A 54,104-nucleotide genomic window follows, 5' to 3' on the forward strand; every position below is an offset into this window, starting at 1 on the left:
TAAAACACTCAAAAAATGAGTTTAGCTTAGCTAAGAATCACATAAATGCAATTGTGAACTTTTGGGGTTATGCTAAACATAGCTTAGCTAAATTTAAAGGAATCAAAAAAGAAAATTTTATGCTTCATTTAAAGGAAACTGAATTTAGATATAATGCTAAAATACAACAACAAGATTTGTATAAAATTTTACTCAAAATGATAAGAGAAAATCCGCTTAAGTTAAATTGAGCCTTTATTATTTCAAATTTAAAGCAAAAAGGCTTAAAGCTCATTTAAAATTAAGCCCCTTCTCATAATCCTTTCTTAGCCTTTTTAACTCAAAAAAGAACTTAATTAAATCCCCCCTATGCCAATTCTTAAAGGCTTTGATTAGCCCCTCGCCAAGTTTATAAGGCATACTTTCTTTTTCCTTACAAGCTGCATAATCATCATAATCTTTTAGCAAAGGTAGTCTAAGATAGGGCTTTTTTAAGCACTCTTTTTTATAAAGCCTTTGTTCTAGCCTGTGTCTTAAAAAGATAAGGCTTAAAGAAAGGGGGCAAGTTAAGATACCAAGTCTTGTTTTTGCCGCTCTTATCATAGCAAGGCCAAGCTTATAAGCAAGATGAAAGCGAAATCTTTGCACCACATAGGTAGTTTTAGCCACAAAGCCTCCTGTATAAGCACTGCCTCCAAATGAAAGCCATTTTTTATAGCACTCATTCCACTGAGGAAAGAGGGTATTTGCAAGCTTATTATTCCAAAAGCGGTTATTTCTTCCATAGGCGTGAATGATGGAAGCTGATCTATTTTGTCTATAAAAAAGCTCGCCTGCATATTTACTTCTTTTTAAAATTTTAACCCTAAGTTTTTGGCTGTATATGAGCAAAGAAAGGGCTATTTGATCGTTTATGAAATTATACTTAGCCGAGCTTTCATAAATAAATTCATAACAAGCCTTTGGATCTTTAATCAAGCTTGAAAAGCAAACAATACCGCTTCTAAAAGCTTTTTCAGTAGCAAATTCACAGCTTAAATGAGGACATAAAAAGCTCAACGAACTCTTGCCCCTATCCACGCAAAGATCAAACTCATAAGTAAAAAGCTCCTTAATACTCTTTAAAAGCAAAATATCAAAATCAAGATAGAGGATTTTTTCACACTCATCAAGCAAATTTAGCCCCTCAAACAAAGCATAGCTCATATGTGTGTAGCGATTTAAAAAAGAAAGATTTTGAAAAAAAAGCTCATCTTTTGATTTCACAAAAACACTAAGCTTATTTAAAAAATCTTCTTGGGTAAAGCTTATGAATTTTATCTCAGTTGCTATCTTTTTCATAGCCTTTTTATCATCATCATCAAAGCCCTCATTAACTATATAAAACACATCCACAAAGCCACCCATCTTGTCTATGATATTTACAAGTTGGCTACCTATGGCAAAGGCACTGTCCTTTGTAGCGGCAAGCAAAATGCCTCTTTTATACCTTTTCATCATTTTTCCAAAAGTTTTTAAGCATTATAATGCTTTTTTGTGAATTTTTTAGCCTTGAAAAGAGGTGGTGTTACGACTAAGATAAATTTTTTCATAATTTAAGCTTGACAATAAAACTAACCCCCCTAGCAAAAGCTAAATTTTACTTGGCATTTTGTGCCAAATTTAATCTTAAATTTAGTTAAATTCAAAAGCCTTAATGGATGAAAAAAAAGCATACTTTAAGAAGTGAATTCTTAAAATAAATGATAAGCCCTTATTTAAAAAAGCTTTTAAAAAATTCAAAGAATTTAAAATGCTTGAATTTTAAGCTTGAAAATAATTTAAGGCTCTTTTTTAAAAAAGCATTGATCTTAGACAAAATACCATATTTGTCATTATAAGCCTATGCTAAGAATTTACGAAATTATGGAGAAATACCTTAAATTTAGGACTTCTTCGCCCACAAACTCACACATCAATGCTTTTTTGAAAAATAGCCTAATTTAATAAAAGCTCTTCTTTATAAACCTAGCCTTCAAAAGACCTTTAATAAACTGTTACTTGAATTTAAGCTAAAAATGTGAAATATTTTTTAAAAAAGTGTTGATTTAACAAGTGCGGTGGCTTTAATTAGAGATTTTACACAAGAAAATATATTGCTAGTTTAAATAAAATGCAAAAATTCAAGCTCTTAAAAGCATTAAAAACTCCTAGCTTTTCACTTAAAATTCATACCAAGTGATTTGTGATATAAGAACCCTACTCTACCTTGCATCTTGCGTAGTGTTAAATTTGCAATTTCAAAACATTTTATCCAACTACCATCTTATAAAAAAATTTAAGGCTTAATATACTTGGCTCAATTAAACTTAATAGGATTTTCTCTTATCGACTTTAATAAATTCTGATGAGAATTTTATCCTAACTTTTTAGTGTTATATCTAAATTCTATTTCTTTTAAATGAAACACAAAATTTTCTTTTGAAGCCTTAAATTTGGCTAAACGAAACTTCGCAAACTTCTACTACGCAGTTAAGAGCCTAGAGTTGTAAAAAATAACTTTCATCAACTTAAATCTCAACGCTTATTTTAGAAAGCCTCTCGCATTCTTTGGCTATCAAAATGCGAATTTCACGCAAAATTGCATTCACACAAGCACGAGTTATTTTACAAATTTCAGCGATTTTTCACCTCTAAATCAAAGCTTCTTGCAAAGCTACAAACCTCAAGGAGAAGCAAAAAAATACTTCGTAATTTCTTAAATTTCTTTTGAGACAATTGAGTAATATATCATATACTTATTTTATTTTGTTCTTTATGCTTTAAAATGATCTTGTATAAAATTAAAGCATCTTGAGCCAAATTCAATTTCTCTAAGAAACTTTATTTTTTGAAAAAAGCTAGACTTTGAGATACTTTGTTGCACTTAGCATAACAAAAAATACCTCACTTAGTGCAACAGAAATTTCAAGGATTTTGTGAATTTTATCCTATCATTTTAAGCCTTGTTACAATAAGAGAATAAAAAGCTTTTTTGTCATACTAGCAAGGCTTAATGTGAACATTAATGTGAAAAAGGATTGTAAGGCTTACATCTATAAAGACAAAGAACAATACTTTTTTAAAAAGAGCTTAATCCTACAAAAACTCATTCAAGCTCTTAATGAGCCTTTCTTGCATCTCATCAATGTGTTCTTGCCTTATGATAAGAGGGGGCAAGAAACGAAGCTCATTTTCCCCACAACTAAGTAGCAAAAGCCCTCTTTTTTGAGCCTCCTTTATCACCTCAGCTACCTTGACACTCTTATGAAATCTTAGCCCTTGCATAAGGCCCAAGCCACTTCGTTTTTTGATGAATTTAAACTCTTTTTTTATGCTATTTAAGGCTTTTTCAAGGGTAGGGGTTAAATTTGTTACATTTTGCAAGATATTTTGCTTTTCGTAAATCTCAAACACCGCATTTATAGCCGCACAAGCAAAAGGATTTCCCCCATAGGTGCTGCCGTGATCTCCTAAATCAAGAGATTTGCTAGCCACCCTTTCACTCACAGCAAAAGCCCCCACGCTCGCCCCGCAGCCCAAAGCCTTTGCGCTTAGCACAATGTCGGGCAAAACCCCAAAATGCTCATAGGCAAAAAATTTCCCACTTCGCCCCATACCGCATTGAATTTCATCAGCCACAAGCAAAATATCTCTTTCATCACAAAGCCTACGCAAACTCGTATAAAACTTATGAGTAGCAGGGCTTATACCCCCCTCCCCTTGCACCGTTTCAACAAAAATAGCACAAGTTTTATCCCTCACAAGCTTTTGAACGCTTTTAAAATCATTGAATTTAGCATACTGCACCCCACAAATTAAAGGCTTAAAGGGCTTTTGATACTTCGCATTTGATGTTAAACTTAAAGCACCAAGGCTTCGTCCGTGAAAGGAATTTTTCATAGCGATAAAATGCGCTCCCTTAATGCCCTTGTTAAAGGCATATTTTCTAGCTACCTTCATAGCACCCTCGCAAGCCTCTGTGCCCGAATTTGTGAAAAAAACGCGGCTAAGCCCACAAGCCTTGGCTAAATTTGCCGAAGCCTTTGCGATTTGCTCGTTGTAAAAAAGATTACTTGTATGAATGATTTTATCAATTTGAGTTTTTAAAGCGGCGTTATAATCAGCATTTGCATAGCCCAAAGCACAAACCCCTATCCCACTTGCAAAGTCAAGGTATTTTTTACCTTGCACATCAAATAAATATACCCCCTCTCCCCTTTCAAGCGTTATGTCAAATTTCTTGTAGGTTTGCACTAGGTGGCTTTGGTCTTTAAAATCCATTTTATCCTCTAAATTTCATTTTCTTGCAAGGCAAGGGCTTGATAGTGAGCAATTAGTGGCTCAATTAACTCGTCAAAGCCCCCATTTTCCATTATTGTGTCAAGTCGGTAAAGGGTTAAATTGATGCGGTGTTCGCTTATGCGGTTTTGTGGAAAATTATAGGTGCGAATTCGCTCGCTTCTATCTCCGCTTCCAACTTGGCTTTTACGGCTTGCACTTTGCTTTGCCTCAATTTCTTTTTGTTTAAGCTCGTAAAGACGGGCTTTTAGCACCTTCATCGCAGCTTCTTTGTTCTTGTGCTGGGACTTGCCGTCTTGATTTACTACTATTATGCCCGTTGGCTTATGCACTATGCGAACGGCTGAATCAGTGGTATTTACGCTTTGTCCTCCGTGTCCGCTAGCCCTCATCACCTGTATGTCTAAGTCGTTTTCATTTAGCTCAATCTCCACATCATCAAGCTCTGGCATTATGGCAACTGTAATGGCTGAGGTATGCACCCGCCCTTGGCTCTCCGTAGCTGGCACCCTTTGCACCCTGTGTGTGCCTCCCTCAAATTTAAGCCTAGAGTAAGCGCCTTCGCCCTTTACAAGCAAGATAATTTCCTTAAAGCCCCCAGCACTGCCCTCGCTTGAGCTAACAAATTCAAGCTTGTAGCCCCTATTTTCAGCATATCTTGCATAGGCTTTTACCAAATCCCCCACAAACAAAGCCGCCTCATCCCCGCCTGTGCCTGCACGAATTTCTAAAAAGACATTTCTTTCATCGTTTGCATCCTTTGGCAAAAGCAAAATTTTTAGCTCGTTTTCAAGCTGAATTTGAGCGTTTTCAAGGGCTTTTAACTCCTCTTTGGCAAGCTCGCCAAGCTCGACATCAAAGAGCAAGGCTTTGTTCTCATCTATGCTTTGTAGGGTTTTTAGATAGTCTTTTGCCTTTGAAACTATGTTTTCAAGGGACTTTTGCTCTTTGGAAAGTGCTGTCATTTTGTCTATATCGGCTATGACAGCCTTGTCGCTTAAAAGCGTGCCTAGCTCCTCGTAACGCTCTAAAAAGGCTTTGAGCTTGTCTTTAAGCATTAAGCGATTTTATTTACCAAAAGAGCAAGCCTAGACACCCTACGAGCAGCGGTTTGCTTCTTTAAAAAGCCCCTACTTACCATAGCGTGTATGCTTTTGTTTGCTAGCTTTAAGGCATCATCTGCCTTTGTTTTGTCCTTATTTTCCGCAGCTTCACGCACAGCCTTTGTGATGTTTTTAAGCCTTGTGCGGTAAAAGCGGTTTCGCTCTGTCTTTTTAACCGTCTGTCTTGCCCTTTTTTCGGCACTCTTGTGATTTGCCATCTTTGTCCTTTCGTGTTGAGTTTGGCTTAAATTCAAGCTTTCATTAAGATTAAGCCTTGAATTTTAAATCAAAACGCATATTATAGCAAAGATTTTTTAAAGTTTTGTTAAGTTTTTGAATTTTTTTGAAAATTTGTTTAACTTTTTTTGCTAGAATGCCCTTTTTTAAAATTTTACAAGGAAAAATGATGAAAGAAATCAAACAAACCGCCCACATAAACGGGGGGGGGGGGGGGCGACACCTAAGCCTCATAGCCTTATGAAAAAGCTGAAAAAATCCTACTACAAGGCTTTTTTCACACTGATTAAGGCTTACAAGAGGTATTATTTTGGTGCTTGGCTTTTTAAAATCCCCTTTTATAAGCTCACTTCAAATGCTATTAAACTACAAAAATGGCAAGAAAAACGCAAGCAAAGGCGTGAATTTTTGCAAGAGTCTTTGAAAAAATTCAAAGACTCAAAAGTGCTTTGCAAAGAATTTGACAAACAAAGAGAGCTTTGGCTGAATTCAAAGGAATTTAAAGAAAAATACCTTGATACAAAGCACCCTTATTCGCCACCACTAAACTCTGACACGCTAAACGACAAAAACTCGCCTTTAAATTATAGTAATATCTCTGCTGAAATGGCGTGGGAGTTGAATTTGCCTTTGCCACCAAATTATAAATTTATTCATATTCCACATTTTGGCGCTGCATATGGTGCTATGCAGGTATTTTATAAACATTGTGGAGTTATAGTTCATAGGCGTTGGGAGCAAAGTGATGCTAAAAATTCTTATATCCAACTTTTTAATAGCCTTAAAAATGCAAATAAAAATTTATGCAATATGATTTATTTAGATGGCTTTAACTTAACTGTGCCAAACAATGCTAAATTTTACTCGCTTATAGATGCCACTGTGCCTGTGGTGTCGGTTCTTAGAGATCCTATATCAAGGTTTAAGCCCCTTGTAAATCACCTTCGTGGTGGTTCTATTAGACATTTTAATCTCACTTTTGATTATGAAAATGTATTGAGGGTTTATTATTATCAAAAAGGCAATCTTAGAGAAAGCTCACCCATAGTTGAAAATTTAGAAACAAGTGATTGCGGTTGGCACTCAGGCATACTCTTTTCTCTATCATCTCGCATAAAGGCTTTGAAAAATCACAGCGAGTTGCTTTTCTTAGATATGCAAGAAATTATGCCAGCAAAAGCCTTTGAAACTATGACAAAGCTAGCCTTAAAACTTGGCTTTACTCCACCAAAGACACAAGATAGGGCTAAATTTGAGGGCAAGATAAATGGGGGTGATTATTTGGGTATGCAAAAATTACTTTTTTTGCATAGCGATGACATAGACAAATGCTTTGAGCTAGGCGATAGTAGGCAAGATGAGGCTTCGCTTAAAAAGGCAGATAGCATAAAGGCTTGGCTTGGAAATTTACAAAACGCACCAATGGGCTGGATAAATGCTAATGAAATCTTTTTTGATGAGGATGTGGGGTTAAAAGATTTTGGTGTGTATTTTGCAAATAAAGATGAAATAACAAGGCTTAAAGATAATTCAAGGCTTTATTTAACGAGTAAAAAATATCTAAAAGGCTATGTGAAGGCACTTAAAGAAGCCATTGTCAAAGAAAATGCCAAAAGAATTGATGAAAAAGAAATTTTAAACTATCTTGCAAAACATAAGGAAACAAGGGCTTTTTACAAAAAAAATTTGGATTTTGAACTTGTGGATATAAAAGCAAAACGCCCCGATATAGTCGCTTCGTGGCATTACTACAATGAATTTGAAAAAATGTGCCAAGGACTTGACAAGGACTAAAATGCAAAAAGATTTAAATTCAAGCTTTAAATTTTAAAAGCTAACATTATAGCAAAGAAAATTAAAGTTTTGTTTGCTTTTTGCTTAAAAGCTAAAACTTCCTTGAATTCAAGGCCTTGTTTGCAAAGCATTTTTTTAAATATTTTAAAATAAAAACTTTGTATCAAATTTTAAGCTCTTTTTCAAAAAAATGTTGATTTTTAGAAAAACACCATTCGTCATTCTGATCGTAGCAAAATGAGGAAGAATCTACGAATTTTAGGGCAAAATGCTTTGAGTTGACAGCTTCTTCGCCTGCTGTCGCAGACTCAAAATGGCAAATTAATGTTTTTTTAAAAAAGAGCCAAATTTTATTTGCAAACTGTTTTTTTTTTTTTTAATATGCTACTTAAAAGCTTTATAAAGGATAAATGATGAAACAAGGAAATTTTACAGACCTAGCAAGGCACTATCACAACCGCCCAGCTTATAGCACCTTGCTTTTAGAGAAATTGCTTCTTTGCATAAATGATGGCAAAAAGCCACTTAACAAGCTAGATATAGCAGAGGTTGGTGCTGGCACGGGTAAGCTTACAGCTATTTTGGCGAGGGATTTTGGGCTGAAAATCACAGCCGTTGAGCCAAATGACGCTATGCGTGAAGAAGGCATTAAGGCAACACAAGGACTTGACATAAAATGGCTTAAAGGTAGTGGGGAGCAGACGAATTTGCAAAGCAATTCAGCTGATTGGCTCATTATGGCTTCTAGCTTTCATTGGACTGATCCCACAAAGTCCTTGCCTGAATTTGCAAGGGTTTTAAGGGGAGGAAATTCGCAAAATACATCTACCCACCCCCACACCCCCTCCGCACAGCAGGGGGCTTTAATTGACAAGCCACGCAACGAGAGAGAGAGAGAGAGAGAGAGACGGCTTCGCCAAAACTTGCTTCAAATTCACAAAAGCTTTCTCAAAGCCACGAGAAAAGCTCGCAAAACTCATATCTTACAATCATCTACAACCCACGAGATATAAAACAAGGCTCGGTGTTTTATGAGATTGAAGAAGAGATTAAGGGTATTGTTCCAGAGCTTAATCGAGTAAGTTCAGGCACACAAAATGTGAAAAAATGGGATGAGGTGCTAGTATCAACAGGGCATTTCACAAACTGCGTTTTTATGGAGTGTGCTTATAGCGAGATATGGAGCAAAGAAAGATATATGGGAGCTTGGCACTCTGTAAATGATATACAAGCACAAGCAGGACAAAAAAGATGGGAAGCGATTTTAGCGATGATAGAGGCAAAAATCGCCCCCTTTAAAGAGCTAGAAATTCCTTATAAGATCCGCTCTTGGACGGTTAGAAAAATTTAACTTATAAGGCTTTGCTCTTCTTGCTTGAGGCTTTCAGGTAAAGGGAGCAAAGATGAAAAAATTAGTCGAGGGAAAGTGGGATTATAGCAAGCACGCTAAATTTTATGAGTTTCGCCCAAACTATACCCCACAAAGCATTGATATGCTTGTGGAGTTGGTTGGTGGCTTTGGTTGCAAGGGCGGCAATTTAAGCGAGAATTCAAAGAATTCAAGCAAAGCCTTGAAAGTCGCTGACATAGGTGCTGGCACAGGAAATCTCACCATAATGTTAATTGAAAGGGGATTAGAGGTGGTAGCTGTCGAGCCAAATGACGCTATGAGAGAAATAGGCATAGAACGCACAAAGGGACAAGCTGTCAAATGGGTGCGTGCCACAGGGCTTGAAAACGGCTTAGAAAGTGGGGACTTTGACTGGGTGGCATTTGGTTCTAGCTTTAATGTGATGGATAGAAGCAAGGCACTTAAAGAATCACATAGACTTTTAAAAAAGGGCGGATACTTTTCTTGTATGTGGAATCATAGGGATTTAAATGATCCCTTGCAAGAAGAGGTTGAAGCCTTGGTAAAAGAATGCGTGCCAAACTACGAACGAGGGGCTAGAAGGGAAGATCAAAGACCCGTCATAGAAGCACACAAAGAGCTTTTTGATGAAATAGTGTATTTAGAACACGATTTTTACTTCAAACAAAGCCTTGAAAATTATCTTTTGGCGTGGCAAAGTGTTAAAAATCCTTTTTGGGATCTAGACACAGATGAGGGAAAAGCCTTGTTTGAGCGCATTTGCGAGAAAATTCGTGCTAAACTTCCAAATGAGTTTAGCATAAAATACACCTCCAGATCTTGGAGTGCGAAAAGGGTGTGAAATCGTTGTTGTATTGAGCGTAGCGACTAGGTGGGTTGCTATGCGGTAGTAAAAGCAAAAAGATCTCGAGCTTCTTTGCCTTGCTTTGGCAAGGCTTAGAATGACGAGAGCAAAAAAAGGATAAAACGCAAAAGCTTACAATGTTAGAAAAAAAATTCAAGCTTTCAAAGGGCTATATCAAAAACAAATTTGCAAGTATTTAATAAATGCTTATATGAATTTAAAACCAAGGCTTGAATTTAAAAGGCTTTTAAAAAATTCAAGCTTTCAAAGGCTTGAATTTAAAAGGAGTAATGATGAAACAAAGGCTTAGTTTTCAAAGCAAGGGGCGAAATTTACTAGCCTTGCAAGGTGCTTTAAAAAATGGAGAGATTTTGCCCCTGCTTATCTTAAACAAGCAAGATTTGCGTAATTTAAATTCACAAAAACGATCAATTATTTATAATAAAATCCAAGCCTTAAATTCACAAAAAATCATCATTCGCTCCTCATCCTTAAACGAGGATAGCACCACTCAGTCAAACGCAGGTGCCTTTTTAAGCCTTGCAAATATAAATGTAGATGATGAAGAGGCTCTTTTTGATGCCTTGCAAAGAGTGGCAAATTCTATGCCAAATGAAGAAGACGAGCTTTTAATTCAGCCCTTTTTGCAAGACATCACTATGTGTGGGGTGGCTTTTAGCGTGGATAAGGATAATTTTGCTCCCTATTTTTGCGTACAGTTTGATGAAAGCGGAAGTAGTTCTAGTATAACAGATGGAAGCAGTAAAAACAGCAAGCATTTTTTTGCTTACAGAGATGATTTAAAGATAAATGATGAGAAAATGTCTCGCTTGATAGGGCTTATAAAGGAGCTTGAAGGGCTTTATGACTGTGAGTTTTTAGATGTGGAGTTTGCTTTTGTGGCAGATTTATCTTGTGGCGAAGTTCGTGGGAGTGCTTCGCCAAGCTTCGTCAATGAAGCTCTTAGTTCTATTTCCTCGCTTGACTCGCACAACCCACGAACTTCATCCACAATCTTAAAATCTGCAAGATCAACTTCTAAAAATTCAAGCCTTATTTGCAAGGATAAAAATGCACCACCTAACAAGGCAAAAAATAATAAAAATTCACAAAACACAGCCCAGGAAAAACTCTATCTACTTCAAGTTCGCCCCCTTGTGATGAAGGGCAAGGAAGATCTTTTCAAGGCACTTCCCAAAGAAGCCTTAGGCAGACTTTACAGAAGGCTTGAAAACCTCAAAGAAAGGCGTCCAAATATACTTGGAGATAGCTTTATCTTTGGAGTTATGCCTGATTGGAATCCAGCTGAAATGATAGGACTTCGTCCAAACCGTTTGGCTTTAAGCCTTTACAAAGCCATAATCACTGATAATATCTGGGCTTATCAAAGGGATAATTACGGCTACAAGGATTTAAGAAGTCATCCTTTAATGCACTCTTTTTTGGGTATGCCTTATATTGATGTACGCCTTAGCTTTAACTCCTTTATCCCAAAGGATCTAAATGAAAAAATAGCCTCAAAACTTGTGAATTTTTATCTAAGAAGTCTTAAACAAAAGCCTCATTTGCACGATAAAATAGAGTTTTTCATAGTGTATTCTTGCTATGATTTTAATAGCCCTACAAAGCTTAAAAAGCTCTTAAACCACGGCTTTAATGAAAATGAGCTTAAAAGGCTTGAATTTGCTTTATTAAATCTTACAAATAAGATAATAAATCCTGAAAATTCACTCTTTCGCAAAGATATTTTAAAGGCTAAAAAACTAGAATCTGTCTTTTTGCAGATTAAACACTCAAACTACTCTTTAATAGATAAAATTTATTGGCTCATTGAAGCTTGCAAAAGACACGGCACCTTGCCCTTTGCAGGCGTAGCAAGGGCTGGCTTTATAGCTATGCAAATGCTAAACTCCCTTGTAGAAATAGGCTTTTTAAGCAAGGAAAAAAAGCAAGATTTCCTAAACTCCCTAGCCACAGTTAGCAAAAAACTATCCTTGAAAAGTGCAAATTTAAATGAAAAAAACAAGGCTGAATTTTTAGCTGAATTTGGACATCTTAGGGCTGGTTCATATAATATCTTAAGCCCTAGATACGATCAGGCCTTTGATAAGTATTTTAGCCTAACGCACAATTCACAAATGCCTAAAATTCACCCCTTTGCTCTAAGCAAAAAAGAAGAAAAAGGCTTGAATTTATTATTAGCTGAGCACGGCTTAAAGATAGAAGCAAGGGCTCTTTTTGCCTTCTTTAAGGATGCCATTGAGGGTAGAGAAAGCGTGAAGTTTGAATTCACCAAGCTTTTAAGCTATGCTATCGAGTTAATTGCTGAATTTGGTGAGCATTATGGCATAAAAAAAGAGGATCTAGCTCACTTAGACATAGAAAATATCTTTACTCTTTACTCCTCACTTTACTCAAAAAGCCCAAAAGAAAGGCTGCTTGATGAGATAAAAAGACACAAAGAGGAGTATAAACTAAGCCTTGCCTTAAAGCTTCCACCCTTGCTTTATGAGCAAGATCAGGTGTATAGCTTTTTTACGCATTTAATCACTCCAAATTTTATCACCCAAAAAACAGTTACAGCCTCTGTTGGCCTTGAAAATGAGCAAGATTTAAGGGATAAGATAGTGCTTATTAGAGCAGCTGATCCTGGGTATGATTATTTATTTTCTAAAAACATAGCAGGGCTTATTACTTGCTATGGAGGGGCAAATTCACATATGGCTATTCGTGCAAGTGAGCTAAACTTGCCATCCGTCATAGGCGTGGGCGAGGAAAAATTCAGCGAGCTTTTAAACACAAAAAAAGTAAGAATTGAATGTGCAAGCGAGCAAATAATATGTTTATAGGCATAACTCAAAGGCTTGCAAGACAAGAAAGCTATAAGGAGCTTCGTGAAATTTTAGCTGTGGAATGGGGAGAGCTTTTTGAGCGTGAATTTAAGGGCTTTTTGCCCTTGCCGCTTTGTTTTGGCGTGAATTTTTTGCAATATAAAAACGTTTTAAGTGGGGTGATTTTAAGCGGGGGAAATGATTTATCACTTTTTAATGAAAATGAAGAAAATTTAAGGCGAGATGAGTATGAATTTGAGATTTTAAGGCAGTGCGTTGAGACGAGAATGCCTGTTTTTGGGGTGTGCCGAGGGGCGCAAATGATTTCACATTTTTTTGGAAGTAAAATTCAAGGCTGTGAAAATCACATAGGAAAACACCTAGTGCGTGATTTAAAAGGGTTTGAATTTGAAGTAAATTCTTTTCATAATTACGCTATCACTGAGCTTGGAGCAAATTTAAAGCCTTTAAATTTTGCAAGTGATGAAAGCATAGAAGCTTTCAAACACGAGAGTTTGCCTATTTTTGCTGTAATGTGGCACATTGAAAGAAAGGATGGCTTGAATGATACAGCGATTTTAGATGAATTTAAAAATGCGATTTTGGAATATAAGACTTAAAAAAATACAAACATTTTGATATACAAAAGTTAGAAATTCTAAATTTAATCAATAAAAGTGAAATTTAAAGAAGGAAAAAAATGAAAGCCTTAATTTTAGCGGCTGGCTTTGGCTCTCGCTTGATGCCCTTGACAGAAAATATGCCAAAGACTATGGTTGAGTATAAGAACAAAAGGCTCATTGAATACGAACTTGATGCCTTAATGGGTGCTGGTTTAAAGATAGATGAAATCTCTGTTGTGGGGGGATATAAGTTTGAAATTTTACAAGAGTTTTTAAGCAAAAATTATCAGCTAAAAAACTTTTTTGTAAATGAAAATTATGCAAGCACAAATATGCTCCACTCGCTTTTTTGTGCAAAAGAGCTTTTAAACGAGTGTATTTTAAACAAGCAAGATTTGCTTGTATCTTATGCTGATATAGTGTATTTTGCCCCTTGCATTGAGGCTTTAATGAGAACAAAGGGCGAGCTTTTAATCTGTGTGAATTTAAAATGGCAAGAGCTTTGGCAAAGGCGTTTTAAGGACATTTTAAGCGATGCAGAAAGTTTAAAAATGAAAGAAATAAATGGGGAAAGTTTTATCACAGAACTTGGCAAAAAGCCAAAGAATTTAAGCCAAATAGAGGGTCAATATATGGGGCTTTTTAAGTTTTCACACAGCTTTTTGCCAAGGGTGCTTGAATTTTACGAAGCCCTTGATAAAAACGCACTCTTTGATGGACAAAATTACAATAATATCTATATGACAAGCTTTTTACAAGGGCTAATCGATAAATATCACAACGCAAAAGCCGTGAAAATCAATGGAGGATGGCACGAGGTGGATTTTAAGAGAGATTTAAAGCTTGATTTAAATTTTTAACTCTTATGATCTTGCTTTTGACATATCTTTTTAACACTCATACTTTAATAAGATCTTTTAAATTCAAGCCAAATTTTCATTATAAAAATTCACAGTTTAGCCTTGCTTTTAAATTTAATTCTTTTTTGCAAGTGAGATCTTTGTTGCGATCTTCTTTTGATATTTTTAAAAATAAACATATTATTTGTTTATAAGGATCTTTGAGGCTAAATTTAAAGCATTTATTAAGCTTTTTCCTTGATGTAAAGGCGGTAAAGCTACAAAACTTAATCAAAGCAACTCTTCTAAGTGCCATAAAAGTAGAAACTTAATTTTACAAAAATGTGAAAAAATCTCTAAAATGCAAGATTAAATTAAAATTTATAAAAATTATTTTTTACAACGCTAGATTTATAACTGTTAGCACAAGGTGCAAAAATGGTGTGCGAAAAGCGTGGGTGAGGAATTGGTAAAAAATACCTGTGTTTTACTTCGTGTCCTTGCAACTGTGTAGTAGAAGTGGCAAAGGCTCATTATAGGATAAAGCATAGCAAAAACGAGTTTGCAAATGAAGGAAATCACATAAACGGCATAGAGAATTTTTTTGCTTAGTGTTACACACTCGTAAATTTAAGCAAAAAGACTTATGCCAAACATAGCTTAGTTAAATTCAAAGGAATCAAAGAGGGCAGTTTTATCTTTCATTTAAAAGAGCTTAGAATTTAGATACAATGCCAAGATACAAAAGCAAGCTTTGCATAAGATCTTGCTAAAAATGATAAGGCAAAATCAGCTTAAATTTAGCCAAAATTTGAGCTGTGTTTATTTTGTTTCTTTATATAAGAGATTAAGGAAAATATATGAAAAAAATAATAATAGCACCAGATTCATTTAAGGGTAGTGCAAGTAGCTTGGAAATTTGCCACTTCATAGAAAGGGGCATATTGAAGATTATAAAAAATGCAAATATAGAAAAAATACCTCTTGCAGATGGGGGCGAGGGAACAGTTGATTGCATACTTTATGCAGTAGGTGGGAATATAAAAAAAATAAATGTAAAAAATCCAAAAGGTAAAATCATAGAGGCTAAATACGGCATTATCAACAAACAAAAAGCAGTTATAGAAATGGCTCAGGCCTCAGGACTTACATTGATTAGCCATAAAAAAAGAAATCCATTAAAATATTCTACCTATGGCACAGGGCAAATCATAAAAGATGCCTTAGATAATAACATAAAAGAAATATTAATAGGCATAGGTGGCAGTGCAACCAATGACTGCGGGATAGGAATGGCTAAGGCTTTAGGATATAGATTTTTAGACAAAAACAATAATGAGCTTGAAGCCATAGCAGAAAATATGATAAAGGTTGCTAGCATAGATAAGAGCAAGGTAGATAAAAGAATATTTGATACAAAAATAACAGTAGCATGCGATGTAAAAAATCCTCTTTATGGAGAAAATGGGGCCACAGCAGTATATGGAAGGCAAAAAGGGGTTAGGAAAAAAAGTTTTAATGTGCTTGATAAGGGACTTAAAAATATAGCAAAGATCGTAAAAAAACAGTTACACAAAGAAATAGACTACATAGAAGGAGCAGGTGCTGCAGGAGGACTTGGAGGAGGTCTCATTGCATTTTGCAATGCTGAGTTAAAAAGTGGAATAGATGCTGTGCTTGATATAATAGAATTTGAGAATAAAATCAAAGGAGCTTCTCTTATTATAACAGGAGAAGGGGCTATTGACGGACAGACAAAGGAAGGAAAGGTTCCCATAGGGGTTGCAAAAAGGGCTTGTAATACTCCTGTGATTGCGATAGTAGGAGAGCTAAGAAAGGGTGCTGATCTAGTATATGATTTAGGTATTTCATCTATCATGCCTATCTTTACAAAAGCTATGACAAGAAAGAAAGCTATTACAAATACAGGTATTTTAGTGGAAAATGCGACAGAAAGGGCATTGAGATTTATAAATATAGAATTAAAATAAATGGCGATTGATACTTTTAGCTGATATAATTACAGCTGAAAGCTTGGTAAAATCGATGTTAAACAAGTATATATTTTTGCCCCACATTTGGGAGCGGAAATTTAGGCAAATTTTGGAGTGTTTTTGTGCTGACATTTGCGTAAGCAAAATCGCTGTTTTGTGCAAGGTTTCTCGCCCTTGCGTGAATGCAATTGTGCAGCAAGCTTTTAACCCTTAAAGAATGCGAAAAAATCAGCAAAACGAAGTTTCTTTAGAAAATGAGTGGTGAGATTGAAGTTGATGAGAGTTATTTTGGTGCTCGCAGAGTGCGTGGCAAGCGTGGGCGTGGAGCTGGTCGCAAAACACCTGTGTTTGGAATGCTAAAGCGAAACGGCTATGTTTATACATAGGTGGTAAAACATTGCTCTGCAAAAGAATTATTGCCGATTATAAAGGACTTTTCGGAGCTTAACGAAAGTGAAATTTACAGCGATGGATTAAAATCCTATGATGGTTTAGTGGATTTCGGTGCAAAGGCTCATTATAGGGTCAAACATAGCAAAAATGAGTTTGCAAACGGACGAAGCCACATAAACGGCATAGAGAATTTCTGTGGCTTTGCGAAGGCTAGATTAAGTCAGTTTCACGGCAAGAGAATTTTTCTACCTTCATTTGAAGGAAACTGAATTTAGATACAATGTCAAGGTTAAGAATGAAAATTTGTATAAAATTTTGTTAAAATGGCTTAGGAAAAATCCTAGGTCATTTTAGCTAAAAGTATCAATCGCCAAATAAATTATTTACATTGTATGCACCTTAAATACTATAGCTCAATTAAGCTTAAGCGGATTAGATCTTATCATTTTTATAAATTTTGATGAGAATATTGCCTTAAATTTTTTGTATTAATTGCGTTTCTTTTAAGTGAAGGATAAAATTTTATTTCTTAGCTTTTAAATTTGGCAAGTGTCAACTTTGTAAGGTCACTAGAAATTCACAATTATATTTATGTGATTCTTAGCTAAACTCATTTTTAGAATGCTTAACGTAGTAATGTGCATTAGCTACTTCTTTCAAAGTTGCAAGAGAAGTAGCACGAAGCAAAAAATACTGCAAAATTCTTTGAATTTAATCTTTGAAATTTTTGAAACGATTGATATACTTATTTTTCATCGCTGTAATCATAACTTAAAGCTCTTTTTTTGGAATTTTAGTTATCCAAAATTACTTAGTCTAGCAAGATACTTAATGCACTGTTTAAAGTTTGGCGATGAGATCTTGTATTTTATATATGTTTTTTTTATATCATTTAGAAGCTTTAGAACAAGCCGATCTAACTTTTTATATTTTGAAATATGGGTTTTAAGCTTAATTTGTTTGTTAAGCGTTTGAATTCTTAATGTATTAACAATTAATTTTTTATTTAATCCATCTAAATGCCGATAAAACAAGGTTTTGCACTGAGTATGGCTTAATTTTTTACCATAGCTTATATTTTCACAAATACTTTGAAATACCCTATAAAAACACTGTCCTAGCAAGTCGCTTTTAAATTTTTGCCATTCTTTTTTATAACAAAAAGGCAAATTCCCTCTGCTATGAGTAAGAGGCAGGTTACATTCTTTAATATCAAATCCAAATAAATTCGCATTTATTATAGCGAAGTTAAAATCACTACGACGGTTATATTTCGTCCTTTTGAGAGTAAAATTTTTTGTTTTTAAAAGTTTTGGATTAAAAATTAGCGTATTTCCCCCACGAGCAATGCTATCCTTGCCAATTCTTCCTATTTCATAAGGCTTATACTCAAGCCTCCTACTTGCCATTTGCCCGGCACAAAGCAAGTTTATAAATTTTTTAGGGCTTTTTGGATAAAAAAACGGATATTCTAAATGCATAAAACTCTTACTTGATAAATCATAATAAAAATCCTCGCTTAAAGCATTAGAGAGTTTATGTGGCTTTGTTAAAAGAAAATGTAAATCCAAAAGCTGAGTTCTTAAAAGCGAGAAAAATGGAAGTGGAGGCTGATCGCAGTTTTTGCAAAGCAGTGCGTCTATCTTAGTGCTTTTAAGTCTTGCTATGTGGTAAAAATAATCTATCTTATAGGGTCTATCCTCACTAAAACAGTAAAATCTCATATCATCATCAACTATCCAAGCCACAAAATCCTTGTTTTTAGTCTCTTCATAGATCCATCTTTGAAGTAAGGTTCGGTTTTGGGCTATGGGCTGTCTGTTTTGAGTGTATTTAAATCTAATTTGTTTGTAAGGCTTTGTTAGTTTTTCAAATTCTTTGGCATAGTTTTTAGAGCTTAGAATGAAGATCTCAAATTCTTTCACAAGGGGCGAGTTTAAGGGATCTAGGGCAAAAAATGATTTAAGGAACTTTTTTAAATTTAAAGCCTCATAAGAAATTAGCCCAAGTGCTAGTTTAAAGGGCAAAACAGACGGTTTTTCAGTGGCAATTAAAGGCTTATTTTCTTGTAAAGCAACTTGTTCTTTAAGCTCATAATCAAAAAGTTTCTTTGCTCTTAAAAGTGAGGCTTCTTGTAAGGATGGTTTAAAGCGGTGCAAGTATTTACGGTAAAATATATCAAGTCCTTGTTTTTTAGTGTCCTTGTCGTTTGAAACCCGCCTTAAATTCTCATCAGCAAAATGATTTACCAAAGCCTTTTTAATAAAAATGCTTTTTAAATGTGAATTTACTTTGATAAATTCCACATACCTCATCATTAAATCCCTATCAGTTGTGCTTTTTAAGCTCTCATCAAAGCCACCCAAACCAAAAAACGCCTTAGCATTTATGAAAAGATTGCTACCTTGAATGTGAGGATTTTTAACAAAGATCTTTTCTAAATCAACACTGTCTTTGCTTGGATAAAGTTTTTGCACCCTTGTTTTTGTGATAAAGTTAAGCCCACAAGCGACAAGTGCTGTGTGCTGAGAAATTTTATCAAAGCATTCTTTAAGATAATGCTTATGCCAGCTATCATCATCGTCTAAAAAAGCAAAAAATTGATTCTTTAAGTTTTTATTTAAATCCAAACTAAACAATGCTCCGCTGTTGTTTGCACCTGTGTGCGAGTGAAATTTAGTGCGGGTATTTTTTATGCACTTTGTGGGAAATTTTTGCTTTAAATTTAATCCTTTTCTTAGTTTTTTAATACCCCTTTTTATGCACTCAAACTCAGCTTTATCCTTATTATCATCAACTACAACAACAAAGACATTTTTGCTAAAACTTTGCTCATAAACGCTTTTTAAGGACCTAGTTAAAAGTAAATTTGTTCTGCCAGCACTTGTGGCAATGATGGCTGTGATCTTAAACAAGCTCAATCCTTATGTATTCTTTTGGTGCGTAGTTTTCGCCAACACTTTCTTGTCTTACAAGCCATCGGCGTAAAAATTACCGCTTCTTTGTCTTTTTTGCTAAATGCCACCCACCAAGAAAGTGTGCTATTTGCCATAATAAAATGCTTACAATTTTGCATTAAATAAAAATCATAAATTACCCTACTATCATCATTTAAGCTTATAATTTCGCACTCTTTTTTGTCAGCAAAATGTGTCTTAATAAAGACTTTATCATCGCTAAAAATAAAAAACTTAGCATCCTTAAATCTTGCTTTCATAGCTTTAAAAGCATTTTCATAATACCTACTTAAACTTAAATTTACAGGATATTTTGCAAACAAAAAATCACCCCTTCTAATATGCACAGCAACTGAGTTGTCAAAAGATTTAATATGGCCAAAAATCGCCTCATTTTCTTTATCTAGCACAAAGTTTTTTAGGCTTAAATCTTGCAAAATTTCATCCTTATAAGGGTATAAATCCGTGTAATTCCAAAATCTCTCTTTGAGTATATAGCGAATTTGCTGGGTGTTTTCTACCATTTCGTCTATGCTTTTAAAATACAAATGGGGTGCAAAAAGCACCTTTGATTTTTGGGGGTTAAAGTGTAGCATTTTGTCATACTTTTTATAAAAAATATTATTGTAAAATTTATTCAAATAAACATTAAAAATACCACTTTTTAATTCTTTAAAAAGACTGAATTTATCTTGCAAAATGCCAAGTTTTGTTTCAAAATGATAAAGCTCAAAATTTCGCACTTTTTTAGGATAAAAAGCGAAATTTTTAAAATAATTTTTATGGGAATACTCACTTGCATCAAGTAGGATTTTTCTACTCATTTTAATAGCTAAGATTTTAGCAAAGCTATAGTGAAAGAGCTGATTTACAAGCTCTTAGTGCAAATTTACAATGAGTGGATTCATTGATAATTCCTAATATCTACTCGTCCTATACAAAAATTATTATATTTTTTATTTGATATAGATAGAGAATACTTATATACACTTTTACTCAGAAATTCATGCAAAATACTATCGCTCTTTCCTTCAGGGTATACAAATATAGAAACTTTATCGTTAATTATTTTTTCTAAAATATTTTTAGATTCTATAATTTCTCTATTACTCTCATCTATATGGCATCTCAAATCTCTATGTGTAATACCGTGCGAACAAATTGTAGCAATTTCAGACAGCTCTTGTATTTCTTTTGTATCAAGAAAATTTAAAGACAAATCAGGTAAAAATTTAGCGTTAAGCTCTAACAAAATATTTGGCGACTGTTTAATATAATGTTCTTTAAGTATTTGAATATTTGAAAACATATTTGTATTTGCAATTTTAAGATTAAAAAATGCAAAGGCTTCTTCTAATTTTTTAGATTCGGCAAGATAATAAATTACATCCATCCCGCTAAATTTATGATAAATTGAATTTCCAACATTGATAGCAAATAGTAAGGCTTGCTTTTTTATATGATAAGTTTTAATCAAATCTTTTGTTACTAATAAATGCTCTTTAAATCCATCATAAAAACTTAAGCAAAAATATTTATTTGGATTTAATAAACATTCTTCAATGCTTCCAAATTCAAATCCTTTTTCTAAAAACTCGTCTATAATACTCTTTAATTTTTCATAGCCTATAACCATACCTCTATCAAAATATATAGGGTTTATTTTTTGCTCTATGTCGTAGTAAATTCTATGTATCATAATGATATTATAATTTTCTTCTTGCCTGATTCTTTTATTAGAACTTAAAACAGATTCTAAAAATTCGGGTTTATATCCATTTTTTATAGAATTATTAATAATAGCGGATAAATCTTTAGGTAAACATTTGCCTGAAAAACAGTAATTTTTATCTTTATTATATATAACGGTATGCGTTTTGGTAATTCTCGGGTCTTTTAACCAAAGCTCACGCACAGAAGTATAATTCGCTCCAAAAGTTTCACATATTTTATAGAATTCATTGCAAAATATTATTTTAGTTGCATAAAAACAATTTTCCATATATTTGCATATCTCGGCATTTAAACTTGTAGTTTGTATATATTCCTTTACAGGTCCAGCAATTTGAGTAAATATATCTACCATTTCGGTAGTATCTTCTACATTACCGCCAAAAATAAAATACGGGGTTTTAATAAGCTCTTTATTAAAATCATAAGGATAAGGCAAATAATAACTTGACTCTCCAATATATTCTGGGCTAAATACAAGTCGTAAATGTGGATATATTTTTGATAAATTATTTGTTGAATTTGGAGGAATAGTAGATTTTATAAGCACTAATTTGTTTTCATTTAGCCCACTTAATACCTCTTCTACAAAATCTAAATTCGCGCTTCCATCAGACTTAGATGGTGTTGGCACACAAATTACTACTAAATTAGCTTCATTTAGCACCTTGTGATTATTTGAAACAAACTTAAACTCAGCACATACTGTTTGCGAAGTATCATAAACCACCACTTCATAATGGCTTTTAAAAAACTCATAAAAAGCCTTGCCCACATATCCAAAGCCAGCAATTGCAACCCTCATAGTCCCTCCTTTATCAAATCAAACATTATAAAATCAGAATTACTTATATGCAAGTCATTTGAAAGAGCTGACGCACTTTGAGTGATACTTTGAATTTTTAGATTAAATTTTTTAAATAGGCTTTCATAAAAGCTTAAGGATCTATGAATATCCACTCTATCTTTCTTGCTTGAAAAGATATATTTAGTATAAGCTGTGGGGCTTTCATAGCTTAAATTTTTAATCTTTCTTTTTTGAATGCTTGAATTTGAGCTTGTAAAAAGTGGATTGCAAATAAGTATTAGAATGTGCTTTTTACTTAATGCACAAAGATCTTGCATTATTTGCGTAATGATTTTTTGCCTTTGTGTTTCACTCTTTGCTAGTTTGTGGCATAGCACAAGAGAGCAAAGCACAGAGTCAAAGGCTTTTTTATTTAAAATTAAGTCTTTTAAATCCTTTTGTGTGCAAAGCTTTATGCCTTCGTAGTTTTTGGAATTTTCTTTTATCTCTTTTTCATTTGGCTCGTAGGCAAAAACCTTAAATTTTTTAGCCAAAGTTATTGCTATATCGCCCTTGCCACTACCATAATCAAAGATGCTTTTATATTCTTTATGCCTTGCATAAAAGTCATAAATCAGCTCTTTATACCGCACAACTTCGCCTATACCCTTTCTAAATGAGTTAAATTCATCGTTTAAATCCTTGCAAGCTAAGAATTTTTCTATCTTAGTAAAATTTTGCTCACAGTTTAATGGACTTAAAAATTCTTTGATATTTTTAATCTTTGCCATATAATTTTGAAGTTTATATATAGCAAAGGCTTTCCTACACATACTTTCAAAAAACTCCGGCGTAAAATGAATTAAATCATAGCCTATATCGCAGATAAAAAGCTCACCACTTTCATTCATACATAGATTTTTTACTGACAGATCAAGATGCACTATCTTAGCAAAATAATGCATATTTAAAAATGCCTGAAACTGCGTTAAAGTAGCACTTTTAAAGGCTTTGCTTTTTTCATATTTATAAAAAATAATTAAATCTTGCTTATAACTTAGCTTAAAATTAGGCTTGAAATTGCTATATTGCAGACTATGAGAAATTGCACTTAGTTGAAAATAAAGTTTATCAAGCCTTGGATGTGGCTTAAAAATTTTATAGACATAATTTTTATTATTAAATACAAATCCTTCACTACCCATTCCCAAAAAATTTAAAGATTTTTGCGAAATCTTGCATATTTTGGCTATCTTTTCTTTGGCTTCATCTTGTGATAAAATGGCATTTACAAGGCTTTGTGGAGTAGGTAAGGTGTAGGGTAGGTTTTTTTCTAAAATTAAAAGCACTTGTCTTGGAGTTTTAGCCTTAAAAATCTTATCCTTTCTTCTTGTGTCAAGGGCGGTGTTTGCTAGTTTTCCTCCCCAGCCAAAGTCGCCTAGGGCAATTATGAGTTTGTTTAACTGCCAAGCAAGGCTTATTTCATTAAGCGTGCCAGCATTTCCGCCTATGATGATAACCGCATCAGCAAGGCTGATTAAAGAGATATTTCGTGCTATATCAAAACCCACAGGCAAAGCAAGATCTACATATTCATTTGCCACGTCCTTATCATAGCTTGGCAAAATCCCCAAAATAGACCTCGGCGTGTAGCGGTGCGAACTTTTTGCACCCATCGAAGCACTTCTCATCACTCCACCAAATCCGCCTGTGGCAACTGTGTAGCCATTATCTACTAAGATTTGCCCCATTTTATAGGCGAGTAAATGGATTTTGTCTTTATTGTGGCTTTGTTCTAAGTTTGCATACCCTATAAGTGCTATTATCATCGTAATATCTTTCAAATTTATAAGCTTATTAAAATTTGCAAATATGACAAAGCTCACGGTTTTAAAAAGCATTTATCAAACAAACTTGCATACTCACAAGCTATTTTTCGTAATTATATTGTTTTTTTTTTTTTTTGCAACTTGCAAGATCTCATTAAAATTCACAACTTGCGTGAATTTAAACAAAACCTTTGTGCTATGCTCATTTTGAGAATTTCAAAATGCCTTTGATTTTATTAAAAAATTCAAAGCCTTTTAAAAGTGCTTAAATTCACACAGTTAAAAAGATCTTTTTATTTAAAGCTTAGCAAACAAGCATTAAACTTAAAATGCAAAAATAAAACCTTAAATTCACAAAAGGAAGACAAATGGCTATGGAATTTGAGATTAAAGAATCAAGCAAGATTAAAGGCGTTTTCATCATCACTCCAAATAAATTTAGCGATTTTAGGGGCGATATTTTTTCTGTGTGGCAAAAAGAAGCCTTTAAAGAGCTTTTGCCAAAGGGGCTTGAGTTCGTGCTTGATAAATTCACAAGCTCAAAACAAAATGTCCTTCGTGGAATTCACGGAGATGAGAAGTCTTGGAAGCTAGTTAGCTGTGTGTGGGGCGAGGTGGTGCAAGTAGTGGTGGATGCTAGAAAGCAAAGTCCTACTTATTTGCAATGGGAAAAATTCATACTAAATCCACAAGATCCAAAGCTTATTTTAATTCCGCCACACTTTGGCAATGCTCATTATGCGACAAAAGACTCTTTATACTTTTACAAATGGGCTTATGAGGGTGCTTATGTGGATGCAAAGGAGCAATTTACCCTTGCTTATAATGACAAGAAAATAGGCATTGAGTGGGGGGACATAAAGCCCATTTTATCAAAAAGAGATGAGGAGTTAGCAAGATGAGTGGTAAGGTTTTAGACAGCACAACAATTAACAAAGAGCTTTTAGAAAATATAGATCAAAAATTAAAGCTAAACAACGAGCTTTTATCCTTGCTTTTGGTAAGTGAAAGCATTAAAAATAGCCCCATTAAAAAAGCCCACAAGGAGCTTTTGTTCCTACTTTTACAGCATAGAGATAGAAATTACATACGCATAAATCACAACGGCGAAATTTATGAGCGAATTTTAGAGTATTTAAAGCTACTTAGACCCCTTAATATCAAAAAAAGCAAGCTTGAAAGGGTTGGTGGGAGTGAGGATGGAGGCTATGTAATGCTTAAAAACTCTACCCCCCCCCCCCCCTTATGTAAGGCTATTTCGCTAGGTGTTTCTGATTTTTCTCCTTGGGATTTAGAGATGGCAAAGAGAGGCTACAGGGTAGCCCAGTATGATGCTAGCATAGAAAAAGGACCCTACAATCACCCAAATATCTCCTTTCATAAAAAATTTGTGGGGCTTGTAGATGATGATAACACAGTTAGCCTAGAAACTGTGATTAAAGAAAACAAGCTAGATCCAAAGCTGCCAAACATACTTCAATGCGACATAGAAAATGCCGAGTGGGAGATCTTAGAAGGCTTTGATATAAGCCTTTTAGCGAGGTATTTTAGCCAAATCATCTTTGAATTTCACGGCTTAAACCCAGAAGAAGCTGAGGGCTTTGCCAAAAGAAGTGCTGTTTTAAGAAAGATAAATGAGCATTTTTCAAGCATACATATGCATTTTAACAACCACGGAAAAATTTTTTACTCCAAAGACCGCTTTTTTAGCGTTACCATTGAGGCAAGCTATCTTAGAAAAGATCTTGTGCCAAGCTATGCTAGAAATAATTTTAGAAAAAGTGGGATTTTAAACAAGCTTGATTATCCAACAGATAAGGCCGTGCCTGAGCTTCCTATTATTTATGAGTAAAAATTAAGCGCTAAAATATTAAAGAATTATGAATGTAAGGTATTTACAAGCTTTAAAGGCTTAGAAGTTTAATAAACTACAAGTTAGCTTAGAAAAACAAAAATCTAAAATATAATATTTTGTAGCCACATTAAATGAATTTAAGCTGTAAATTTCAAGCCTTTCAAAGTGCTATTTTATGAATTTAACTTCTTGCCAAAAATAAATTCACAAAAACTAACCAAATTCAAAGACAGTTTCACTCAAAATTAAAGCTTATCCTCAAAAAAGTGCCAAAATCAAAAAAAAAAAAAAACGAAATTTGTGCTAAAATTTATCCGCATTAAAAACAAGGAGGATAAATGAAAATAGCAATTATAGGTGCCGGGCTTTCTGGCTTATCACTTGCCCGTGCATTAAGGGGCGATTTTGAAATAGAGCTTTTTGAAAAAGAAGCGCAAATTGGAGGCATTGCTAGGACAAGGGATGTGCAAGGCAGGGCTTATCACATAAACGGCGGACACATTTTTGATTCAAAATACGAGGATGTAAAAGCCTTTGTCTTTGATGAAATTTTGCCTTTAACTGAGTGGATGGATAGGACAAAGCGAGATGCAAGGGTCTTTTTCAAAGGACAGTTAATACCCTATCCCATCGAGTTTTCTGTCAAAGAAATCGATGCCTTTGATACAAATTTAGCCTTTGCCATCACAAAAGAAATGTTTGAGGCAAGTTATGACAAAAATGTGCCAAACTTAGAGCAGTGGTTTATAAATCACTTTGGCAAAACTTTAAGCGAGGCTTATTTTATCCCTTACAACACGAAAATTTGGGGAATTGCCCCATCAAAAATGAGCTCAGCTTGGATAGAAGATGAAAGGCAGATGAAGCTTCCTGTGCCTACTAAAAGGGCATTTTACGAGGCTTTGCTAGGCAGAAAAAGCGATAATATGAGCCACAGGAGCTTTTACTACCCAAAAAGTAAAAACCAAAATACCTTCATAGATGCCTTTGCAAAAGGACTTAAAATAAATTTTGAGCCCATAAAAAGCATAGAAGCCAAAACTGGGGGGGTTTTACTCTCAATGGTAGCTTAAATTTTGACTTAGTTATCAACACCTCTCCACTTGATTTAATCCCAAATCTACTAAAAGACATCCCAAGCGAGATATTAAACGCATTTTCAAAGCTTAAATTCAACAAGGTAAGCAATATACTGTGGCAAACAAGCGGTGAGTATCCCTTTACCTGGGCTTATGTGCCTGATCCAAAAATTGGCTTTCATCGCATCTCAAACACAGGTGTTATCGTGGGAGATAATTTTTGCACCACAGAAGCCATAGGCGAGGTGAGCTTTGAGCGTTTGGTAAATGAGTGTAAAAAATTTCAGCCAAATTTCTTGCAAGAACCCCTTGATTACAATGTAACCGAACACGCCTATGTCTTTTTTGATTTAAACTATGTAAAAAGCAAGGAAATCTGCGTTACTTATCTAAAAAGTCGCGGCATCATCCCACACGGCAGGTTTGGCGAATGGGAGTATTATAATATGGACGTTTGCATAAAAAGAAGTTTGGACTTAGCCAAACATTTAAGGGAGAAATATCTTTAATCAAAAATACCTCAGCTTAGCCACTTTAAGAGAACTTGTTAAACTGGTTTGTCAAGCTGTTTGCTTGTATAAGAAGTGGCTAAATTTAGCATTTTGCTGGTGTTTGCATTTAACTACTAAGCAATGCAAAGACTTTGAAAACTCACAAAGCTTGCAAGTTGAAACTGTGAAGTTACAAAGGGATGAAAATGCCTTAAAAACTCACAAAGCTTGCAAGTTGAAACTGTGAAGTTACGAAGAGGTGTAAATGTTTTGAAAATTCACAAACTTCATCGCTTTTTATAAAAGCGTGAATTTTATAAGCCTTTAAAAATTCACAAGTCTCATTACATTTTCAAAGCTCAAACAAATTCAAAGGCTTTGAGAGTGCAAAGACTTTAAAAAAATTCATAGGCTTTATCACTTTACACAAGGATATGAAAATTTGTAGCCTTAAAAAATTCACAAGGCTCACGGTTTAATTTTACAGTTTCAAAGCCATTCAAAGTGCAAATGCCTTAAAAAATTCACAAAGCCTACAAGTTTTTATAAAACTGTGAATTTTTTGAGTTTTTAAAAAGCTATTAAAATTCACAAGCTTTTTAAAACTGTGAATTTAAAGCTGAAATTTTGCATTAAAACTGTTAGCTTTTAAAACAGTTTAAAAAATTCATACAAGTTTAAAACTTTTGTGTGTTGGTGCTGTGAATTTTACGCGTTCAAGATGCGAAATTTTTACATTGAAACTGTGAATTTTTTGAAAAAATTTTAGCTCAAGATACTTTAATTTGATATAACATCATTTTAAAGTATGGAAAGTTAGATGAAAAACAAATATATGATTCATTCCCGAATTTCTGAGAAGAAATTTAGGGAAATTTTGAAGTATTTCACCCTTGATTTGGAGGCGAAAAAAATTGCTGAAATTTGCAAAATAACTCGTGCTTGTGTGAATAGGATAGTGCAGCAAGCTTTTAATAGCCAAAGAGTGCGAAAAATCAGCAAAACGAAGTTTCTTTAGAAAATGAGTTGCGAGATTGAAGTTGATGAGAGTTATTTTTTACTTCGTTTCGTCTTGCAACTGTAAGCAGAAGGGGCAAGGCGTGTTCGTGGTAAGCGTGGGTGTGGGGTTGGCAAGAAAACGTCTGTGTTTTTACTTCGTGCTACTCGTCTTGTCCCTTTGCGAGAAGGGATGCTAAAACACAATCGCACGAGTTTATACGCTCAAACACTTGCTCTGTCAAAGAATTGTTGCCTAGGACTTTTCAGAGCTTGAATAAAGTTAAATTTACAGCGATAAGCTTAAAGCTTACGGTGCCTTGGTGGATTTTTTACTTCGTTTCGTCTTGCAACTGCGTAGTAGAAGGAGAAAAGTTACAGGGTCAAACACATTAAATTCGAGTTTGCCAAAGGGACGAAGCCATATCAACGAAATTGTGAATTTCTAGGGACCTTACAAAGGCTAGATTAGGGGGTTTCACGGCAAGGGAATTTTTCTACCTTCATTTGAAAGAGAGTGAATTTCGATCTAATGTCAAGGTTAAAAAACGAAAATTTGTATAAAATTTTGTCAAAATGGCTTAGGAAAAATCCTATAAATTTTTAGCTAAAAGTATCAATCGCCTTATTTTTTATGCTTACAAAGCGTTTTTCTAATCAAATGGTGCGGTTAGCAAGACTTGAACTCGCACGAGCTTTCGCTTACTACCGCCTGAAAGTAGCGTGTCTGCAGTTCCACCACAACCGCAAATATCGCCTTGAATTTTATCTTACAAAAGTGAATTTTCGTAAATTAAATTTACAAATTTTTAAGGTGAAAACTAGTTTTTAAAGACCGCTTTTGTGCAAATCTTATTTTTTAGATATTTTTTGGAAGCAAAAAATTCATCAACAAAGCTCACAATACCCTTAAAAACGCCTCCAAAGCCGAAATTTCCTCTCTTGTTAAATCAAGCCTTTTTATGAGTGGGTCGGTTTTTGGCAAGAGTGGGTCATTTTCCTTGCCCTTTGGCACGGACACGGGAAAGCCCGCATTATACATATTTAGCACGCCTGTGAGGTTTGGAAAAGTGCCTGTGTGCATATAGGGAGCTGATTTTGACACGCCCAAAAGGCTCGGCGTTTTGAATTTACCTACATCCTCAGGGTTTTGCGTAACTTCATATCGCCCCAAATCTTGCAATGCCCGCCCATAAAATGTTAAGCCTATATTGTGAAATTTTTTATCACTCATTATCGCGCCATAATGGCAGTTCATACACTTGCCTTTATTGCGGAAAATGTCAAGTCCCCACAGCTCTTTATCACTCATAAAGCGATAATCACCCTTTAAAAAGGCATTAAAACGGCTATTTTTTGGCACAACAAAGGAGCGTTCGTAGGTGGCTATGGCTTTGGCTATGTTGCTTATGGTGATAAGCTCACGCACCGCGTTTATCTCGTCATTTGACAGCGCGTCTATCTTTGTAGCGTTGATTTCAACAGCATTATTTAAAAAAGCCCTGAGCCTTTTTTTCTCATCTTTTTCATAAAGCTGTGGAAAATGCCTAGCCCAAAGGCTTTGAGTAGCCTCATCCGCAAAGGCGGCGACAAAAAGTGGGTAGTAGAGGGCTGAATTTTTTATGGAATTTTCAGCATTTTCAAGGGTGTTTGCCATTTCCACAGGATCTGTAATGGGTCCAAGTGCTTGTGCTTCAAGCCCTTTGGCTCTGCCGTCCCAAAAAAGCTCGTCAAAAAAGGCGGCAGCTTGGATATTTGGCGAGTTTCGCCTGCCCCTTTGCCTGTCGTGTCCGTAGGAAAGCCTGAGTGCGTCAGTAAAGGCTAGCTCTGGGTGGTGGCAGTTTTGACAGGCGATTTGTCCGCTTTTTGAGAGCTTTGGCTCGTTAAAAAGCCTTAATCCCAAAAAGGCTTTTATGTCGCTATAAGCGTTATCTTTTGGGAAGTTTGGCTCGCTTAAGGGTGCAAATTCCTCCCATTCAAGCAAGACACTTTCATCTATGTCGGGTTTAGCCCATTCATTCACGGGCTTTGCGTAAAGCTCTCGGTATTTTGCATTTTGCGGATATTCAAGGCTTGTTTCTTTTGGCGAAAGCACCTTGTATAAAAGCCCTCCGCAAAGCATTAGGCTTAACGCCAAAAGCATTGATAGTATCTTTGTGCTTTTTTGCATTGTTATCCTTTTTCCGTATTTCGTCTAGTATTTATACCCCACTTGCAGCCAAAACTGCCGCCCCACATCATAGACAGGATAGCTAGCACTTGCACTTAATATGCCTCCAACTGCCATATTTCCATTTGCACCTGAGATGGTGGTTTCATTCTTTTTATTTAAGACATTGATTATATCTACATTTGTGTAAAAGGTGCCAAAGCTAGAAAGCTTCATCTCCAAACCAACCCTCATATCCCAGTTAAAGGCTCCCTTGAAATGATGCTTGCCGTATTGGCTCATCGCCGTTCCTATATTCGCATCATAATTAGCACTTAGTCTGTTTAAAAGCACCATTCTATCATAGCCCGAGCGGTAGCGAAAGAAATTATTTAAAAGCAAGGTCGCAGGTCCCATCTTCATAGTCTGAGTTGTAGAAAGCCTCAAAGTGTAAGGTCTAGCAAAGTTTTCAGTTGGACGCTCACTATATTTTATAACCTTGCCATCATAAAGTATGTCGGGATCTTCTATGTAGTTTTCATCCACTGAGTATTGATTATAGCTTCTTTTCACATCGCTGTAATCAAAAGCCAACAAGAAATGATGATTTACATTTAGGGTTTGAAGGGGTCTTACATTTTCAAGCGTTAGGCTTACTATGTCGCTTTTTGAGCTTCCTTCATTTGTGTAGTAGCTATATCTTGCAGCATAACCTCCTTGTGCCGTTGTTTCAGTAGAGCGTCTTTGCACTATCTCGTCCTTGCCCTCGCGTTTTATGTATTTTGCACTAAAATTCAAAGCCCATAAATCCTGAGATAGCCCTACCATCACCTCATCACTATAAGGTATATCAAGGGTGTTAAACTTAAAGCTAGAATTTGCCGCCACAGCACTTTCCACCCAAGGCGAGTTTAGATCTGCCCTTGTCAAACTCTTTGTAGCAGCCAAGATACTATCATAAAGCCTATAAGAAAAGAGGTTTCGTCCGTAGTAGCGGTTTGCACCAAAGGTAAGGCGAGTATCAAAGCCCTCATCCTTCCAAGGTGCTATATAAGCTAGGCTAAATCTAGGAGCAACGCTACTTTTATCCATATAATCATCCCCGTCAAATCTTAGCCCAAAACGCCCTGTCATAAGTCCTAGCTTAGAGTGATCAAGCACCTTAAATTCATTTTCCAAATAAAAGGCATAAGAGCTTACATCAAGCTTGGTGCTACCTTTGGGTATGAGGTTTAATGCCCTTATGAACTGGCCCTCTCTTGCATTTGTAAGTGCGGTGGTGCCAGAGGCTGTGGTGGGAGCTTGTGAGCACAAAGGCACTCCAAAAAGATCAGCTCCCCCGCAAGCTGCTCCGTTTAGATCGGCTGTATAGCCAACCCCTGTTACAAGGGTATTATAATAATAATCCCTAACAACCTCCCTTGCTACATACTTATAATCAAACTCCCCACCAACTCGAATTTTAAAAAAATCAGAAAGCTCGAAATTCATATCGCTTTTGTAATTTAGGCTTTGTTGAATTTGATCAACATCGCTAACCCCACCCTCGATTGTGTAGCCAGATGAGGTTGATGCCCAGTTTTTATCATCAGCTGAGTGCCTCCAAGTTAAGAAATAATTCTTATCGCTTTTGCGTGAGTTTTCTAAAAACGAATATCCTATTTGATTGCTCCAAAGCCCTAAACTTGTATCCCACAAAGCTTTTAGTCCTGCTTGATAGCCCCCGCTTTGCATAGTGTAAAATGAATCCTTTGCCACAGGGCTAAAATAGCTATTAAACTGAGGCATATAGCCAAAATTTCCCTCCAAGCTAAAACTGTCCGTTACATTGTATATGGTTTTTAGGTAGTAGTTATCGCTTCTTCTGGTTTGATTTCTAATTCCAAAGGCTTCGGTGGGGTTATTATACTGATTTGCCGTGGAGTAGCCATTTAGGGGGATTTTTGAGCGAGTGGTTGAAAAAGCACCAATTACTCCAAATCTATCATTTACCCAGCCCTCCACACTTGCCTTTATCAGATCCTTTGTGAATTTTGGCTGAAACTTCTCATCCGTGCTATTTGCTAAATTTTCCTCAAACTCCTCTGTGATGTGATATTTCGTCCATTTGTCGCTAGTTCTTTGGTAATTGAGATCAAAATGCCAGCCGTCTCTGCGAGGATTTCTCACCTGTGCTTCTACCACACCACCTGTAAAGCCTCCATACGCTGCGCCTATGTTGCTATCTTGCACCGTTATGCTTTCAAGCAAACTTGTGTCTATGTTAAAGCCTTGAGATCGTCCTCCCTTTAGCCCCTGAGATGCTCCTCCTGTGCCTCCTGTGGCATTGCTTACTGGATCTAGATCATTATTCATATTAAAGCCATCTAGCTGGAAATTGTTTTGATAAAAAAGCCCTCCGCTAATGCTTATGTTTGCTGGATCTATTTCGCCCGGACTATGTGAGCTTAGCTGGGCGTTGTCAAATTGCACATTTGGCAAGATCTTCAAGGCACTTGTGATATCCCCATTGCCATTTGGAGCTGAATTTATAATGCTTTTACCCACGAATGAGCCTGATTGATAATACTTCGTAGGATTTATATCTGCTTCTATGGTAGTAGCTTCAAGCTGATAGCTAGTATCAAAGGAGCTTGTGGAGTTTGTTTCATTGTTTGCCAAAAGCACACCCTTGTTAAAAGGCGTTTGAGCCGTGCTTTTTTGCGCTAACAAAAAACTTGCCGCTACAAGAGAGATAAAAATTTGACGCTTCATAACTAGTCCTTAATTTATAAATTGAATTTAGCCCTTGAATAGGTGCATAAATTAAAAGACATAATAACATAAAATTTCAAAAAAATTTATAAATTTTTAATCTAAATTATCGTTTTTTTTTTTTTTCTTTTTAAAATACTGCCTTTAAAATACCATAAAATAAGACTTTTTTAAAATTTGATAATAGCAAATTCTCTTAATATTTCTACACAGTTAATAAAAATACTTATCTTTTTGTTAGCATAAATTTAGCAAATTTTAAGAAAAATTTATGAGACTTGAATTTAGAATGTGTTTAGAGGCTTGAATTTTTTAAGATAATGTTAAATGGCTTGTGAGTGTGTATGATGACGATGTTTGTAAATGAAGTTATCCTCATTTAAGCTAAAAAATTTCAAAAGCTAGGATTTGAATTTAAAAGTGTGTAAAAAATGTGTAAAAAAAGGAGGTGTGGCTCCGGATGTAGGATTCGAACCTACGACCAAGTGGTTAACAGCCACCTACTCTACCGCTGAGCTAATCCGGATCAAGGGCTTTGCATTGCAAGACATCTTTGCAAATCTTGCATTTACAAAAGAGTGATTATAGTCAAATTTCACACCTTTGTCAAGGCAAATTTATCTTTAAGCCTTTAAAATTTAGGCACGGTAAAAGCTAACCCCAGCAAGATCTTGCACCCAAATTTTTGAGCTTTTTAGCAAATTTTTCAATCTAGCCTTTGAAAGCTCACTGAATTTATCCTCTATGTCAAACTCACTTTGTGGGCGTAGGGCTAGCATTTTTAGTAGCTCCTCCTCGCTTAAATCTAGCTTATATTCTTTGTTAGAGCTACTGTTTATATCACTTATATTTAATCTTTTAACCTCATTTTTAACCTCATAGGTTTTAAATTCAAGCCCCTGTGAATTTAAGCTTCTTTTTTCACGTCTTGCCACAAGCACAGGCACGCTAGTAATGCAGCTTGCAAGATTTTCAAGCACTTCATTACTCACAGGCTTTACAGGATAGGCACTTGGTCTATCAATGCTACTTATATCAACTCTATCAGGCTTTATGCGTGAAAAAGCCAAATTTAATGCCTTAAATTCAGCCTCGTTGTCATTTAAGCCTTGCACCACAAGCACCTCCATTACAAGCTGTCCCTTGAAAATGCTTTTAAATTCAGCCATTTTGTCTATCATTTTTGCTAAATTTATGGATTTTAGGGCTTTATCCACGCGAAAAAAGGTTTTTTCCACCGCACTATCAAGGCTAAATTTCACCACATCAAGTTCTAGCATAGCCTTAAATTTGCCCTCATCTAAAACACCTGTGCCATTGCTTAAAATGAGTAATTTTTTATCTTTTTTGATTAAATTCAAAGCACTCACAAGCTCTTTTAAATGAGGATACAAGGTAGGCTCACCGTTTGCGGTTAGTGTTATGAAGTCAAATTCAAGCCCTTTATCAATGGCAGTTTGCACTTCTTTTACAACCTCAGCCACAGCCGGGGTATTTATGGAGCGAGGCACAGGAGGAGCAGGCCTTAGCTCACAATACACGCAGTCAAAATTACACTGCTTATGTGCCGGGCTTAAATCAACTCCAAGTGAGGCTCCAAAACGGCGAGAATTCACAGGTCCAAAAATGATCTTCATCGTTTCAACGCCCTTAAATTCATCAAAATAGCCATTTATCTAGCAGAGCTTTCTTGCACCAAACGCACGAAAAACTTCGCATTTTCCACAGGTATGTCAGGCATTATGCCGTGTCCTAGATTAAAGATATGAGCCACGCCTTTCATAGTCCTTAAAATGCTTTCAACCCCGCTTTTAATGGCATTTTTATCATAAAGGCGGCAAGGCTCTAAATTGCCTTGCAAAGCATAACGGTCGCTTAAAAGCTCTCTTGCAAGGCTTAATGGCGTATCCCAGCTTACCCCAAAGACATCAAAGTCCCCATTTATGCCATCTAAATACCCACTAATTCCTTTTGGAAAGAGTATCATAGGGATTTGTGGATATTTTTGCTTGATAAAGTGTGAAATTTCAAGCATATACTTAAAAGAAAACTCAAAAAATGCCTCTTTTTCCAAGGCACTTGCCCAGCTATCAAAGATTTGCACCGCATTTGCACCGGCTTTAATTTGTGCTTCAAGGTAAAGTTTGAGCGTGTGTGTGAGCTTTGCTAGGATTTTATGCAAGAGCTTAGGGTCTTGATAAAGCATTTTCTTGCATTTGGCGTAGCTTTTTGAGCCTCGCCCTTCTATCATATAGGTTGCTATGGTCCAAGGCGAGCCGCAAAAGCCTATGAGTGCTTTATCTTGCGAGAGTTTTTCCCTTGTAAGTGCAAGTGCATCATAGACATAGCTTAACTTTTTCACTGCTTTTTCGCTATCAAGGGCGTTTAAGTCCTCTAAATTTGTCAAAGGCTCATCAAATACAGGTCCCTCGCCCCTTTCAAAACGCAAACTCATACCCATTTCCAAAGGCACAACCAAAATGTCAGAAAAGATGATGGCAGCATCCACGCCTAGAATTTCAACAGGCTGTAAGCTCACCTTGGCCGCACTTTTGTAGTCCTTGCAAAGGCTTAAAAAGTCCCCTACCCTTGTCCTAACTGCCATATACTCAGGCAAATACCGCCCAGCTTGACGCATCATCCACACGGGTGTGTAGGGGGTTTGCCTTTTAAAACAAGCATCGATGAATATCATTTAGTGTCCTTTTTTAGTAGGTATTTTAAGTGTAAAATATAGCGAATTTTCTTTGGTTGGCGGTGCAAATCCTTGAAAAATTCACAAAAAACTGTGATTTTAGGAAAACTTATCTGCCCTAAAAGCCCTTTAATGCCCAGCGTATCAGGGTTTAAGGGGCTTTTAAAAATTTTCATATAAGAAAGGGTGCTTTTAATAAAAAAGTGCTTGAATTTTTCTTTAAATTCAGCATTTTGTAGGCTTTTTTGAGTATAAAAATGCCAAATGTTAAAGCCCACTTTCACAAAACAGTAGCCCTTAAAATAAGCCCTTAAAGCCTTGTAGTCCTTAAAATCCTTTTTCAAAGGCTCTAAAAAATAAGGCAGTTTTGCGGGAAAGGCTTTGTTTTTTTGAGTGGTGATGATGGAGTTTGTTCTTTGTCTATAAATATAAAGGGCTTCGTTTGTGTAAGCTACTTTGTTAGCTAAACAAAAAAGCAAAGTGCCAAAGTCGTGGTCCTCGTGATAAATGCCCTCACTAAAACGCAAGGCATAGCGGTTTAAAATGTGTGCCTTAAAAAGTCCTTGCCAAGAAAAATAAAAGCTGTAAAGCTTGTTTTGAGTTAAAAGCTCTAAGCCTGTGTTGTAGCTGCTTTGTTTTAGCCTTAAATATGCACCCTGCTTAAAGCTTTTGTCATCCTCATAAAAATGCGTGATATTATGTGCTACTATGTCTAAATCCCCTTCTTGCAAGGCTTTGACGCATTTTTCTATGCAATCTTTTGTGAGATAATCATCACTATCTACAAAATGAATTAGGGCATTTGAGGGAAGTTCTTGGATTATAAAATCATTTATGCGAGTTAAATCGCTTTTGATGAAATTGCTTTGAATTTGGGTGAAATGAGCCTTAATTTCTTTGTCGCTTATGTTTTTGTAGGATTTGTTGAAGGTGTGGGTTTGGGTGAGGCTTGGAATTTCTTTGTCATATAAAGCCCCCTGCCGTGCGGAGAATCTTGCATTTTGTTCCCCCTCCCTTGCGGAGGGGGTTAGGGGGTGGGTAAATTTTGCGTTAGCAAAATTATTGTTTTTGAAATTTTGTAAATTTTCCACGCCTTTTTCCTGCAAAATGCTTGAATTTTGTGAATTTGCCATTAAATTCACTGAATTTTGGGAGTTATTTTTTAACAACCCACCCCCTAAATCCCCCTCCGCAAGGCAGAGGGACTTTTGGTTTTGTGAATTTTTTTGTGAATTTGCTGAATTTTGGGTGTTTTGGCTTTTCGCACCCACCCCCACCCAACTGGTTGCGAGCCAAGCGTTGCAAAAACCCACTCTGCACGGCAGGGGGCTTTTTTGACTATTTTCAAAAAATTCCCTTAACGCACTTCCTTTTATAAATTCAAGTCCGAAATTCCTAGCACTTGAAAGCCCGCCATTTGGCTTACTCACAACAAAAATTCGGCTATCACTAGCGGCAAATTCAAGGGCTATTTCAAGGCTTCCATCACTGCTTCCATCATCTATTAAAACTATATCTAAATTCTCATAGCTTTGATGAACAAGGCTTTGCAAACACTCTTTTAAATAAGGTGCTACATTGTAAATAGGCACAATGATGGATATTTGCAAATGATTTTCTCCTTTGTTCTTTATCTCATACACATTTAAGCCATTTTGATACTTTTTGTCTTAGAATTTAGCCTTAAAGCTTTAATGCAAAACATTTAAGCAGATATAAGCACACGCACATTTTTAAGCTTTGTCTCATCAGCTAATGATAAATCATAAGCATTTTGTGCATTGAGCCAAAACTCAGCACTTGTATTTAAAGCCTTTGCAAGCTTTAACGCCATATCCACACTAACGCTTCTTTTAGCATTTACCAGCTCATTCACAGTTTTAAAGCTTACTCCTAAAGCCTTTGCAAGCATACTTTGTGTGATATTTAAGTCCTTTAAAAAAAGCTCACTTAGCATAATGCCTGGATGAGTTGCAACTCGTTTTACCCTCATCTTAACTCCCTTAATGATAGTCTTCAACGCTCACTTCATAGGCGTTGCTGTCTTGAAATTTAAAGACTATGCGGTATCGTTTGTTGATCCTGATACTATAAAATCCCTTTTTATCGCCTTGCAATTTTTCTAAATGATTGCTAGGCGGAGATTTTAAGTCGTTCAAACTCACACTGGCATTTAAGGCATCAAGCTTTATCAAAGCCCTTTTGCAAAGCTCACTCGGCACAAGCTTGCCTTTGCCACTTGTGTAAAATTCTTGAGTTTGTTTGTCCTTAAAACCTTGTATCACCATAAACCTTTCGTGCCATTATATCGTATAAGGTTATATAAATCAAGCTTAAATTATCTTTCACATTCTTTCGCGCCTTTTTTGAGCCAAGCTTTTTTAAACTAAGATCAAATTATTAAAATTCAAAGCCCTAGCTTAAAAATTTAAGCCCTACGCTTGAAATGATAATTAAGCCTAGATAAAAAAGCTTTGATGGCTTTTTGCTTTCCTTGTAAAATAAGATCCCAACCAAAACTCCCCCAGCAGCTCCAATTCCTGTCCATATAGCATAGGCTACCGACATAGAAATGCCTTGCATTGCAAGGGATAAGCAAGCAAAGCTTAGAGCAAACTGAAAAAGCAAGATTAGTATAAAAAATTTCTTTCCTGTGAGGGCAAACTGCTTCATTATTGCAACCCCGGCTATTTCAAACAGCCCTGCTATAAACAAAAATACCCAGCTCATCTTCCACCTCCCTCATCCTTAAAAAACTCATCATCAAGCTCGTGCAAGCCAAGATCCTCTCCAAGATTATGCACTAGTTCTTTATCGCTTAGATCTGCATGATGACGGCTTTGAAATTTAAGCCCTATGATACCTGCCAATAAAAGAAGTATAAAGGCTAGTTTAAGCATAGAAAAGCTTTCATTAAAAACAAGCATCTCAGCTAGGATCACTCCAAGCGTGCCTATGCCAACAAAGACAGAATAAGCTATGCTTACCTCTATATAACGAACTGCTACTAGCATACTAGCAAAGGAAAATCCTATGCCAACTATGGTAAGTATGTATAAGAAGGGAGAATTTGCGTATTTTAACCCACTTACCCAAAAGATCTCCACAATCCCACCTAAGATCACCAAAAACCAAGCAAAATTTGCCTTAGTACTAAAAAGTTTCATTTTTTATCCTTTTTTAATCTTATAAAGTCTTGCAAGTGCTTATTTTAAGCGAATTTTTGCACTTTAATGCCTAAAATCAAAGCCATATTTATGGATCTAAATTCAGCTTTAATTATCTTGCAAAACTAAGTGTTTAAGTATAGCTTGAAAGCTAAAAAGCCTTAAATTTTAAGCTTGTTTAAATGGAGGGGGAGTAGAAGGATAGCTAAGATCCCAAGGATCTTTTACAAAGTATTCATAAGTAAAATTAAACATACTCTTGCACCTTTTAAAATTCAAGAAGTTTAAAGCTTGGCATTTTAGCTTAAAAAGATTAAAGCAATATTAAATAAAGTTTAAAATAAGCTGAATTTTTATGAATTTAGCTTGTTTTTTATGTAAATTTTTGTGTGAGTTTTTGCCTAAGCGCTTTTAGCCTTTAAATTTAGCTTTTTGCATTTTAGCCTTGCTTTTTTTAAAAAAATTGCCTCACACAAATGATCATTTTAGCTATGAAAAGAAAGTGTCCAAGTAAAGTTAAGGCTAAAACAAAAACTCTTTTTGCAAATAAACAAGCACAAAAAACTATTTTCATTAATTAAGCTTTACTATTATAAGGAAAAAATTTCAAGGCAAAAACTATGAACAAGCTTAGCAAAGAAGAAGAGTATATAATCCTACACAAGGGCACAGAGGCACCATTTAGTGGCAAATATAATGATTTTTTCAAAGAAGGACTTTATCTTTGTAAGCGTTGCGATGCAAAGCTTTATAAGAGCGAGGATAAATTTAGATCCCACTGTGGATGGCCTAGCTTTGATGATGAGATTGAGGGTGCTATTTTAAGGCAAAAGGACAAGGACGGTGTAAGAATTGAAATCCTTTGTGCTAGCTGCAAGGGGCATTTAGGGCATGTCTTTGAGGGTGAGGGCTTTACTGCTAAAAATACTAGGCACTGTGTGAATTCCTTGTCCTTGAATTTCAAGGCTAGATAGCTTCTGTGAGCTGTTTAAATTTAAGAAGGCTAGATAGCTTATTTTAAACTGTGAGCTTTTTGAATTTAAAAGGCTTTTGGCTTTTAAATTCAAAGGAATGTTTTGTGAATTTTTAAATTTTTGCTTGTTGTGCTGTAAATTTAAGCTAATGCAGAGTTAAATTCTTTAAATTCAAAAAACAAGGCTTTTTTTAGCTTTTAAGCCAAATGTTTTTAGCCTATTAATTTTTAAATTCTCAAATGAAGTTTTTATGAATTTTTTAACTTCTTGCTTGTGCTAGGCATTTAAGCTTCAATGAAACAAAATTAAATTCTTTGAATTTAAGAAAGCCTTGTGTTTTTAGCTGAGGTTATTTAAACTTAGATGAAGTAGGTTTGAATTCTTTAATTTTAAGAAAATCTTGTATTTTTAACCGTGAATTTATTTAAGCTTGAATAGCGTTAAATTCTTTGAATTTAAGAAAGCCTTGTGTGACTGTGAATTTTTTAAGGTGAAACTATGTTTTTAAATGTTGAATCTTGGCTTTATAGTGTGTTTTTAGCATCCATTACTATGCTTGCTGTGCTTAATCCCTTTGGCAATTTGCCTCAGTTTATGGCTATGACAGAGGAGCTAGGACTTAGCTCAAAGCAAAGGCTTTTTAGAAAGATACTTTATACAGCCTTTGCCATTGTGATCATCTTCTTATACTCAGGTCCTTTCATAATGAAATATGTCTTTAATATAAGCTTAGATGATCTTCGCATAGCAGGAGGGCTAATCCTAGTTTTAATGTCTGCAAAAAATCTGCTCTTTCCTGCTAAAAAGCGAGATGTCTTGCACTATAAGGATTTAAGCGAAAATGAGCTTTTGAAAAAAAGCATAATCCCAATGGCCTTTCCTATGCTTGTAGGACCTGGCACGCTTTCAACCGCTGTTGTGCTTTCTGAGGATAGCACTATTTTTATGACAACAGGGGCTATCTTTCTTGCCTTTGCCTTTATGTTTGTGCTTTTTCACTTTGCTGCTACCATAGAAAAAGTCATAGGCACCTTGATTCTACACATACTCTCACGCATAGCACAGGTCTTTATAATGGCTATTGGGGTTAAGCTGATCATAGTTGGGATTAAGGATATATTTAATCTTTAGTCCGAATTTAAAATATATTTAAGCTTTTTTTAAATGAAGGATAAGTTTTAAAATAAACAAAGTGTTTGAAAGCTAAAAGGGGTTTCTTGCTTTGCAAGGTTAAAATGACAATTTTTTCATACAAAGTGAGGCGAAGCATCTCTAAATCTCTGTCATATTAAGCCAAGCGATCCAGCAGATTGAGTGGCCAAAACAAAAATATTTTTAAATCCTTGTCATATTGAACAAAGCAAACCAGCGATTGCAAGACATAGCCGAAGCAAAAAGATCTCTAAATCCTTGTCATATTGAGCGTAGCGAAATATCTCGTAATTTAAGCAGGATCTGAATTTTCACCTTGACATTTTTGGCTTAAATTTTTGTGAATTTTTGCAAGATACCTTACAAAAGGCTCTTGTTTCACATCTAGCAAATTTTGAAAACATAGCACAAAGTAAAAATACACCAAGAAACAGTGTGATTTTACAACTTAGTTTTAAACTGAGAAAAATAAGTAGCACTATTTGGCAAAGCAGTGGCGGTCGTGTTTATGTCGTAAAGCTCGTCTATGTAGGGCGTTTGTAAGCATTCAGCCCTGCTTGCGTAGCGGAAAATTCGCCCTGCTTTTATCATTAAAATTTTATCAGCAATAAAGCATTGCTCGGGAAAATGCGAGCTTAAAATGATGGTTTTATCCTTAAAATTTGCGATTAAATCAAGCAGTTTGAAGCTATAAGATATGTCTAGCGCACTTACAGGCTCGTCCAAAACGATGATTTCATTGTCGCTAATTAAAGCCCTTGCGATGAGTCCAAGCTGCTTTTCTCCGCCTGAGAGCGAGTAAAAAAGGCGGTTTGCTAAATGTGCTATGCCAAAGCTTTCTAAAATGTAGTAAGCTTGGCTTTTTTGAGTCCTTGTGTAGGCAAAAAGGCTTGATTTTGCGAATTTTCCCATTAAAACCACCTCAAGCAGGGTGAAAGGAAAGATAATGTGTTGATTTTGCGGCACATAGCTAATGATTTGCGCCCGTTTTTTCTCATTTAACGAGCGATTTTCAAGCCCCTTTATCTTGCAAGAGCCTGTGTAGTCTAAATTCCCTAAAATCGTCCGCAAAAGCGTGGATTTGCCAGAGCCGTTTTTGCCAAGCACGCACACAATGCTATTTTTAAGCACTTTAAAGCTGATATTTTCAAGCAAAGCCTTGCCATTTATGCTAACAGAGACATTTTCAAGCTCAATCATAGTGCTTCCTTTTGCTTACAAGCAAGACGGTCGAAAAGATGATGACGCCAAAGACGCTTGTGATGATGCCTATGGGAATCTCGCTCATTGCGGCGTTACGGGCGATGGTGTCGCAAAAAAGTAGGAAAAATGCCCCCAAAAGCACCGAGCCAACAAGCATAAAGCGGTGATTTGCACCGAGTATAAAGCGTGAAATGTGAGGCATCACAAGTCCTATCCAGCCTATCATCCCAGCTAACGCGACACTAGCACTTGCTAAAAGCGTGGCAAAGACTATAAATACGATACGCATTTTGCGAACGCTTATGCCAAGCGAACGGGCGGACTCTTCGTCCAAATTTAAGATGTCAATTTGCCTTGAAAGCAGCACTGAGAGCGTGAAAATGCTAACAAACACCACGCCCACAAAGAGCAGGGGCAGTTCTTTTATGTAGGCTAAGGATCCCATAAGCCAAAAGACTATGTTAGGCAAGGTGTTGTAGGGGTCGGCGAGTATTTTAAGTGCGCTAAGTCCCGCACCAAAGAAGGATGAGCAAATAATGCCCCCTAAAATCAGCATTAAAATCGTTTTGTTTCTATCAAAGGCAAAGGACAAAAAAAGTGCAAAAAGCATAGCCACAAGTCCAAAAATAAAGCAAAAAAGTTCTATGCCAAGTAGGTTAAAGCCAAGCATCATAGCCAAAACCGCCCCAAAACTTGCCCCGCTTAACACGCCTAAAATGCCGGGGCTTACCAAAGGGTTGCCGATAACGCCTTGATACAGCGCCCCGCTGAGACTTAACGCCCCGCCGATGATGATGGCAGCGATGATTCGTGGGATTCGGCTGTGGTGTAAAACAAAACTTTCCTTAGAATTATCAGGATTATATAGTAGCTCAAAAGCCTTGCTAATGCTTAATTTCACAGCTCCAAGGTGCATAGCAACTAGGGCTAATGCTACAAGCAAAAGGGCTATGAAAATTAAAAAATAAATCTTATGCGAGCTTGATTTTAGCATAGTTTGAAGCCTTTATTGTTATTTTTTATCATAGTTTCAAATCCTTTTTTTAGAAAAATATTGCAAAATTTGGTAAAAATTCACGGTTTTTGTGAATTTTTTGGCATTTTGTGGGCTTGAGTTTTGCGACATTTTGTCATTTTGACCGTAGCGAAACAATCACTTAGTTTTTGTTTTGATATGAATTTGTGTTTAAAAACATGGCTTTGCCCCTTAGTGAATTGCTTTGATGTGTTCCACGTCTCGCAACTTGCCTTAAAATTCACAAAAAGACATGAATTTTTTAGTGTATTTGTGAATTTTTCACGAATTCTCGCCCACACTTTGTAATTTTGAGCGTATCAAGTGCGAAGAATCCACAGTTAAAATCAAAGTCTCCCTTCAAGCCCTAGATTCTTCGCTACACTTCCTCGCTCAAATATGACAAAGGTTTTGAGATATTTTTGCTTCGGCTAAGCCTTGAAACCTGCTGGGTCGCTTTGCTTAATATGACAAGTGGGATTTTGAGATTCTTCGTTTCGCTTAGAATGACAAAGTTTGAATTTTTGCCAAAATTCCCTAAAAATTCAGCCAAAATCCTTGAATTTATTTTTAAATTCACAGATTTTTCGGCAATTTTGCGTGAATTTATTTTAAAACTTGCTGAATTTAAAAGTAAATTCAGCAAATTATTTGAATTTCTTTTTAAATTCAAAGCCAAAAACTCGCTCAACTTATTTTCCCTCCAATTTGTCATAATCCTCATCGCTTATGGGGCGTAAAAATTCAGCAAAAAATTCCTTTGCCAAAGTCCTGACCTCGTTTTCGCTTAAAAGTTCAGAGTGAAGTTTGCTAAAAGCCCAGGGAAAGCCCAAAATTCGCATTACCGTTGGCGGTCTGTTTAGCCAATTACTTGGACTACTTGGTGCGTAATAAAACCGTCCGTTTTTAATAGCTTCTAGCCTTTGCCACTGCTCTAATTTGCCTTCTTTTAAGTCCTTGTAAAGTCCTATTTCTCTCACGAAAATCGCCTCAGGATTTAAGGCTATGAGAGTTTCAAAGCTCATTGGCAAAAGATTTACCGAGGTGGTGATTTGCTCGCATTTAATGACATTTTCACCTCCTATCGCTGTGGCTAGATCATCATCTTGCCCCTTTTTAACGCACACACTATGAAGTCCCTCTACCCCAAAGGCAAAGTAAATTCTAGGCTTTTTGGTGATTTTGTCCCTTAAATCATCTAGCAAACTTTGCGTTTTGTTATAAAAGCTTAAAAGCCTATTTGCTCGTTCTTGCACCCCCAAAGCCTCCCCATAAGCCTTAATTGTTGCATCAAGGCTTGAAAAATCATGATCGGCTTGTAAAATTTTAATGCCAAGAGCCTCGTAAGGCTTGCTAAAATCCTTAAATGAGAGCTTATCAAAGATAATGAGCTCAGGCTTTAAGGCAAGCAAGGCTTCGTAATTTATCCTTGTGCGAGCACCAAGCACAGGCAAGCTAGCCACGCCTTGTGGCATAAAGGGTATGTCCTCTGGGTAGGGCTTGTAATTTCGCCCTATCATTCCTTGAGGATAAAGAAGCTCAAGCAAGGCAGTAAGAGAGGATATAGTGGCAAAGACCCTTGTGATTGGCATTTGATCTTGATTTGAATTTATAGCTTGATTTAAAGAGTTTTCATTTACATTTAAATAAGTCAACATTTTGCTTGATGCCATAAAATCATCATTTGAGGCTTGAGTTGTGCTTGAATTTAAAGCTTGTGAATTTGTATGATCTTGAGTTAAAATTTCATTCTCTTGTAAGTTTTCTTCGCTTATATAAGAGAAGACGCTAAATGCGATAAAAAAAGCAAGGATAAAGCTTAAAAGCTTCTTCATAAATCTTCCTTTCATTAGCAGTTCTTTCATAAGGCCTATTTTATACAAAGTCTTTATAGGACAAGGTCTTTGTCAAATTTTATTAAAATGGATAAGAAAAAATTCTATTAAGTTTAATTGAGCCTTAAAATTTATAAAAGAAAATCCTATTAAAGCATAATGAGCCTAAATTTATAGGCGTTTGATGCCTTTAGCTGATTTAAAATATCTTAAGTTTAATTCTTAAAAGCCATAATCAAAGCCCACAAAATACCTACGTCCTTGCAAATGATCACTCATTCTTGAACCGTCATTTATGTAATTATCCCTATTTGTTAGATTAAGCACTCCCCCATTTAGCACAAACTTCTTTGCAAGCTCGTAATTAATTCTTAAATCAAGGCTAAAAAAATTATTATTTCTAGTATAGCCCTCATACTGACTAAAAACTGTATTTGAGGCACTGTTATAATACCTAGCACTTTCTAGGACACCACTTATAACGATTTGACACTGTTTAAGAGGCTTTAAACTTAGCCTTGCATTAAAGATATGATTTGGGTAGTTTGTGATCTTAGATCCGCTAAGATTATCCTTGCCAAGCCCCTTTGCTCTTTTTTGGCCGTAGCTATAATTTGTGCTTATAGAGATCTTATCTTCAAAAAAGCTCTGACTTAATGAAAGCTCTGTGCCATACATATACCCCGTATTAGCATTTATATTTTGATAGCACCCACTGCTATAAGAACACCCTGATGGCAGATCTTGTTGAATGATCATATCTATGAGCTTGCTATAAAATAAAGATGCTAAAATTTTAGCTCTCTCAAATGAAAGTTCATAGCCTAGCTCGTAATTTATAGAACTTTCATTAAATAAATTTGCATTACTAACCCCTCTTCCCAAAGATGAAGGAAAACGGGCTGCAAAGCTTGGCGGAGCATTTTTTTTGCCTACATAAAGATGAATGACCTGTCCTTCAAAAAGATCAAAATACAAGGCTGCTTGATAAGAAAAAAAGCCAGGTGTATCTTGTCTTTGTGTTAGGGTATCTGATCTTGTTTTTACAAAAAGCTCAAGCATATGAGCCTTATCATAGCTTGTTGTTAGTAAAATGCGAAATGGAGAAAAACTTTGAGTATATTGCATAAAAGCACCTGTTTGTAGCTCTTTAATAAGGCTTTCCTTGCTGTAATTTTCCTTGTGTTCATCTTGTTTTAGCTTTACACCCATCATAAAAGACTTAGTTAAGCTTAGATCATAATTTAAATTCAAGCTAGCTCCCATAGTGCTATCATCGTAGTTTGAGTTAAAGCTTGGTGCATTTATGATATTAAAATACCTATCATAAAAAGCCCTTGTATCCAAGGATAAATTCTCATTAAAATATGAAGTACCAAGCAAATAAACCGTTCTTTTATCCCATCTAGGCCAATTCCAACTCCCCCCAGCACCTCCTTTTTCCTTTGTTTGATAGATATAATTTATGGAGTAATCATGATCCTCATTTGGAGTAAACCCTGCTTTAAGCTTAATTATATAAGCATTTTGATGGGCATTTGTTTGATTATCAGATGTTCTTTCTTTGTAATTTGTGGATAAAGGAAAGGTGCTTCTTTTGTTGTAGCTTTGATCAATTTGAAGATAAAACTTAGCCTGCCTTGTGCCTATACTCATACCCCCTTTAAGCTCATTTGGATTTAAATACCTTGCATTTATGTTAAATTCAAGCTCTTTTGAAGGCTTATAAGAGCTCATATTAACAGCACTCATAAGGCTATAAAGAGGAGAAACAAAGCCCTTTTGAATTTCTAGTCCCCAAATCCCAACTGTGCTATACTCACCAAGCACAGACCGCCTTCCTTCAATCTCCATCATAGGAATGCCGTCTAAATAATAACTCACCTGAGATCTACCAAAGCCTCTAATTTGAATCAAGGCCTCGTTTCTATTTCCCGTGGCTTCTAAAAATGAAACTCCGGGCACTTCTTTTATGGCCTGGGCTATATTATCAGCATTTGTGTTTTTAATATCATTTATGTAAAAGCTTAGATTTGATCTATTCATTTGTGTGCTTAACTCAACTGCTTCTAGCTTTACAGAGTTAAGCTCTTGCGCTAAACTTACACTTAAAAGCGTAAAGATTAATATAAAAGGCTTCATCTTTATCCAGCCTAGATTAAATTTTATTAAAAATCAAGCTTAAAGCGGATGTATTAAAAACGAAATATTAGCACAGTTTTTGTAATTTTGTAATTAAATTATATAAATTTTAACTCTATTTTAAAAAACCATTGATTTTAAACAAAATACCATATTTGTTATTTTTGTCATTGCAAGCGTATGCTAAAAATCCACGAATTTATGGAAAAATGCCTTGAATTTATGGCTTCTTTGTCCATAAGCTAAGAGTGATAAATCAATACTTTTTTGAAAAATAGCCTAAATTTTTTACCTTGCAAATTCAAGCTGTTTTTACAAGTTTAAAAAACTAAAAGCGATAAAGCTAGCTATTAATATCAAGGCTTTTAACAAAGACTTTTTAAAACCCCTCAATAAAAAGCCTTAATTTTAAATAAGCTTTAGAAGGCTAAATTTAAATAAATTTAACATTTTTAGCTATCATTAGCCAAAAAATTAAGGCTTTGAATGAATTTACCAAATTTCTTAGCATCCTTAAGGATAGTGCTTGCCCCCTTGCTCTTTTTTCTTTTAAGTGCTGAATTTAATGGCATTCATCAAAGCTGGGTGGATTATTTTGCTGCCCTTGTGTTTGGATTAGCTGCTTTGAGTGATTTTTTCGATGGCTTTATAGCAAGGGCTTGGGGGCAAAAGACCAAACTTGGTGCCATCTTGGATCCTTTGGCTGATAAGATGCTTATCCTAGCAGCCTTTTTGGGACTTTTAGTAAGAGCTGATCTTAGTCTTTTAATAGCCTGGGCTATTTATATAATTTTAGTGCGTGAGTTTTTCATCACGGGATTTAGGGTGATCATGTTAGCTGAGAACATAGATCTAAGTGCTTCCTTTGCAGCTAAGCTTAAAACAGCCTTTCAGATAGTAGCTGTGATCTTTTTGATTATGCGTTGGGATTTTGGATTTTATGTGGATAAGCTTTTACTTTTAATAGCCCTTGTTTTGACCATCTACTCAGGGCTTGAATATGTCTTTGTTTATCTTAAACGGTTAAAGGAGAGAAATTGAAATCTTTGATCTTTTTATTTATCATACTAGCCCTTGGGGTGTATTTTTATAGTTTTAGCTTTTTTGTAACCTTGCTTGTCATCTCTTTTCTTATTTTTTTTCACGAACTTGGACATTTTTTAGCAGCTAAGTCCTTGAAGATCAAGGTTGAGGTGTTTAGCATAGGCTTTGGACAAGCTATAATGCAAAAAGAAATAGCAGGCACAAAATACTGCCTCTCAGCCTTGCCACTTGGAGGCTATGTGAGATTAAAGGGACAAGATGATCTAGATCCTAGCAAGGAGGTCTTAGAAGAGGATAGTTACAGCGTTTTAAGTCCCTTGCAAAAAATTTACATACTCTTTGCAGGTCCTTTTTTTAATATCTTTTTGGCATTTTTACTTTATATTTGCATAGGCTTTTTAGGAGAAAACAAATTGGCAGCTCAAATTGGCACAGTGCAAGAAAACTCAGCCGCAGCAAGAGCGAATTTACAAAGTGGGGATCTTATTTTGGCTATCAATGGGGTTAAAATTCAAAGCTTTGATGAGATCTCAAAGCTTGTTGGCTTAGAGCCTTTGCTTTTAACTGTGAAAAGAAACAACGAGCTTTTAAATATAAATCTAACCCCCACTATTGGCAAGGGCTATAATGACTTTATGCAAGAAATTCAAAAGCCTTTAATTGGCATCAGTGCAAGTGGGGAGCTTGTTACTGTTTATCATAGAGGCTTTGAGGCTTTAAGCTATGCTTATGAGCAAAGTGTCAATGCTTCTATGCTGATCTTTAAGGGGCTTGTTAAGCTTGTGGTGGGTGAGCTTGATCCTAAGAATTTAGGAGGGGTGATTACTATGGTGGATTTTACCAGCAAGGCTTCTCAAAGTGGGCTTGTGGTGCTATTTTTAATCACTGCTTTGATCTCTATAAATTTAGGCATAGTAAATCTTTTGCCCATTCCTGTTTTAGACGGAGGGCATATAGTTTTTAATCTTTATGAGCTAATTTTTAAACAAAGGGTGCCTCCTAGGATCTTTGAATATCTAAGCTATGGAGGAATGGCCTTACTTTTAAGCATAATGCTCTTTGCTACCTATAATGACATAATGCGTTTGGGGAATTTCTAGGCTTCATTTGCATAAGTAGCTTTTTAGCTAAGAAGTTACAAAAGAATTAACCGGCTTCTTGCCTTAACTGCTCTTTTTTTTACTCTGTAAAAGAATAAAAAAAATAGAATCTTAATTTACAAGGCTTTTTTGTAGATTAAAGCGTTGAATTTGGTGTATCTTAGGCTATGCCAACTGCCTTACAACTCTTTGACTGCAAAGCAAAATCACTGCTAAGTTCAGCCTTAAATTGTTCTAATATCAAGCAAAGTGTTTGCTAAAAAAGCCTTAAATTTTTCTCATATTAAGCGTTGCTGCCCAGCATTTTAGCCAAAACAAAAAACCTAAAAACGAGCTTTGTTTAGAATAAAAGTTTGTTTGTTTTACAAACTAAGAGAGACAAGTTTGAATACCAAGCAAGCTATCTAAACGAAACTTCTCCTACAAAGCCTAGCTGTTTTAGAAAACTAAACTTCTTTTGCAAAGCCTATTTTCTCACACAAACGAAGTGTCCTCTATAAAGCCTAGTTTCTTTATAAAAAGAGATTTTTCAGCTTGTCTTTGTTTTTCAAAGCAATCAAATTTGACAAGTTTATATAATAAAAAGCAATGTTTTTTTAAAAATCTAGTTTAAAATGACAAGTTTATGCAAAAAATCAAGATTTTTAAATCTTAAATTTGAAACTTGCTTAGATTTCGCTAAGCTTCCTAGCTATGTTCTCTTTCATCCGCATTATATTTCAAAAGTGCGATGAAGCGGTAGAAAATATGCACAAATTTTGAGTAAGGAATCATCACAAAAAATGCCAAAACAGTGCTTAAATGAAAATAAAGCGTATAAGCAAGCAAAGAACTATCCTTAAAAACCATAAGCACAAGCCCGCTAAAAGAGCTTAAAAAAAGCATTATAATAAGGGCATAATCCATAGCCACGCTGTCTTTATCCACAAGTTCTTTATCAGCTATCATTTTAAGCCACAAAAGCCCAGCACTTCCAAGACAGAGCATAAGCCCACCCACAAAGCCAAAGATTTTGGGGCTTTGAGTGAAATCATAAGGTGCGTGAATGTCTAAGATGTGCGAGTAAAATGCCCCCAAATTCGTAGCTATAAAGCAAAACAAAAAGCCATAAGCCGTTAGGTGATGAAAAAAGCGGCGAGTGTTGCTTCTAGCGATATTAGGATAGGTGCAACCCTCAGCATTATGCCCCCCAAGATAGCGAAGGCTTAAGGTGTCCTTCACGCTTTGCCAAAAGACAGCAAAATTCACGCCTTTTAAAGAAATAGCCCGTCCAAATCTCACAAAGCCAACGCATAAGGCAAAAAAGCTAAGAGCGCCCACCACCACAAAGATAGAGACCATATAATTATAAGGGATAATCCTATAAAAATCCCCCCTAGCCTCAGCAGCATAAGCACCGTCAATCCCACTTGCCACAAAAAAGCCCAAGAACAAAGCCACAAGCAAGATAGCACTTGTAAAAAGAGCATTTTTCTCAAAAGCCTTGCTTAAAGGGCTTAAAAAGGCGTATTTTTGATAGCTTTTTTGACGAATGTTTGCAAATTGCTGAGGTATTGAGACATTAAATTCGTGCGGAGGTGCATACTGACAGTCATAAAAGCACTCCCCACACTGATGACAAAGATTTGATAGATAATCCAAATCACTTATATGAAATTCACGCTTTTTTTCCATAGCAGGAAAGACAGCACAAAGCCCCTCACAGTAGCGACAGGAATTGCAAATTATGCAAGACTGTAAGGCGTTTGTGTATTCTTCTTTGAATTTAATCTTTTCGCCTTTTTCTAAGAGCTTTTCAAAGGCACCTTGTCCTATACTTTTATTAAAAACTTGCATTCTAACTCCTTTAAGCACTTGTTTCTTTAAGCAAGCATTTTACAGCAGCCCTGCCAGCCAATCTTCCAAACACGCTTCCTATACTCATACCAAAGCCAGCCACATAGCCTTGAGTTAGTATATTTCCAGCCATTATCTCACCTGCTGCGAAGAGATTTTCAAATTTTTCCTCGTCATCCTTGAAAATTCTAGCCTCCTTATCAACCTTAACGCCCATATAAGTAAAGGTAACGCCCGGTCTTAAAGGATAGCAGTAAAAGGGCGGTGTATCAAGCCTTAAAGCCCAGTGTGTCTTTTCTACCTCCAAGCCCTTGGTGTGGCAATCATCTTGCACTGTGTGATTAAAGTTTCCATCAACTACCTTGTCATTATACTCAGCTACGGTTTTTTCCAAAGCACTTGCGTCAAGTCCTATCTTTTGGGCTAGCTCACTTAAAGAATTTGCAACGATGGGAGGAAAAAGAGAGGGCATATAGGCACTTTGCACCTTGGCATCTGTGATGGAGTAGGCAATTTGCTCATCTTGTTGGGCTACAAGGCGTCCCCAAATGGCATATCTCTTTGGCCAAAAATCCTCTCCCTCATCGTAAAATCTTTGAGCCTTGTTATTTACCACTATGCCAAGGGAGACGCAATCCACGCGAGAGGCTATGCCTCCGTCATATTTTGGAGTCCTTGCGTCAATTGCCACCATATGACCTTGGGTTGCATCGCCTATGATCTTTGCACCTATGTTTTGAAGGGCTTTTAGCATCTTGCCTTGATTAAATTTAGTACCTCTTACTATGAAATTTCTTGCCTTCTTGCCCCAGGCCTCTTCAAGCCATTCTAAATTTGACTCAAAGCCCCCACTTGCAATGATACAGGCTTTTGCCTTGAATTTATACTCTGTGTTTGTAGCCTTATCAAGAACGGCGATTTCTTTTAAAACCCCATTTTCAGCCCTTAAATTCAAGGCTTCAAATTCATAAAAAATCTCAACCCCAAGCCTCTTAGCTGCAGCAAAATAAGCATTCACAAGGCTCTTGCCACCACCTAAAAAAAAGGCATTTGTGCGTCCTAGATGAAGTGTGCCTCTCATTGAGGGCTGAAAGCGGACCCCGTATTTCTTAGCCCACTCGACAATTTGAGGGGTTTTGGAGATGACAAAACGGGCATATTCTTCATTTGTCTGTCCCTTGGTAACCTTAAATACATCTTCAAAGAACTCATCCTCGCTGTAGCTTTGAGTAAGCACATCTGTTGGAGCATCGTGCATAGAGCGGAGATTTCTGGTGTGTTGGGAGTTGCCCCCTCGCCACTTTTGAGGGGAGCTTTCAAGAAGGGCGATTTTGAGGGGCTTGGTAGCAAAGGATCTTAATTTGTCTTTTGAGAGTTTTAGATCTTCATTTGAGTTTTCATTTAAGCTTCCCTCTTTTAAGAGCTTAACTAACTTTGCCTCATTTCCACAGTCCAAAGCTGTCTCAACGGCACTAAGAGCAGAACAAAGGGCTGCATTTCCCCCACCTATGACAACTATGTCAAATTCTAATTCTTTCACCTCTACGCTCCCTCAAATTTAAGTAATCAAAGTAACATTTTACAATATAAGGTCTTAGGATCGAGAAAAATTCAGCTCTTTTTTTAAAGCTGTGTGAATTTTTGTAACAAAAAAGTTATTATTTAAGCTCTACAAAGGTTGGCACAGAGCGAAGTCCTAATTTAGCATATTTTTCGCTTAAAGCAACTGCCTCATCGTAAGCCTTTTTGTCTGCTTGTGGAATTTTGGTGTTTTTATCATAATACTTTTTTAAGATAGCAAGTTTTTGCTCATCGGTTTTGGCATTTTTTATTTCTGTGTTAATCTGAGCGATTTTATTAAAAGAAGGCTCACCAAAGATCCCAACAAGGACAAAATTTACTTGATACTGTTTAAGCTCCTCATTTATCCTTGCTAAATGTGCTTGACAGTGAGGACACATAGGATCTGAAAATACATAAATTTTTGGCTTATTGGCATCTCCTAGGGATATTAGCTGCTTTTCGTTTTTAAGTGAGTTTTGAGCCCTTTTTTTAAAGTCTGCCATTAGGCTTTCAAATTTCTTAAACTCATATTCTTCTCTTAATGAACTTTTGTTTTTGACATCAATTATGTCAGGAAAGATAAAGCCATCCTTGATAAAAATAAGCTCACTGCTTTCTTGCCCCTCATTCTTAATGACAAGCTCAACGCTTTCAAAGCCATTTTCTAGCCTTTGTCTTTTTCCTACCAAAAGCTTTGCCTTTGGAAACTGAGTTTTAATTAAAGGCTCATAAAATGAGCTGATTTCTTTATCGCTTAAAGCAAAGCACTGTCCTAAAAACACAAGCACAAAGATAAATTTTTTCATACTGGATCCTTTTTGCCGAAATTATAAGATCCTTTTTTAAACTGTTGTTAAGCCCTTAAATGCTTAAAATTCAATGCAGGCCTTTAACTTCAAGCCTTAAATTCAACTTTTTCAAGCTTAGCTCAAATTTTTTCCAACCTTTTTCCCACTTTTCCCCATTTTTTCAAAAAAAAAAAAAAAAGATTTTGTGTTATAATTTTAGCTTTTAAGTAGCAAGGTTTTGAATTTCAATTAAATTCAAAGCAAAGTTAAACGAGCATTTGAATTTAAACCAACAAAGCACAAGCGAAGTATCTAGTAATTTAAAAGAGATTTTTCGCTACGGTCAAAATGACAAGTATAGAGCTTTTTTGTTTCGGCTGTGCCTTGCAATCTACTGGGTCGCTATGTTTAAAATGACAAGTTACAGTTACAATGACAAGCCAAACTCAAAAATAAGCTTAGCTTGAATTTAAAGCAAAATTTGCTTGAATTCAAGCCAAATTTAAAATAAAAAACTAAAAAACTAAAAAACTAAAAAAGGACACAAATGAATGCAAAAGAAAGGATTAAAAACTCCCTAGCCTATAAACTAGGATCTCAAATGCTAAGCTTTAATCAAAGCAAGTTTAAGCC

42 protein-coding genes, 2 tRNA genes and 7 pseudogenes are annotated in these 54,104 nt (G+C 35.7%); 23 read left to right on the plus strand and 28 right to left on the minus strand.

Translation table 11 applies throughout. The features are described from left to right. Window positions 1–230, plus strand: a pseudogene (locus DMC01_RS04105) (IS1595 family transposase); the annotation flags it as partial. Window positions 231–270: 40 nt separating this feature from the next. On the opposite strand, the gene DMC01_RS04110 reads toward DMC01_RS04105, so the two are convergent. The 5 genes and pseudogenes from DMC01_RS04110 to rpsT all read right to left on the minus strand — a co-directional run bounded on the left by DMC01_RS04110 (window position 271) and on the right by rpsT (window position 5,620). Further along, window positions 271–1,476, minus strand: coding sequence for a glycosyltransferase (locus tag DMC01_RS04110; RefSeq protein ID WP_185908684.1), 1,206 nt, complete (start codon window positions 1,474–1,476; stop codon window positions 271–273). 898 nt (window positions 1,477–2,374) lie between these two features. Then, a pseudogene (locus DMC01_RS16460) lies at window positions 2,375–2,476 on the minus strand (IS1595 family transposase); the annotation flags it as partial. A gap of 620 nt (window positions 2,477–3,096) precedes the next feature. Further along, window positions 3,097–4,281: an aspartate aminotransferase family protein gene (locus tag DMC01_RS04115; RefSeq protein ID WP_142693016.1), complete on the minus strand. Its 1,185-nt coding sequence runs from the start codon at window positions 4,279–4,281 to the stop codon at window positions 3,097–3,099. An 8-nt stretch (window positions 4,282–4,289) separates the two neighbouring features. After that, window positions 4,290–5,357, minus strand: a complete 1,068-nt coding sequence (prfA, locus tag DMC01_RS04120) for a peptide chain release factor 1 (protein WP_142693018.1) — start codon at window positions 5,355–5,357, stop codon at window positions 4,290–4,292. Beyond that, window positions 5,357–5,620: a 30S ribosomal protein S20 gene (gene rpsT / locus DMC01_RS04125; protein ID WP_142693020.1), complete on the minus strand. Its 264-nt coding sequence runs from the start codon at window positions 5,618–5,620 to the stop codon at window positions 5,357–5,359. The genes prfA and rpsT overlap by 1 nt, the downstream gene beginning before the upstream one ends. A 125-nt stretch (window positions 5,621–5,745) precedes the next feature. On the opposite strand from rpsT, the gene DMC01_RS13230 reads away from it, so the two are divergent. From DMC01_RS13230 to DMC01_RS04170, 11 genes and pseudogenes are all read left to right on the plus strand, one after another. Beyond that, window positions 5,746–5,883: a hypothetical protein gene (locus DMC01_RS13230; protein WP_185908686.1), complete on the plus strand. Its 138-nt coding sequence runs from the start codon at window positions 5,746–5,748 to the stop codon at window positions 5,881–5,883. Next, window positions 5,880–7,433, plus strand: a complete 1,554-nt coding sequence (locus DMC01_RS04130; RefSeq protein ID WP_142693022.1) for a DUF2972 domain-containing protein — start codon at window positions 5,880–5,882, stop codon at window positions 7,431–7,433. Before DMC01_RS13230 ends, DMC01_RS04130 begins: the two co-directional genes overlap by 4 nt. Window positions 7,434–7,846: 413 nt before the next feature. Continuing rightward, window positions 7,847–8,243 (plus strand): annotated as a pseudogene (locus tag DMC01_RS04135) (class I SAM-dependent methyltransferase); the annotation flags it as partial. A gap of 166 nt (window positions 8,244–8,409) precedes the next feature. Next, window positions 8,410–8,784 (plus strand): annotated as a pseudogene (locus DMC01_RS04140) (class I SAM-dependent methyltransferase); the annotation flags it as partial. A gap of 52 nt (window positions 8,785–8,836) precedes the next feature. Beyond that, a complete protein-coding gene (locus DMC01_RS04145) occupies window positions 8,837–9,646 on the plus strand; it encodes a class I SAM-dependent methyltransferase (RefSeq protein ID WP_142693026.1) in 810 nt (269 codons plus the stop codon). Between the two features lie 647 nt (window positions 9,647–10,293). After that, a pseudogene (locus DMC01_RS04150) lies at window positions 10,294–12,498 on the plus strand (PEP-utilizing enzyme); the annotation flags it as partial. After that, on the plus strand, window positions 12,489–13,100 hold the full coding sequence (locus DMC01_RS04155; RefSeq protein WP_142693028.1) for a gamma-glutamyl-CDP-amidate hydrolase: 612 nt from the start codon (window positions 12,489–12,491) through the stop codon (window positions 13,098–13,100). The pseudogene DMC01_RS04150 and the gene DMC01_RS04155, both read left to right, overlap by 10 nt. Before the next feature lie 80 nt (window positions 13,101–13,180). Beyond that, on the plus strand, window positions 13,181–13,963 hold the full coding sequence (locus tag DMC01_RS04160) for a phosphocholine cytidylyltransferase family protein (protein WP_142693030.1): 783 nt from the start codon (window positions 13,181–13,183) through the stop codon (window positions 13,961–13,963). A 501-nt stretch (window positions 13,964–14,464) separates the two neighbouring features. Further along, window positions 14,465–14,747, plus strand: a pseudogene (locus DMC01_RS16465) (hypothetical protein); the annotation flags it as partial. A gap of 55 nt (window positions 14,748–14,802) precedes the next feature. After that, window positions 14,803–15,933, plus strand: coding sequence for a glycerate kinase family protein (locus tag DMC01_RS04165; RefSeq protein WP_142693032.1), 1,131 nt, complete (start codon window positions 14,803–14,805; stop codon window positions 15,931–15,933). 55 nt (window positions 15,934–15,988) lie between these two features. Continuing rightward, a pseudogene (locus tag DMC01_RS04170) lies at window positions 15,989–16,683 on the plus strand (IS1595 family transposase). A 443-nt stretch (window positions 16,684–17,126) separates the two neighbouring features. Here DMC01_RS04170 and DMC01_RS04175 read toward each other — a convergent pair. The 4 genes from DMC01_RS04175 to DMC01_RS04190 form a co-directional block, all read right to left on the minus strand. Next, window positions 17,127–19,244, minus strand: a complete 2,118-nt coding sequence (locus tag DMC01_RS04175; RefSeq protein ID WP_185908688.1) for a glycosyltransferase — start codon at window positions 19,242–19,244, stop codon at window positions 17,127–17,129. A gap of 2 nt (window positions 19,245–19,246) precedes the next feature. Next, window positions 19,247–20,110, minus strand: coding sequence for an alpha-1,2-fucosyltransferase (locus DMC01_RS04180; RefSeq protein ID WP_142693036.1), 864 nt, complete (start codon window positions 20,108–20,110; stop codon window positions 19,247–19,249). A gap of 80 nt (window positions 20,111–20,190) precedes the next feature. Further along, window positions 20,191–21,822, minus strand: coding sequence for an NAD(P)-binding domain-containing protein (locus tag DMC01_RS04185; RefSeq protein ID WP_142693038.1), 1,632 nt, complete (start codon window positions 21,820–21,822; stop codon window positions 20,191–20,193). After that, window positions 21,819–23,633 carry an SLOG cluster 4 domain-containing protein gene (locus tag DMC01_RS04190; RefSeq protein WP_142693039.1) on the minus strand — a complete coding sequence of 605 codons (1,815 nt, stop codon included), beginning with the start codon at window positions 23,631–23,633 and terminating at the stop codon, window positions 21,819–21,821. The genes DMC01_RS04185 and DMC01_RS04190 overlap by 4 nt, the downstream gene beginning before the upstream one ends. A gap of 368 nt (window positions 23,634–24,001) precedes the next feature. On the opposite strand from DMC01_RS04190, the gene DMC01_RS04195 reads away from it, so the two are divergent. From DMC01_RS04195 to DMC01_RS15815, 6 genes are all read left to right on the plus strand, one after another. Next, entirely contained in the window at window positions 24,002–24,535 is a 534-nt protein-coding gene (locus DMC01_RS04195; protein WP_142693041.1) for a dTDP-4-dehydrorhamnose 3,5-epimerase family protein, read from the plus strand. Beyond that, window positions 24,532–25,485, plus strand: coding sequence for an FkbM family methyltransferase (locus DMC01_RS04200; protein WP_142693043.1), 954 nt, complete (start codon window positions 24,532–24,534; stop codon window positions 25,483–25,485). The genes DMC01_RS04195 and DMC01_RS04200 overlap by 4 nt, the downstream gene beginning before the upstream one ends. A 341-nt stretch (window positions 25,486–25,826) precedes the next feature. After that, entirely contained in the window at window positions 25,827–26,561 is a 735-nt protein-coding gene (locus DMC01_RS14865; protein ID WP_246059009.1) for a protoporphyrinogen/coproporphyrinogen oxidase, read from the plus strand. Window positions 26,562–26,722: 161 nt separating this feature from the next. Further along, the gene (locus DMC01_RS14870; protein ID WP_246059010.1) at window positions 26,723–27,076 is read left to right on the plus strand and encodes a hypothetical protein; all 354 of its coding nucleotides are present in this window, start codon (window positions 26,723–26,725) and stop codon (window positions 27,074–27,076) included. 1,025 nt (window positions 27,077–28,101) lie between these two features. Then, complete coding sequence (locus tag DMC01_RS13235) at window positions 28,102–28,254, plus strand: hypothetical protein (RefSeq protein WP_185908690.1); 153 nt, start codon at window positions 28,102–28,104, stop codon at window positions 28,252–28,254. A 123-nt stretch (window positions 28,255–28,377) separates the two neighbouring features. Continuing rightward, the gene (locus tag DMC01_RS15815) at window positions 28,378–28,503 is read left to right on the plus strand and encodes a hypothetical protein (RefSeq protein ID WP_282432248.1); all 126 of its coding nucleotides are present in this window, start codon (window positions 28,378–28,380) and stop codon (window positions 28,501–28,503) included. A 213-nt stretch (window positions 28,504–28,716) separates the two neighbouring features. Here DMC01_RS15815 and DMC01_RS04210 read toward each other — a convergent pair. From DMC01_RS04210 to DMC01_RS04260, 11 genes are all read right to left on the minus strand, one after another. Then, window positions 28,717–28,802: transfer RNA gene (locus DMC01_RS04210), tRNA-Leu, on the minus strand. 150 nt (window positions 28,803–28,952) lie between these two features. Beyond that, window positions 28,953–30,224, minus strand: coding sequence for a cytochrome-c peroxidase (locus DMC01_RS04215; RefSeq protein WP_142693045.1), 1,272 nt, complete (start codon window positions 30,222–30,224; stop codon window positions 28,953–28,955). Between the two features lie 24 nt (window positions 30,225–30,248). Beyond that, window positions 30,249–32,957 carry a TonB-dependent receptor gene (locus DMC01_RS04220; protein ID WP_142693046.1) on the minus strand — a complete coding sequence of 903 codons (2,709 nt, stop codon included), beginning with the start codon at window positions 32,955–32,957 and terminating at the stop codon, window positions 30,249–30,251. A 451-nt stretch (window positions 32,958–33,408) separates the two neighbouring features. Then, window positions 33,409–33,483, minus strand: a tRNA-Asn gene (locus tag DMC01_RS04225). Window positions 33,484–33,595: 112 nt separating this feature from the next. After that, window positions 33,596–34,594 carry a radical SAM protein gene (locus tag DMC01_RS04230; RefSeq protein ID WP_142693047.1) on the minus strand — a complete coding sequence of 333 codons (999 nt, stop codon included), beginning with the start codon at window positions 34,592–34,594 and terminating at the stop codon, window positions 33,596–33,598. 35 nt (window positions 34,595–34,629) lie between these two features. Continuing rightward, the gene (hemE, locus tag DMC01_RS04235; RefSeq protein ID WP_142693048.1) at window positions 34,630–35,652 is read right to left on the minus strand and encodes a uroporphyrinogen decarboxylase; all 1,023 of its coding nucleotides are present in this window, start codon (window positions 35,650–35,652) and stop codon (window positions 34,630–34,632) included. After that, entirely contained in the window at window positions 35,649–37,295 is a 1,647-nt protein-coding gene (locus tag DMC01_RS04240) for a glycosyltransferase family 2 protein (protein WP_142693049.1), read from the minus strand. Before DMC01_RS04240 ends, hemE begins: the two co-directional genes overlap by 4 nt. A 62-nt stretch (window positions 37,296–37,357) precedes the next feature. Then, complete coding sequence (locus DMC01_RS04245) at window positions 37,358–37,645, minus strand: HigA family addiction module antitoxin (RefSeq protein WP_142693050.1); 288 nt, start codon at window positions 37,643–37,645, stop codon at window positions 37,358–37,360. A gap of 10 nt (window positions 37,646–37,655) precedes the next feature. Continuing rightward, a complete protein-coding gene (locus tag DMC01_RS04250; protein WP_142693051.1) occupies window positions 37,656–37,937 on the minus strand; it encodes a type II toxin-antitoxin system RelE/ParE family toxin in 282 nt (93 codons plus the stop codon). Window positions 37,938–38,067: 130 nt separating this feature from the next. After that, window positions 38,068–38,382 carry a DMT family transporter gene (locus tag DMC01_RS04255; protein ID WP_142693052.1) on the minus strand — a complete coding sequence of 105 codons (315 nt, stop codon included), beginning with the start codon at window positions 38,380–38,382 and terminating at the stop codon, window positions 38,068–38,070. Beyond that, window positions 38,379–38,819, minus strand: coding sequence for a DMT family transporter (locus tag DMC01_RS04260; RefSeq protein WP_142693053.1), 441 nt, complete (start codon window positions 38,817–38,819; stop codon window positions 38,379–38,381). Before DMC01_RS04260 ends, DMC01_RS04255 begins: the two co-directional genes overlap by 4 nt. Window positions 38,820–39,439: 620 nt before the next feature. On the opposite strand from DMC01_RS04260, the gene DMC01_RS04265 reads away from it, so the two are divergent. Beyond that, entirely contained in the window at window positions 39,440–39,793 is a 354-nt protein-coding gene (locus tag DMC01_RS04265) for a methionine-R-sulfoxide reductase (protein ID WP_142693054.1), read from the plus strand. Window positions 39,794–40,291: 498 nt separating this feature from the next. Next, window positions 40,292–40,924, plus strand: a complete 633-nt coding sequence (locus DMC01_RS04270) for a MarC family protein (protein ID WP_142693055.1) — start codon at window positions 40,292–40,294, stop codon at window positions 40,922–40,924. A gap of 462 nt (window positions 40,925–41,386) precedes the next feature. Here the strand turns inward: DMC01_RS04270 and DMC01_RS04275 are convergent, their stop codons facing one another. The 5 genes from DMC01_RS04275 to DMC01_RS04295 form a co-directional block, all read right to left on the minus strand. Next, window positions 41,387–42,145: an ABC transporter ATP-binding protein gene (locus DMC01_RS04275; RefSeq protein ID WP_142693056.1), complete on the minus strand. Its 759-nt coding sequence runs from the start codon at window positions 42,143–42,145 to the stop codon at window positions 41,387–41,389. Next, window positions 42,138–43,142: a FecCD family ABC transporter permease gene (locus tag DMC01_RS04280; RefSeq protein ID WP_142693057.1), complete on the minus strand. Its 1,005-nt coding sequence runs from the start codon at window positions 43,140–43,142 to the stop codon at window positions 42,138–42,140. Before DMC01_RS04280 ends, DMC01_RS04275 begins: the two co-directional genes overlap by 8 nt. Before the next feature lie 400 nt (window positions 43,143–43,542). Beyond that, complete coding sequence (locus tag DMC01_RS04285) at window positions 43,543–43,878, minus strand: hypothetical protein (protein WP_142693058.1); 336 nt, start codon at window positions 43,876–43,878, stop codon at window positions 43,543–43,545. After that, window positions 43,856–44,998, minus strand: a complete 1,143-nt coding sequence (locus DMC01_RS04290) for an ABC transporter substrate-binding protein (RefSeq protein WP_185908692.1) — start codon at window positions 44,996–44,998, stop codon at window positions 43,856–43,858. Before DMC01_RS04290 ends, DMC01_RS04285 begins: the two co-directional genes overlap by 23 nt. A gap of 222 nt (window positions 44,999–45,220) precedes the next feature. Continuing rightward, complete coding sequence (locus tag DMC01_RS04295) at window positions 45,221–47,140, minus strand: TonB-dependent receptor plug domain-containing protein (protein ID WP_142693060.1); 1,920 nt, start codon at window positions 47,138–47,140, stop codon at window positions 45,221–45,223. 486 nt (window positions 47,141–47,626) lie between these two features. Between DMC01_RS04295 and pgsA the strand changes: the two genes are divergently transcribed. Both pgsA and rseP read left to right on the plus strand, forming a co-directional pair. Next, window positions 47,627–48,181, plus strand: a complete 555-nt coding sequence (gene pgsA, locus DMC01_RS04300; protein ID WP_142693061.1) for a CDP-diacylglycerol--glycerol-3-phosphate 3-phosphatidyltransferase — start codon at window positions 47,627–47,629, stop codon at window positions 48,179–48,181. Then, entirely contained in the window at window positions 48,178–49,284 is a 1,107-nt protein-coding gene (gene rseP / locus DMC01_RS04305; RefSeq protein ID WP_142693062.1) for an RIP metalloprotease RseP, read from the plus strand. The genes pgsA and rseP overlap by 4 nt, the downstream gene beginning before the upstream one ends. A gap of 687 nt (window positions 49,285–49,971) precedes the next feature. On the opposite strand, the gene tcuB is transcribed toward rseP, so the two are convergent. The 3 genes from tcuB to DMC01_RS04320 form a co-directional block, all read right to left on the minus strand. Next, window positions 49,972–51,120 carry a tricarballylate utilization 4Fe-4S protein TcuB gene (gene tcuB / locus DMC01_RS04310; RefSeq protein WP_185908694.1) on the minus strand — a complete coding sequence of 383 codons (1,149 nt, stop codon included), beginning with the start codon at window positions 51,118–51,120 and terminating at the stop codon, window positions 49,972–49,974. Between the two features lie 10 nt (window positions 51,121–51,130). Next, a complete protein-coding gene (tcuA, locus tag DMC01_RS04315) occupies window positions 51,131–52,660 on the minus strand; it encodes an FAD-dependent tricarballylate dehydrogenase TcuA (protein WP_246059012.1) in 1,530 nt (509 codons plus the stop codon). Between the two features lie 118 nt (window positions 52,661–52,778). Further along, complete coding sequence (locus DMC01_RS04320) at window positions 52,779–53,489, minus strand: thioredoxin domain-containing protein (RefSeq protein ID WP_142693063.1); 711 nt, start codon at window positions 53,487–53,489, stop codon at window positions 52,779–52,781. Between the two features lie 260 nt (window positions 53,490–53,749). On the opposite strand from DMC01_RS04320, the gene DMC01_RS04325 reads away from it, so the two are divergent. After that, entirely contained in the window at window positions 53,750–53,938 is a 189-nt protein-coding gene (locus DMC01_RS04325; RefSeq protein ID WP_142693064.1) for a hypothetical protein, read from the plus strand. Window positions 53,939–54,104: the final 166 nt, after the last annotated feature.

It is taken from the genome of Campylobacter troglodytis (genome assembly GCF_006864425.1).
GTDB classification, from domain to species: Bacteria; Campylobacterota; Campylobacteria; order Campylobacterales; family Campylobacteraceae; genus Campylobacter_D; species Campylobacter_D troglodytis.

Excerpts from the sequence above, each read along its gene's own strand:
- DMC01_RS04285 (WP_142693058.1), bottom strand. The coding sequence starts at position 43,878 with ATGACAAATTGGAGGGAAAATAAGTTGAGCGAGTTTTTGGCTTTGAAT.
- DMC01_RS04320 (WP_142693063.1), bottom strand. The coding sequence starts at position 53,489 with ATGAAAAAATTTATCTTTGTGCTTGTGTTTTTAGGACAGTGCTTTGCT.
- DMC01_RS04280 (WP_142693057.1), bottom strand. The coding sequence starts at position 43,142 with ATGCTAAAATCAAGCTCGCATAAGATTTATTTTTTAATTTTCATAGCC.
- DMC01_RS04200 (WP_142693043.1), top strand. The coding sequence starts at position 24,532 with ATGAGTGGTAAGGTTTTAGACAGCACAACAATTAACAAAGAGCTTTTA.
- DMC01_RS04155 (WP_142693028.1), top strand. The coding sequence starts at position 12,489 with ATGTTTATAGGCATAACTCAAAGGCTTGCAAGACAAGAAAGCTATAAG.
- DMC01_RS04215 (WP_142693045.1), bottom strand. The coding sequence starts at position 30,224 with ATGCAAAAAAGCACAAAGATACTATCAATGCTTTTGGCGTTAAGCCTA.
- DMC01_RS04270 (WP_142693055.1), top strand. The coding sequence starts at position 40,292 with ATGTTTTTAAATGTTGAATCTTGGCTTTATAGTGTGTTTTTAGCATCC.
- DMC01_RS04290 (WP_185908692.1), bottom strand. The coding sequence starts at position 44,998 with ATGAAGAAGCTTTTAAGCTTTATCCTTGCTTTTTTTATCGCATTTAGC.
- DMC01_RS04165 (WP_142693032.1), top strand. The coding sequence starts at position 14,803 with ATGAAAAAAATAATAATAGCACCAGATTCATTTAAGGGTAGTGCAAGT.
- DMC01_RS04265 (WP_142693054.1), top strand. The coding sequence starts at position 39,440 with ATGAACAAGCTTAGCAAAGAAGAAGAGTATATAATCCTACACAAGGGC.
- prfA (WP_142693018.1), bottom strand. The coding sequence starts at position 5,357 with ATGCTTAAAGACAAGCTCAAAGCCTTTTTAGAGCGTTACGAGGAGCTA.
- DMC01_RS04255 (WP_142693052.1), bottom strand. The coding sequence starts at position 38,382 with ATGAGCTGGGTATTTTTGTTTATAGCAGGGCTGTTTGAAATAGCCGGG.
- DMC01_RS13235 (WP_185908690.1), top strand. The coding sequence starts at position 28,102 with ATGAGAGTTATTTTTTACTTCGTTTCGTCTTGCAACTGTAAGCAGAAG.
- rpsT (WP_142693020.1), bottom strand. The coding sequence starts at position 5,620 with ATGGCAAATCACAAGAGTGCCGAAAAAAGGGCAAGACAGACGGTTAAA.
- DMC01_RS04130 (WP_142693022.1), top strand. The coding sequence starts at position 5,880 with ATGAAAAAGCTGAAAAAATCCTACTACAAGGCTTTTTTCACACTGATT.
- DMC01_RS04115 (WP_142693016.1), bottom strand. The coding sequence starts at position 4,281 with ATGGATTTTAAAGACCAAAGCCACCTAGTGCAAACCTACAAGAAATTT.
- DMC01_RS04195 (WP_142693041.1), top strand. The coding sequence starts at position 24,002 with ATGGCTATGGAATTTGAGATTAAAGAATCAAGCAAGATTAAAGGCGTT.
- DMC01_RS04260 (WP_142693053.1), bottom strand. The coding sequence starts at position 38,819 with ATGAAACTTTTTAGTACTAAGGCAAATTTTGCTTGGTTTTTGGTGATC.
- DMC01_RS04220 (WP_142693046.1), bottom strand. The coding sequence starts at position 32,957 with ATGAAGCGTCAAATTTTTATCTCTCTTGTAGCGGCAAGTTTTTTGTTA.
- DMC01_RS04185 (WP_142693038.1), bottom strand. The coding sequence starts at position 21,822 with ATGAGGGTTGCAATTGCTGGCTTTGGATATGTGGGCAAGGCTTTTTAT.
- DMC01_RS04230 (WP_142693047.1), bottom strand. The coding sequence starts at position 34,594 with ATGAAGATCATTTTTGGACCTGTGAATTCTCGCCGTTTTGGAGCCTCA.
- DMC01_RS14865 (WP_246059009.1), top strand. The coding sequence starts at position 25,827 with ATGAAAATAGCAATTATAGGTGCCGGGCTTTCTGGCTTATCACTTGCC.
- tcuB (WP_185908694.1), bottom strand. The coding sequence starts at position 51,120 with ATGCAAGTTTTTAATAAAAGTATAGGACAAGGTGCCTTTGAAAAGCTC.
- DMC01_RS04245 (WP_142693050.1), bottom strand. The coding sequence starts at position 37,645 with ATGAGGGTAAAACGAGTTGCAACTCATCCAGGCATTATGCTAAGTGAG.
- DMC01_RS04275 (WP_142693056.1), bottom strand. The coding sequence starts at position 42,145 with ATGATTGAGCTTGAAAATGTCTCTGTTAGCATAAATGGCAAGGCTTTG.
- DMC01_RS04180 (WP_142693036.1), bottom strand. The coding sequence starts at position 20,110 with ATGAGTAGAAAAATCCTACTTGATGCAAGTGAGTATTCCCATAAAAAT.
- DMC01_RS04160 (WP_142693030.1), top strand. The coding sequence starts at position 13,181 with ATGAAAGCCTTAATTTTAGCGGCTGGCTTTGGCTCTCGCTTGATGCCC.
- DMC01_RS04110 (WP_185908684.1), bottom strand. The coding sequence starts at position 1,476 with ATGAAAAGGTATAAAAGAGGCATTTTGCTTGCCGCTACAAAGGACAGT.
- DMC01_RS04145 (WP_142693026.1), top strand. The coding sequence starts at position 8,837 with ATGAAAAAATTAGTCGAGGGAAAGTGGGATTATAGCAAGCACGCTAAA.
- DMC01_RS04190 (WP_142693039.1), bottom strand. The coding sequence starts at position 23,633 with ATGATAATAGCACTTATAGGGTATGCAAACTTAGAACAAAGCCACAAT.
- DMC01_RS04295 (WP_142693060.1), bottom strand. The coding sequence starts at position 47,140 with ATGAAGCCTTTTATATTAATCTTTACGCTTTTAAGTGTAAGTTTAGCG.
- pgsA (WP_142693061.1), top strand. The coding sequence starts at position 47,627 with ATGAATTTACCAAATTTCTTAGCATCCTTAAGGATAGTGCTTGCCCCC.
- hemE (WP_142693048.1), bottom strand. The coding sequence starts at position 35,652 with ATGATATTCATCGATGCTTGTTTTAAAAGGCAAACCCCCTACACACCC.